The following is a 56471-nucleotide window of genomic DNA, read 5'->3' as shown; positions in this document are numbered from 1 at the left end:
TGTTCGCCGTGTAGGTCAGGTGCAGGGCCGGGCGGAAGCCGGCGGTCGCCGAGTTGTCGGAGTGGAACTTCTTCCAGTGGAGCGCGTCGTTGGTCGGCGCGGTCATCGCGAGACCGTAGTTGGCGGCTCCGCCGGCGACTTGGTTGAACCAGGTGGTCGACAGGGAGACCGGCATCTTCACACCGACGCTGGCCGAGTTGCCCGTGTTGGAGCAGGACGCTCCCGGTGCCGGCGTGGCGGAGCCCATGGCCGCGCCGAAGCTCGGCCCGGGGTAGCTGGTGACACCCGACGGGGTCCAGGACTGGGTGATCGGGTGGACCGAGAACGACTGGTTGCTGCAGGTCGAGGACCAGATCGCGTACACGTTCAAGGTGGCGGCGGTGACCCGCTGCCCCGCGAGCGTGGTGCCCAGCGAGGAGAACTGCAGGAACGAGTTCGTCTTGTTCGTTCCCGAGTCGTACGAACCGACCTTGATCTGCGTCTCGGTGGAGTGGTCACCACCGATGGTGTTCTGCGCGTACGTGGAGTTCGACGCGGTCACCGTCGGGTCGACGGTCACCGGGAAGACCCGGGCGGGGTCCTCCAGCCAGCCGCGGTCCGCGGTCGTCCGCAGCGCGGGCTTGCCGTCCACCGACGTCAGCTCATAGGTGACGGCCCGCGACTGGGCGGCGTCGCCCGAACGCGGGTCGATCCTGGAGTCCTCCATGTACGCGTGCGGGATGGTCGCGGTGACCTTGCCCGTCGCGTCGGTGAACTCCACGTCGCCGTCGGCGGCTATGCGGGGGGTGAGCCCCTTCACCGCGAGCGGGAACACCCAGGAGTTCCCCGCCCGCGCCGAGCGCAGGACGATGTTCTCCTTGAAGCCCTCCGCCAGCGGCACGAGCTCCACATCGGTCTCCGGCAGCACGCCGGCGTAGGTCACCGTGCCGTTGGCGGCCACCGTCGGCTCACCCTTGGCCGCGCCCCGCAGCGCGTAGGCGAGCGAACGCCCCGCGCCGAAGTCGACCGAGGCGAGCTGCTGGTCGGCCGCGTCCGGCGCGAACTCGACATCCAGGGAGTTCGAGCGCTGCTGCAGCCGGCCGTCGGTGTCCTTGGTCAGCCGGGTGTCGATCGGCTTCCAGGAACCGTCGGTGCCCTTGAAGTTGGTCCGGCCGGTGAAGTGGCGGACCGTGGTGGAGCCATCGGCGTTGACGTAGAAGTCCGACGTCGCCGTCGACTTCTTCGCATCCCGCTTGCTCGTGCGGGCATCGAAGCTCTTGGCACCGCCCTTGGCCGCACCGGTCTTCGACGCGCCCGGGCGGTCAACGGGACGCTCGAACGCGTCGAGCTCCCCCTTGCCCTTGCCCGGCCTGCGCCCGGCCTCACCCTCGGAGCTCGTCGCGTCCGAGGAAGCGTAATGACTCTTGCCGCGGGCGGAACCGCCCTGCTGATCAGGGGTGTCGAGAGGGTTCTCGTTGATCCATTTCCAGAGCCCCGAAAGGGAGAGTTGAGGCATCTTCACCGGCGACAGCGTGGCACCCATGGCCATCGCGGTCTCGGTGGTGAGCATGCCGGAGAAGAAGACAAGGACGAAAAGAGCCGTAGCCCTCAGTCTGCGCCTACCGGAACGACCCGGTGGAAACAGCCGAGGGCTACGGACCCAACGAACGCGCATGGGCGAGCCTTTACTTACACGATGCCAACAAAGCCTCGTGAGCCTGCCCGATGTGGACGCATCAGTTCTACTTAAGCCCAAGCCCTTTGCGAGATCTTTGCCAGACACGATCAACCAGTTCGCGACCTGCGCGTTTTCCTGTTCTTGACGGAGCATCCGACAGCGTCCACTACCGGCGTTTTGAGGCTTTCCTCGACCTCCGCAAGCGGGACATTCTCGGCCTTATCCGAGCGTCGAGGAGGGTGAGACCAGCCCGGGATCTTCGAGCCTGCGAACCGAGGGCTTCCGGCGGGACGGGGCGATCCGACCACCCAGGTGACGGGGTGATCCGACGACCCATCAGGTCATCCGTCCCGGACTCTTGACTCCGGTTGCGGCAGTCGGGATTCTCGACACACCTTTCGCGCGGAGCATGACAACTTTGCGCGCGCCCCGCCGTCCCCCACCGAAGACGTGAGTGATGTCCATGACGCGACCCACGCACAGCAGGCGCGGGCCCCTGGCAGTGCTGTCGTTGCTCCTCGCGACGACGGCACTGCTGCTCGGCCCGGCGCCCGGCTCAGCCGCCGACTCCTCCTGGTGGAACCCCTCCGCCCGGCCCGCACCCGACTCCGCGATCAACGTCACGGGCGAGCCCTTCAAGGGCACCGACGCCCAGGGCGAGGTACGCGGTTTCGTCGACGCGCACAACCACATCATGTCCAACGAGGCCTTCGGCGGCCGGCTCATCTGCGGCAAGCCCTTCTCCGAACTCGGCGTCGCCGACGCGCTCAAGGACTGCCCCGAGCACTACCCCGACGGATCGCTCGCGGTCTTCGACTTCATCACCAAGGGCGGCGACGGCCGGCACGACCCGGACGGCTGGCCGACGTTCAAGGACTGGCCCGCGCACGACTCCCTGACCCACCAGCAGAACTACTACGCGTGGATCGAGCGGGCCTGGCGCGGCGGGCAGCGCGTGCTCGTCAACGACCTGGTCACCAACGGGGTCATCTGCTCGGTCTACTTCTTCAAAGACCGCGGCTGCGACGAGATGACGTCGATCCGCCTACAGGCCAGGAAGACGTACGAGATGCAGGAGTACGTCGACCGGATGTTCGGCGGCCCCGGCAAGGGCTGGTTCCGGATCGTCACCGACACGGCACAGGCCCGCGCCGTGATCGAGCAGGGCAAGCTGGCGGTCGTCCTCGGCGTCGAGACGTCCGAGCCCTTCGGCTGCAAGCAGATCCTGGACGTGGCGCAGTGCGACAGGGACGACATCGACCGGGGTCTGGACGAACTCCACCGGCTCGGCGTCCGCAGCATGTTCCTCTGCCACAAGTTCGACAACGCGCTGTGCGGTGTCCGGTTCGACGAGGGTGCGCTGGGCACGGCCATCAACGTCGGCCAGTTCCTGTCGACGGGCACCTTCTGGAAGACCGAGAAGTGCACCGGGCCGCAGCACGACAACCCGATCGGGCTCGCGGTGGCGCCCACGGCCGAGAAGGAGCTGCCGGCGGGCGTGACCGTCCCGACGTACGCGACGGACGCGCGGTGCAACACCCGGGGGCTGACGGAGCTCGGCGAGTACGCCGTGCGCGGCATGATGCAACGCAAGATGATGCTCGAGATCGACCACATGAGCGTCAAGGCGGCGGGCCGGGCTCTGGACATCGCGGAGTCGGCGTCGTACCCGGGTGTGCTCTCCTCGCACAGCTGGATGGACCTGGACTGGACCGAGCGGGTCTACGGGCTCGGCGGGTTCATCGCCCAGTACATGCACGGCGCCGAGGGGTTCAGCGCGGAGGCGAAGCGGACGGACGCCCTGCGCGAGAAGTACGGCGTGGGGTACGGCTACGGCACCGACATGAACGGCGTCGGCGGCTGGCCGGGGCCGCGCGGCACGGACACCCCGAACCCGGTCCGGTACCCGTTCCGCAGCACCGACGGCGGTTCGCTCATCGACCGGCAGACCACCGGGCAGCGGACCTGGGACCTCAACACCGACGGTGCCTCCCACTACGGCCTGGTCCCGGACTGGATCGAGGACATCCGGCTGGTCGGCGGGCAGGGGGTGGTGGACGACCTGTTCCGTGGCGCCGAGTCCTACCTCGACACCTGGGGTGCCTCCGAGCGGCACCGGGCGGGCGTGAATCTGGCCGCGAACGCGGCGGCGTCCGCGTCCACCTCGGAGTGGTGGAACCCGTTCGTCTCCTACGCGCCGGAGCGGGCCGTGGACGGCGACCCGGGCACCCGCTGGGCGAGCGAATGGAGCGACGGCCAGTGGCTCCGTATCGACCTGGGCGCGTCGCGGCTGGTCAAGCGGGTCACCCTCGACTGGGAACGCGCGTACGGGAAGGCGTACCGCATCGAGCTCTCCGACGACGGAACCACGTGGCGGACCGCTTGGTCCACCACGGCCGGTGACGGAGGCCTGGACACGGTCCTGTTCCCGGGGGCGACGGCCCGGCATGTGCGGATCCAGGGCGTGGAGCGCGGCAGCGAATGGGGCTACTCGCTCCGCGAGGTCGGCGTCCACAGCAGCTGACGGCGCCGTCCGACAGAGCGAAGGGAACCACCGTATGACCCGCATGCCGCTCGCCGACCGGCGCCGGCAGCTGACCGAGGCGGCCATCCGCGCGATGACCCGGGACGGCGTCCCCCGGACGACGACCCGGTCCATCGCCGCCGAGGCGGGCGTCTCCCTGAGCGTCTTCCACTACTGCTTCGACTCGAAGCAGGCGCTCCTGGAGTCGGTGATCACGGCGATCACCGACCATTACGTGGGGGTGGTGAAGGAGGCGCTGCGACCGCGCGCCACGCTCAGGGAGACCATCCGGGCCGGCTTCGGGGCGTATTGGGACCATGTGTGCGCCCACCCGGGCGAGCACATGCTCACGTACGAACTCACCCAGTACGCCCTGCGCACACCCGGGTTCGAACCGCTCGCCCGTCGCCAGCACGAGCGGTACGCCGAGATCTACCAGGAGCTGATCGAGCAACTCGGTGACACCATGGAACTCGAACTGAGAGTCCCCGTCCCGGTGCTGGCCCGCTACCTGGCCTCCGTGACCGACGGCCTGACCCTGAACTTCCTCGTACTGGGCCACGACGCGGCCGTCTCGGCGACGATCCTGGACCTGATCAGCGACCAGGTGGCCGCACTCGCCCGTGACGGGGCGCCGCCGGGCCCCGGGGGAACCGGCGGCGCAGGCTGAGGAACGCCCGCGCCGGGACGGCGCTGGTGCGGGCCTTCACGAGCGCCCCCGGGTGCGGGCCGCCGTTCAGCCTCGTCCGCTCCCCGTGGCGGGCTGCGGCGCGAGCAGCCAGTGCCCGTTGGTGCTCCAGCCGAGGAGCAGGCGTGCCCTGCCGCCGTCCGCGCCGCCATCGGGGCCGAACCGGCCGCCGTCCGCGACGAGGCGGAGACCGGCGAGCGCCGGGGCGAGCCGCGCGGCGACGTGCGCCGGGTGGCGTGCCTCCTCCTCGCCCAGGCGCCCCAGCGCCCCCGCCAGTGCCGGCGCGTCGCACAGCGACAGGTGGAAGAGCATCTGCCGCCAGGCATAGGCCGCGTCCTTCACGGTGGCCAGGGGGCGCGGATGTCCCTCCAGGCGGGCGGTCAGCCGGCAGACGGTCCTGAAGCAGCGCAGGGCGAGTTCGTCCCAGCCGGGACCGGGGGCGATGTGGACCCGGTGGACGAGGGTGGCGAGGTTGTGCGTGGTGAGGATCTGCGCCTGCTCGATCACCTTGCCGTTGCCGGCGACCGACCAGGTGCCCGGGTCTCCGGCGCGCCGGGCGCAGAGTGTGGCGAATCCGGGTGAGGTTCGGGCGTCGTGCGAGCGGAGCACGTTCCGGCTGGTCTCCACGACCGCCAGGTCGCGGACGGCCGGGTAGTCGATGCCGTAGTACCTCTCGTACAGCGTGCCGCTCAGGAGCTCGGCCGCGACGCGCGCCGCCGTGAGGAACTTGGGGCTGAACGTGCCCATGAAGATGTCCGCGGCCAGCTCCTCCACCAGGGGTGCGCCGAGGTCGGCCTGGCGGGCGAGGACGGCGAGTTCGCGCACGAGGGGGTTGGGCAGGATCGTCCCGGGAAAGCTTCGTACCGCGATCTCGCCCAGCTCCCGCAGAGCGTCGAGCGCCGCCTGCCCGCCGTCCCGGTCGGCGCGGAAGGCCGTCACGGCCCGCACCCAGGGCAGTTCCTCGACGCGGACCTGCCGCTCCAGGTTGAGCAGGAGCAGCGAACGGCGGTTGCGGCACGCCCGGTAGTCGGCGGCCATCAGAGTGCGCAGCGGCTCGTCGGCGTAGGACCGGGCCGTCGTCGCGGCGACCAGCTGGGGCACCAGCTGGGCCAGCACCTCGGCGGACGGCACCACTCCGCGCTCCACCAGGGTGGCGAGCGGCGCGCTGAGGGTGCCGTCGACGACGCGGCGGATCGACGGGGGCAGGACCGCCCCGACGGGCAGCGAGGTCTCCCGGCTCTCCCGCACGCTCACCTCGGCGGTCAGCGGCCCTATGTCCTCGGCGCCGGAGTCCTGCGGGAGTTCGGCGAGCCGCCGGCTCGCGAGCCCGGCGAGTGCGTGGTGGGAGGGCAGCGCGGCCTGCGCGGCCTGCTGCCGGCGCAGGTCGGCGTGTGGCGCGGATCCGGGCAGCCCTCGGCGTCGCACCATGGCCTCGACGGCGGTGCGCAGCAGTCCGAGACGGCGTGGATCCAGCGGGCGGCGGGCGACGCTCTCCTGGAGGGCGCCGATGAGGATGCCGAGGTTCTCCTTAGGGTCACGGTGCCTGCGGCAGCGGGTGTGCTCGGCCGCGAGGGCACGGTAGCGCTCCAGCAGGGCGGCCCCTCGTGCGTACCAGCCGTCATCGGGCGTCCGCTCGAGTACACGTCCGGTGTCGGCCGTCTCCAGCCAGTGGCCGAGGATGTCGTCCGCGTACGGGTTCCAGACGGCGAGCGCCTCGCGCTGGGTCTCCACGGCCTCGTTCGGGCGCCTGCGCTCCAGGGTCCGGCGGGCTTCGGCGACCGTGCGCCGGTGGACGTGGCCGGGGGCGCCGGCCCGTGTCCGTGAGGGGCGGGGCAGGAACCGCACCGTGTCGGCGTGGGGTTCGAGCGCCTCGACCAGCTCGACCGCCCCGGCCACCTCCCCGCTCCGCACCAGCCATGCCACGGTCAGCAGCGCGGCCTCCTCGGGCAGCGTCACCTCGTAGTGGCCGCTGTCGAGGAGGTCCGAGAGCCAGGCGAGTCCGGGTTCGGTCAGGCAGTGTGCGAACAGCGCTCCTCGCGCGGCGGGCACACCGAACCGGCGCGCCGCCTCTGTCTCGTACGGCTGGAGGGGACCGGCGGCGCTCGCGGCGCCGGTGGCGAAGCCGCCCCGTACGACCTCGGGGGTCACCCAGGCGGGCAGCCCTTTCACGGGCGTGCGCGAGCCGATCTTCAGCCGGCCCTCGGCCATCCCCGTCAGCACGGCTCGCCAGCGTCGCCCTCGCTCGGCGGCGCGGTCACGCGTCGCGGCGTCGTCGTGCGTGAGCGCGGTCGTGAAGGCCTTCGCCCACTGGTCGCGCGCGTAGGAAGGTGCCGCGGTCACCACGGGGGCCGGGGACGGGGTGCTCGGATGCTGCTGCTCAGCGTCGTCGTCCATAGCCGACGTGGCGGGTTCCGCCCCCGCGCCCTCCGGGTCCCGAGCCCGGTGCTCTGCTGCTGAGCTACACGTCGATGATCGGTGACCCTACGGTCCGCGTCGCCGGCCGCTCAACCCGTTTTGCTCGCGCACCGGGTGGGGACCGGGCGGGGAAGGGGTGGGAACCGGTTGGGGCGCTCGCTCTGACGGCCCGGTCAGGGGCTTCGGGCTCAGATCCGGGGGGCCACGGGCCTGAAGGTGACCGCCGCGGCGGGGGTCACGGTCTCGGCTTCCCCGCTGAGGGCCCATGCGGCGACGCGCGAGACCGTGTCGGCGGGGACCCGCTCGCCGATGCCGGGGGCTGCGGGGATGTCCTGCGTCGCGTGGGCGTCGTGCGGCAGCACGACCCGGTAGCCGAGCGCCAGCGCCGTACGGGCCGTCGCCTGGACGCACATCTCGGACATCACGCCGCAGACGGCGAGCGACTTCACCCCCGCTTCGGTCAGCAGGCTCCCCAGCGAGGTGCCGGCGAAGCCGTCGTCCCTGGTCTTGCGGATGACGGCCTCCGTGGGGCCGCTCTGCACGCCGTGGTGGAGCTCCCAGCCGGGCGTGTGCGGCTCGTCGTCGGATCCGGGCGGCCCGTCGTTCTGGAGATGGACGACGATCGCGCCGCTGCGTCGCGCCCGTGCGATCAGGTCGGTCGTCCGGTCCAGGAGCCGGGCCGCCGCGGGGACCGCCGTGTCACCGGTGACGAAGGCCGACTGCACGTCCACAACGAGGAGTGCCTCTACGGAAGATATGTGATCGCTCATGCCGCCATCATGTCCCGTGTCGGCGCACGGTCGACACACGGTCGACGCCTGGCCGCCGCATACCCGGCGGCGGACCTCTTGGAGAGGCGTGAGGCTCGGCCCGGTTCCGGGTGATCCCCCGCACACACCGCCCGGTACGTGCACTGCCGCGTGCTAGCGTCCGCCACCGTGACTTCCGCCCTCAGCAGGCCCGACTCCCTCACGGACACGGCCGGACTCTGTCCGTACGGTGAGGCGACCGGTGCGACCGGTGCGACCGGTCCCGGGACGCCCGGTTCCTACGATCCGTTCGGGCTGCTCGACCTCTTCGGCGAGGGTTTCGTCCGCGAGCCGTACCTCTGGCTCGACCGTCTGCGGGCCGAGGATCCGGTCCATCGCGACCCCGCCACCGGGCTGTGGCTGATCAGCCGTTACGAGGACATCCGCCGGGTGCTGCTCGACCCGACGGTCTTCCGGCCGGACAACGCCCAGCACGCGATCACCCCGCTGGGCATTCCGGCCCTGAGGGTCCTCGCCCGGGCCGGTTTCAGGGTGCGTCCCGCGCTGGCGAACAACGTGAGTGCGAGCCACGCCGGCCTGCGCCGGGTCGTCACGCGGTTCTTCAACGCCGAGCGGGTCGCGGCCGCCGTACCGGTGATCGAGCGCGTCGCCGACGAGCTGCTCGACTCCGTCCGTACGGAGATCGACACGACCGCCGGCAGCGACCTCTTCGGCGCGTTCGCGCACACCCTGCCCTGCCGCGTGATGATGGAGCTGCTGGGCATCCACGGTCTCGACACCACGACCCTGGTCCGCTGGAGCGACGCGTCGCTGGAGCTCTTCTGGGGACGCCCTTCAGCCGAGCGGCAGCTCGAACTGGCGGTCCTGGTGGGCGAGTTCCACCAGTGGCTCACCTCGCTCGTGAGCGACCGGACGGCCCCGGCGGACAGCTTCGTGGGAGCTCTGGTCCGCCATCGCCTGCCCGACGGGGAGTTGCTGGACCTGGAGACCGCCGTCGGCGCGTGCTTCTTCGTCTTCATCGCCGGGCAGTCCACGACCGGGCAGCTGATCGCCACGGTGCTGCGCAGCGCGCTCGCCGAACCCGGGCTGTGGCCGCGCCCGGGACACGAGGAGGGCCTGGCCAAGGCGTGGGTCGAGGAGGTGCTGAGACGCGAGCCGCCGGTGACCACGTGGCGTCGGGTCACCGCACGCCCGGTGGAGGTGAGCGGCACCCCGCTGCCGGCCGGCGCCGAGCTGCTGCTGATGCTCATGGGCAGCGGTTCCGACCCCGAGGTCTTCGAGAGCCCCGAGGAGATGCGGCCCTACCGCGCGAACTCCCGCCACCACCTCGCCTTCGGTGTGGGCCGCCACCGCTGCCCGGGCGCCTCTCTCGCCCGTACGGAAGCGGCGGTGGCGCTCCGTGCGGTGGCCCGGCGGCTGCCCGCCGTCCGGCTCTCGGCCGAGGCGGCACACGCGCCCGTCCTCGACCTGTTGTCCTTCCGGGCGCCCCTTCACGTCCCGGTCGCCTCGCCGCCGACCCTCTGACGAATCTCCGACATCGCGGGCGGGCGGAACAGCCCCTCGCGCGGTTCACGTATCTGAACACCTTTCACGGGCATGGGCGTCACTCCTTTTGTTAGGAGCGTTGACTAAAGGGTCCACCTGCTTCTACGTTCAGCGAGCTGAATTTCGTATCTCATACATGAGAGGTGCGCCATGCCGCTCGTACGTCATGTCCTGCATGTCGCCGTGGCCGCCGGCCTGTTGGCGACCCTGAGCGTGCCCGCCACCGCCGACGGCCGGGAGGCCGGCCGGGGCATCGAACGGGACACCCTGCCCGCCGGAGACGGCTGGGCCGCCGCGGACGGCGGGACCACGGGTGGGGCCGGCGCCGACGAGGCCCATGTCTTCACCGTGCACGACCGCGCCGGACTCGTCCGGGCCCTCGACGGCGGCAGCGACACCCCGAAGATCATCCGCATCGCCGGGACGATCGACGCCAACACCGACGACCGCGGCCGGCACCTCGACTGCGCCGCCTACGCCACCGACGGCTACGACCTGCGGAAGTATCTGGCCGCCTACGACCCCCGGACCTGGGGAGCCGCCAAGCCGTCGGGCCCTCAGGAGGAGGCGCGACAGGCGTCCGCGAGGCGCCAGGCGGAGCGCGTCGAGCTGACCGTCGGGTCCCGCACGACCCTCGTCGGCGTCGGCTCCGGCGCCGTCCTGAAGGGCGCGAGCCTGAAGGTGGAGAACGCGGACAACGTCATCATCCGCAACCTGGAGTTCCGCGACGCGTACGACTGCTTCCCCGTCTGGCAGCCGAACAACGGTGGACTCGGCGACTGGAAGAGCGCCTACGACAACCTGTGGCTGCGCGGCGCGACCCATGTGTGGATCGATCACATCACCGCCTCCGACGCCGGGCACCCGGACGCGCAGGAGCCGACGTACTTCGGCCGGAACTACCTGCGCCATGACGGCCTGCTCGACATCACCAACGGGTCGGACCTGATCACCGTGGAGTGGAGCCGGTTCGCCGACCACGACAAGGCCATGCTCATCGGCAACAGCGACACGGCGACCGGCGACCGCGGAAAGCTGCGTGTCACCCTCCACCACAACGAGTTCACCTCGGTCGTGCAGCGTGCCCCGCGGGTCCGTTTCGGCCAGGTGCACGTCTACAACAACCGCTACGTCGTTCCGGCCGACGCCCACGACCACCGCTACTTCCTGGGCATCTCGACCGAGTCCCGTGTGCGGGCCGAGAACAACGCGTTCACCACTCCGGGGCACATCGAGGCAGCCGACCTGGTCAAGAGCTGGAACGGCAGCGCCCTGCACGCCACCGGGACCCTCTTCAACGGATTCCCGGTCGACCTGGTCGCCCTCAACAACAGCTACAACTCCGGCAGCGAGCGCGACCTCACGCCGGACGTCGGCTGGACTCCGACCCTGCACGGCCCGATCGACACCGCCGAGCAGGCCGACCGCGACGTGGCCCGCGGCGCGGGCGCCGGAAGGCCGCCGGTCCACCAGGATCGCCCCACCACCGTCCCCGCCAACTGACCGAACCAGCCAGCCCGTTGGGAGCCGCAATGCGATACGTCCCCTCCGTAGCCCGGCGCAGAGGTGGAGCAAGGGCCGCGGTGGCAGCCGCCACCGCCCTGCTCGCCGCCCTGGCCACGTCCGTCACCGCCCAGGAAGCCCGGGCGTACACCCCGCCCGGGACTCACTCCGATGCGGGGACCTCCGGTGCGGCCTCGGGTGCCGCCGCCCCCGGTCCCACCGCGAGCGGCCGGTGGGCCGACGTCGCTCACGGGTTCGCCTCGCTCGCCGGCGGCACCACCGGCGGCGCCGGCGGGAAGGTCGTCACCGTCACCGAACAGGCGGCGTTGAAGGCGTACGCCGGTGCACCCGAGCCGTACATCATCCGGGTCGAGGGCGTCATCGAGGTCGATCCGTTCGGCTCGGACATCGACGTGACGTCGAACAAGACGATCGTCGGTGTCGGTGTCACCGGCGAGATCGTCCACGGAGAGCTGCATCTCGCGCCCGGGACCAGCAATGTGATCATCCGTAACCTCACCATCCGCGACTCGTACGTCGAGGGCGACTGGGACGGCAAGACGAGCGACTTCGACGCGATCCAGATGGACACCGTCGACCACGTGTGGATCGACCACAACCGCCTCACGCACATGGGCGACGGCCTGATCGACCTGCGCAAGGACAGCGAGTACATCACCGTCTCCTACAACCGGTTCGACCACCACAACAAGGCGTTCGGCATCGGCTGGACGAGCAACGTGAAGACACAGGTCACCATCGACCACAACTGGTTCAGCGGCACCAAGCAGCGCAACCCCTCCGCCGACAACTGCGCCTACGCACACCTCTACAACAACTACCTGTCGGCGCAGGTCGACGACGGTGATCCGGTCTGGACGTACGGGAACTACGCGCGCGGCCGGACCAGGATGGTCATCGAGAACAGCTACTACGACGGGATCCAGCACCCCTACCAGGCGGATGCCGGCGCCGAGCTGGTGCAGCGCGGTTCGATCCTGAAGGACACCACCGGGCGCCACGACGTGTGGGGTGCGGCCTTCGAGCCGCGGGACTTCTACCCGTACCGTCTCGACCCGGCCTCCGCCGTACCGGCGCTGGTGACGCGGTTCTCCGGGCCGCAGCGGACGATCGGCACGAACACCACGCTGAACGTGCCGGCCGACTACCCGACCGTGCAGGCGGCTGTCGGCGCCGTGCCCGCGGGGAACGACGGAGAGATCACGATCCGGCTCGCACCGGGGTCGTACCGGGAGAAGGTCCGCATCGGCCGCGACCGCCACCACGTGACGCTGGTCGGCACCGGCCGGAGCCGTTCCGACACGCTCGTCGTCTTCGACACCCCGGCCGGCGAGGCCAAGCCGGGCGGCGGCACGCAGGGCTCGTGGGGCAGCGCCACCGTCGTGATCGAGGGGAACGACTTCACCGCCCGCCACCTCACCTTCGCCAACGACTTCGACGAGGCGGCCGTCGAGCTCGCCGGGGAGCAAGCTCTCGCCGTGAAGACCACCGGTGACCGGCTGGTCTTCGACGACGCCGCCTTTCTCGGCAACCAGGACACGCTCATGGTCGACACCCCGCAGCTGACGACGCGCAGCCGCGTCTACCTCCACGACTCCTATGTCGAGGGGGACGTCGACTTCATCTACGGCCGGGCCACGGCCGTCATCGAGAACTCCGTCATCAAGGCCCTCAGCCGGGGGTCGGACAGCAACAACGGCTACATCACCGCCGCCTCGACCTGGGCGGGCAACCCGTACGGAATCCTCATCACCCGCTCGAAGATCGTCAGCGACGCGCCGGCCGGGTCTTTCCACCTCGGCCGGCCCTGGCACCCGGGAGGCGAGCCGCAGGCCGTCGGCCAGGTCCTCCTCCGCGACACCGAACTCCCCGACGCCGTCAAGGCCTCACCGTGGACGGACATGAGCGGCTTCTCCTGGCGGGACGCCCGCTTCGCCGAGTACCGCAACACCGGCCCGGGTGCGCTGCTCACCCCCGATCGCCCGCAGATGTCCGCCGGCGAGGCCGCCGCCCACACCACGGCCGACTACCTCGCGGGCGCGGACGGCTGGGCCCCGCACCGCTCCCGGTGACCCCGGGCCCCGTGCCGCTCCGGTAACCTCGGCCGCCGTCGAGCGCGGCCAGTGCCAGGCCGCGCTCGCGGTCGTACCGCTTCACGCGAGTCGAACGGCGGCCGGCGCGCCGTGGGCAGTCGGCGGGCCGGACCGCCCATGGCGGCCGGCATCCCCGCTGCTGGTCAAGCCCCGACCGGTTGGGCGCCGCGGCGCCCACGGCGGCGCGTCGCCATGGGCCGGCTTCCCGGCCGTGGGACGATCCATCGGGATTCCGATACCTCTCATGGGGATCCTCATTGGAAACCTGTGGGCGCGGGTCCTACCTTCGAAGACAGCGCCGCCTCGCCGATCCATCGTCCGGACGTCGGTGTTCACCGAACACCGTCCACCGGCCGTCCGCCGAAGCAACGCGGCGCGCGCGCCACGAAGACCGTCCGACGGCCCTGCCGCCCCCATCCCCGGAGTGATTCCCCATGTCGAAGATCCTTTTCGTGATGACCGGCGCCGACCACTGGACGCTGGCCGACGGCACCAAGCACCCGACCGGCTTCTGGGCCGAGGAGGCCGTCGCCCCGTACGAGGCGTTCAAGGAAGCGGGTCACGAGATCGTCGTGGCCACCCCTGGCGGCGTCGTCCCGACCGTGGACCGGGGCAGCCTCGCCCCCGAGTTCAACGGTGGCCAGGAAGGCGCCGACCGGGTCGCCGCCGCGCTGGACTCGATCACCGAGCTCCAGCACCCGATCACGCTGGAGGACGTGGATCTCGACGAGTACGCGGCGGTCTTCTACCCGGGCGGCCACGGCCCGATGGAGGACCTCGCCGTGGACGCCACCTCCGGCCGGCTCCTGATGGACGCGCTGGAATCGGGCAAGCCGCTCGCCGTGGTCTGCCACGGGCCCTCGGCGATGCTGGCGGCCACGAAGGAGGACGGCGGCAACGCCTTCGCCGGTTACCGGGTGGCGGCCTTCACCAACGCCGAGGAGACCCAGGCCGGTCTCGCCGACAAGGCCAAGTGGCTGCTCGAGACTCGCCTGACCGAGGTCGGCGTCGACGTCCGGGTGGGCGAGCCGTGGGCGCCGCACGTGGTCGTCGACCGCAACCTCGTCACCGGCCAGAACCCGGCGTCCTCCGCCCCGCTCGCGGCCGAGGTGCTCAAGAAGCTGGCCTGAGCGAGGTCCGGCGCACCGCCACCACCTTGCTAGTAATCGAGTTGAATAACCTCCATGTTGAGTAGGATCGGGCATGCAGCGCCCGGCACCAGGCCTCACGGAGGAGCAAGACCATGCACAACGCCCCGTACAGGCGTTACGTCGCTCTGGGTGACAGCCAGACGGAAGGCCTCGGCGACGGTGACGACAGCACGGGGCTGCGCGGGTTCGCCGACCGCCTCGCCGAGGGGATCGCGGAGACGAACCCCGGTCTGGCCTACGCCAACCTGGGTGTGCGCGGCCGTCTCGCCGGGCAGGTCCGGGCGGAACAGCTCGCGCCCGCCCTCGCGCTCCGCCCGGACGTGGCCACCGTCGTCGCCGGAATGAACGACCTTCTGCGGCCGCGTTTCGACGCCGACGAGGTGGCCGGCCACCTGGAGGCGATGTTCGCCGCACTCACGGCGGAGGGCGTGACGGTGGCGACCCTCACCTTCCCGGACGTCGCGCGGATCGTTCCGCTCGCCCGGCCGGTCGGCTCCCGCGTCACCGCGCTCAACGCGCGCATCCGGGAGGCCGCCGACCGGTACGGCGTCCTCGTGGCCGACACCTTCCCGCACCCCGCCGTCACCGACGCCCGTCTGTGGAGCCCGGACCGCCTGCACGCGAGCCCGCTCGGTCACCAGCGCATCGCCGCCGCGCTCGCCCACGCCCTCGCCCTGCCCGGCAGCAGCGCGGCCTGGACCCGCCCGCTCCCGCAGCCGCCGGGCACGCCCCCGACCGCTCTGCGGACGGCCCTCGCCGAGCTGCGCTGGACCGCCGGCTTCCTCGGCCCCTGGATCGGCCGACGCCTGCGCGGCCGCTCCTCGGGCGACGGCCGCACCGCCAAGCGCCCCGCACTACTCCCGGTTCACTCCACCGACGGCGAGTCTGCTGGACCATCAGCCAGGGTCGAAACCAAGCGGCCCTTGTAGGGACCTACGAAGATCTGGCGTCGGTCTGCGGCTGATTTCAGGCCTTCCATCCCTTAGTCGACCTCACCCATTGCCTGTGTACTCCTCGCACGACCCGCGATCAGCTGGAAACCGCATCGGAGATCGACTTTCCGGCGAGTCGCGCGACGTCGGCAATTGCTTGCCGAGCGGGCCGCATTCGACCCGCCGAGACCACGGGCATGACGAAGTCCAGGGGAGGACAGCACGTGAGCGTGCAGCAGTACGACGAGATCGGCGAGGCGTTCGAGGGGTTCAAGTCCCTGCCGCTGGTGCGTTACGGGGAGGTGCCGAGCTTCCTGGGCATGGTCGGGGACGTGAGCGGCAAGCTGGTTCTCGACCTGGCGTGCGGCACCGGTTTCTACAGCAGGGAGTTCAAGCGGCGCGGCGCCGCGGATGTCCTCGGTGTCGACATCTCCGTGGAGATGATCGCCGCCGCGCGGGAGATCGAGCGGCGGGAGCCGCTGGGTGTGCACTACGAGGTCGGTGATGTGGCCGAGCTGCGGCCTCTCGACCGGCGCTTCGACGTCGCGCTGGCAGTGCAGTGCCTCAACTACGCCGAGGACCTCGCGGCGATGGAGCGGATGTGCCGCAACATCCACCGGAGCCTGGTCCCGGGTGGAAAGTTCTTCGTGTTCGCCCAGAAACCCGACTACCGGTTCGACTGTGCGTCCCTGGACCAGTACGGGTTCCGCTGCGAGCCGACGGGCGAGGAGATCGAGACGGGTCCGCGGGTGCGGGTCACAGCGCTCCTCGACCCGCAGCCGATCAGCATCGTCGGCGCGGCCCCGCGCCGCGAGGTCTACGAGGAGTGTCTGCGGTCGGCCGGGTTCACCGAGCTGACCTGGGTCCCGCTGAAGGTGTCCGACGCCGGCATCCGTGAGTTCGGTGCGGACTTCTGGGCGGACCTCCTCGACCACCCCCCGCTGGAGATGCTGCGCTGCCGCGCCTGACGTCCGACCGAACAGCCCGGTGGTCCGACCTCTGGATTCGTCCACGGAGGCCGGGCCGCCGGGCCGCGGCGGCGGACGCCCCACCGTCGCCACGCCCTCCCCGCACCGGTGGCGGCCGCCCGCGGAGCCGGCCGTGCACGCCCCCACCGACCGCGACTCCTGCGCCTTCTGTGCCTTCTGCGCCTCAGCCGGCGACCGGCAGGTCCCAGGACCGAGGTCGGGTGAGCGCCTCCCACTCGTCCCGGAGCAGGGCCAGCACCGCGACGTCGTACCGGCGGCCCCGGTGCAGGCAGGCGGAGCGGCGGACGCCCTCCCGGACGAAGCCGGCGCGGGCCAGGACGCCGAGGGCCGCCGTGTTGGTGGTGTGGGTGACGGCCTGGACGCGCTGCATGGGCAGCTCGCCGAAGGCGAGGTCGACCAGCGCGTCCACGGCGTCCGCGCCGTATCCCTGGCCCCGGTGGTCGGGGTCCAGCACCAGCATGATCTCTGCCGTCCCGTCGACCAGGTCCTGGTCGGTCAGGGCGGTGAGGCCGATCGGTGTGCCGTCGGGGAGCAGGACGAGGAAGTCGTCGCGGTCGCAGTCGTCGCGGTCGCGCTCGATGCGCTCGCGCACGGCGGAGAGGGTACGCGGCCACATGCCGACTTCGTGGGCGGCCACCGGGTCGGCGCGCCACCCGTGGATCAGCTCCGCGTCGTCGACGTCCAGCGGCGCGAGGGCGACACCCCTCCCCCGCCAGCACACCGTACGGTGCGCCCCCGCGTCCTCCGGTTCCTGCCCCGCGATGCGCCGCGCCACAGCCTCTGTCCCGTCCTCGATCATGGGCGGATGGTAGGCGCCGACGGGACCGGCGGGCCAGTGGATTCCGTCGCCCCTCCCCCGTACACGGCCTAAGGCTGTCCGGCCACCTCCTCGGCGATCCGGTCGAACTGCGCGCCCATCGCCTCGGCCAGCGCCTGGGCGGCGGAGAGGGGTCGCACCATGACGGTGAAGTCGTCGATCTTGCCGTCCTCGTCGAAATGGAGGAAGTCGCATCCCTGGATCCGCTTGCCGTTCACCGTGGCCGTGAAGACGAACGCGTGGTCGCGGCCGTCCGCGTCGGCGATCTCCCGCGTGTAGGAGAAGTCCTCGAAGACCCTCAGGACCCCGCGGAGGATGGCAGCGGTGAAGGCCTTGCCGCGGTAGGGCTTGAAGGCGACCGGGCTGGTGAACAGCACGTCGTCGGCGAGCAGGGAGACCAGGGCGGCCTCGTCACGGTCTTCGACGGCCTTGCGGAACGGGTGCATGAGACGGACTCTCCATAGTCACCAAAGTTAATAGGTGCCTAAGAGACTAGGGGGTCGTCTGTGCCACCGTCCACCCCTACCGACGGCCCAGGGGACCTTGCCGGCCGTGGGCACGACGAAGGGGCGGTCCGTCCGGCCGACCCTCAGGAGGGTGGACCGTCCTGCGTCAGGAGCGCCGGCTCTCGGGCTCCTCGGCGCGCTGCGCGTTCTTCTCCTTGATCCGCGCGGCCTCCTTGCGCACCTCCGCCTGGGTGGCACGCTCCTTCTGGAGCCACTCGGGCTCCTCCTTCTTCAGCGCCTCGATCTGCTCCGTCGTGAGGGCGTCCGTGATGCCGCCCCGCGCGAGGCCGGAGATGGAGATGCCCAGCTTCGCCGCGATCACCGGACGGGGGTGCGGGCCGTTGCGCCGCAGCTCGCGGAGCCACTCGGGCGGATCGGTCTGCAGGGTGTTCAGCTCGGTGCGCGAGACGACACCCTCCTGGAACTCGGCGGGGGTGGCCTCGAGGTACACACCCAGCTTCTTCGCCGCGGTCGCGGGCTTCATCGTCTGGGTGCTCTGGTGGGACGTCATGGTGTCAAGGGTATCGAGCGTGTGCACGACCTGTGACCACGGCGGGTAACCTGGCGGAGTGACAGGCTCGGATGCACCCCCTTCGTCCCCCTCGTTCCGGCTCGCGTACGTCCCGGGCGTGACGCCCACGAAGTGGGTGCGGATCTGGAACGAGCGGCTGCCCGACGTCCCGCTGACCCTTGTCCAGGTGACCGCCGCCGAGGCGTTCGGCCTGCTGCGTGAGGGCGGCGCCGACGCGGGCTTCGTCCGTCTCCCTGTCGACCGTACGGATCTCAGCGCGATCCCCCTCTATACCGAGACGACGGTGGTCGTGGTCCCGAAGGACCATGTCGTGGCGGCGGTCGACGAGGTCGCGCCGGAGGATCTGGCCGAGGAGATCGTGCTGCATCCCCTCGACGACACGCTCGACTGGGAGCGGCCTCCGGGGCTGCCGGCGCTGGAACGTCCGGCCACCACCGCCGACGCCGTCGAGCTGGTCGCGGCAGGCGTGGGCCTTCTCGTCGTCCCTCAGTCCCTGGCCCGGCTGCACCACCGCAAGGACCTCACCTACCGGCCGATCACGGGCACGCCCGAGTCGCGGATCGCTCTGTCCTGGCCGCAGGAGGAGACCACGGATCTGGTGGAGCAGTTCATCGGGATCGTGCGCGGCCGGACCGTGAACAGCACGCGGGGGCGCCCCGCGACACCGGCCCAGCCGAAGGGCGGGCGTGCGGACGCGGGCGGCACGTCGCGCAAGGGCGCGGCCGGGAAGTCGGGCGGGAAGCCGTCCGCGAAGTCGGGTGGCAGGGCGACGGGCAAGAGTCCCCGCAGCGGATCCGGCGGAGCAGGCGCTTCCAAGGGCGCCAAGCGAGCCAAGCCCGGCAAGCCGCGCCGCCGGTCGTAACCCCGAGGGCGAGCGCCGGCCGACGGACACCGGCGCCACCACCCGAGGCGACCGTGTCAGGGCCGGCGGGCCAGGACGTAGGCTCGGCGGGTTTCGGCCTCGTGGGTGTACGGGGTGCGTTCCAGGCGCATCTCCACGGTGAAGCCGGCGGCCTCCAGGAGCCCGGCGATGTGGGAGGGATCGTGGAAGTGGAAGTCCACGTCCACCTCGTGCCCCCACCACTCGTCCAGGTGCCGTACTTCCTCGCCCGCGTGGAACGACACGAGCAGCTGACCGGAGGGGCGCAGCACGCGCCGTATCTCCTGGAAGGCCGCGCCGAGTTCGGCCGGGTCGAGGTGGATGATCGAGTAGAGGGCGACGACCGCACCGAATTCGCCGTTCTGGGCGGGGAGTTCGAGCAGGTCGCCCTCCCTGAAGTCGACCTGCGGATACCGGCGGCGGCCGGCCTCGATCATCCCGGTGGAGAGGTCGATGCCCACCGTCTGGGCTCCGTGTGCGACGAGCCAGGCCGCCACGTGTCCGGGTCCGCAGCCCAGATCGGCCACCCTCGCGTCCGGTCCCGCCTCTTCCAGCAGGCTCGCCAGCAGCGCCCGGTCGAGCGGCTTGCCCGTCAGCTCCTCGTGCAGGCGGTGCGCGTACTCCTCCGCCACGGTGTCGTAACTGCGCCGGACGGACGTGAGGTTCACGGTCGCCCCCATGGGAGCAGTGTCCCATCGCGGGCCCCGGCCGTGCGGCCGGGGCCGGCGGGAGACAGGTGTTACCAGGCGACCGGGAGGCGCTCGGGCAGGCGCTTCATGAAGCGGGTGCGCCAGACGAGTTGGTCGACGGGGACCGCGAGGTGCAGACCGGGCATCCTGTCGAGGAGCACTTCCAGGGCGATCTCGGTGTGCCTCTTCCCGAGGGCCGTGGCCGGGCAGTAGTGCCCGCCGCCGCCGAACGACAGATGGGCGGCGGCGTTGGGCCGCGCGATGTCGACCGTGTGCGGGTCGGCGAAGACGTCCGGGTCGGTGTTGGCGGCCTCGACCAGGACGAGGACGAGCTCTCCCTTCTTCACCTCGACGTCTCCGAGCTTGACGTCCTCGAGGGCGAGGCGCGGCAGTCCGTCGGCGATGGAGAGGTTGACGCGCAGGAGTTCGTCCACGGCCGCGGGGATCCGGCCGGGCTCCTCGCGGAGCTGTGCCCAGACCTCGGGGTGCTGGAGGAGGGAGAAGATCGCCATGGTCAGGAAGCCCATGGTGGAGATCGTTCCGGCGCCGAAGAACGTGACGCCGACCGTGGCGAGCATCTCGTCGGTCAGGTGGGCGTAGTCGGGATTGCCTCGCAGGGCGGCGAGTTCCGCCATGAGACCCGTGGTCGCCGGGTCGTCGAGGCGCTCGACCATGTAGGCGATGTCCCGGTCCCAGTTGAGCCGCGCGCCCGTCACGGGGCAGGCGGAGTTCATGAACGCGATGTCGAGGCTGGCGGCGAGGCGCGGCGCGTCCTCCTGGGGTGTGCCGAGGATCCGGCAGTGGAGGTGCTCCGCGTAGGGCGCGGCGAAACCGCCGCGCAGATCGGCGGGCGCACCGTACGCGAGGAGGTCGTCGGCCAGGGTGGAGGCGTGCCGGCGCATCCAGTCGGTGAGGCCGTCGGACTTGGGGTTGATGGCCTTGAGGACGGCCTTGCGGAGCCCCGCCCCGGTGATGTTGCCCATGTTGTTGACCACCTCGGGCGGGATGGTCAGGGCGTACTGCCGCGGGACGCCGGGCGCCGAGGTGTCCTTGAGCGAGAACCGGGGGTCTTCGAGGACCTGCTTGCACAGGTGGTAGGAGGAGACGAGCCAGGCCGGGTCGCCGGCGATGGTGCGGACCCGCTTGACCGGTTCGGCGCGCAGGGCCTCGATCTCGGGCGGCAGGCGGTCGCCGCGGGCGGAGAACGGGAAGTCGATCAGCGTGTCGGTGAGCGGCGTGTCAGTGGTCATGGTGGTCTCCGAGGCTCGGGGTGACGATGGCGTGGCCCTGGTTGCGGGAGGCGCGCAGTCCGGAGCCCCGGGAGTAGAGGAGTTCGGCCATCGGCAGGAGCTGGTGGTAGCAGTTGAGAGAGGAGGGGACACCGAGGATGGCAGGGGTGTCCAGGAAGAGCGGCGCCTCGGCGCAGATGTACTGGAGGCAGACCTCGCGCTGGCGGGCGGTGGGTGTCTGCCCGGCGAGGACCTTGGTGGAGAGGAACGCCGCGACGAGCCGGTCGCAGGTGGCGAGGAACTCCGCGTCGGTGGCGAGCAGGTCATCCAGGTGCTTGCGCAGATGCCGGTACTCGGGGATGTCGAGGAGCGCGGACATGGGGCGCCCTCGGAGCCGTTCGCCGCCGGGGTCGGTGGCGGCGACGGCGTTGTGGACCTTGGCACGTACGCCGCGGAGGTTCTTGACCGCTTTGCGGCGGGCTTCGTCGGCGGGGTAGCCGAGCGCCTCGTACATGTCCGCGACATGGAGGTCGGTGTAGACGAGATCGACCTGGTCGAAGGTGCGCAGTCCCCAGGCGGCGAGATCGCTCACGCGCTGGGCGGAGAAGTATCCGTTGCCCGGGGAGATGCCGATGACGGCGTGGGCGCCTTCGGTGTGGATCACTTGGCAGTGTTGCGTGTACGGCTGGACCTTGAAGCTGTCGGTCGCTGTCGTCAAGTGAAAAAATGTCCTTCGGGCCGCTAGTCCCGTTGGGGCCTTGTGCCCCTGGTGTGGCGGCGACGCCATGAAGTTACCGGCGATCTTCATAGCGTGACGATCTCGACGACGAGGTGGCTGAAAAAAGCTGAAACGCGACTGAAATTGATGTGGTGTCGGCTAAACAGCGGCGCCGCCCCCGTTTGGGGGCGGCGCGTTCCGGCCATTCTCGGGTGCGGTGCCTGCTCAGGTGGACGCGCGGCGCACCAGCTCCGTGGGGAGGATCACCGCGACCGGGTCCTCCCCCGCTATGCGGGCGAGGAGCGTTCTGACCATTTCGGTGCTGATGCGGTCCCACGGCTGCCGGATGGTGGTGAGCGGCGGCCGCGAGGAGAGCGCGGCGGGCGAGTCGTCGAAGCCACCGACGGCGACGTCCTCCGGCACCCGGCGTCCGGCGCGGTCGAGTGCGTCCAGCACGCCCTGGGCCATCAGGTCCGAGGCCACGAACACGGCGTCCAGGTCCGGGGCCCGGTCGAGGAGCCAGGCGGCGGCCGCCTCGCCGCCGGCCCGGCTGTAGTCGCCGGTGGCGATGAGCGCGTCCTCGGCCGGAAGACCGTACTCGGCCAGCGTCTCGCGGTACCCCGCGAGGCGTTCGACACCGCCGGGCGTGTCGAGCGGGCCGGTGACGGTGGCGATCCGGCGGCGGCCGGTCTCGTACAGGTGGCGCACCATGTCCCGCGCGCCGTCCCGGTCGTCCGCCGCCACGTAACCGATCCTGGCCGTCTGGCCGAGCGGCTTCCCGCAGGCCACGACCGGGACCCCCGCCTCGTGCAGCTGCGTCACCACGGGGTCGCCGGAGTGGCTGGAGACCAGGAGCACGCCGTCGACGTGCCCCGCCTCGATGTAGCGCAGGTTGCGCCGCCGCTCGTCCTGCGTACCCGCGATCATCAGCAGCAGCGGGATGTCCTGTGCGGCGAGCGCCTGGGTGCAGGCGCGCAGGAGGACGTTGAAGTTGGGGTCCTCGAAGAACCGCTCCTGGGGCTCCGTCAGCAGGAAGGCCACCGAGTCGGACTTGCCGGTGATCAGCGAGCGGGCGTGGCGGTTGACGACGTAACCCGTTCTGCGGATCGCCGCGTCGACGGCCGCCTTCGACGTCGGGCTGACGTAGTGGCCGCCGTTGAGGACCCTGGAGACCGTTCCGCGCGAGACGCCCGCCTCGCGGGCCACGTCGTGGATCGTCGCCGGACGGCGCCTGTTCGCTGGTGTGCTCATTGCTCTGTTCCCCTGTTCCCCTGTGTTCAGGACTTTACGGCGCCGGACAGCAGGTCGAGGCTCCAGAACCGCTGGATCACGAGGAAGAGGGCGATGAGCGGAAGGATCGCGAGAAGCGCGCCGATGATCACCAGCGTGTAGAGCGAGGCCTGGCTGGCCCCCTGCTTCAGCAGCGTGAACAGGCCCACCGTCATGGGGAACTTCTCGTCGTCGCCGAGCATGATGTACGGCAGCAGGAAGTTGTTCCAGATCGCCACGAACTGGAAGAGGAAGATCGTCACGAGGCCGGGCGACATCATCGGGGCGGCGATCCGCAGGAAGATCCGCCACTCCCCCGCGCCGTCCATCCGGCCCGCCTCGACCAGCTCCATCGGGATGGCGGCCTCGGCATAGATCCGGCCGAGGTAGACCCCGTACGGGGAGAGGACCAGCGGCAGCAGGACGGAGAGGTACGTGTCCGTCATGTCGGCCTGCGCCATCAGCAGGTACTGCGGGATGGCCAGGACGACCGGGGGCATGAGCACTCCGGTGAGGATCACGTTGAAGAAGGTCTCGCGGCCCGGGAAGCGGTAGATCGCGAGGGCGTATCCGGCGAGGGCCGACACCGCCGTCGACAGGACGGCGCCCAGGCCCGCGTAGAGCAGTGAATTGCCCATCCAGCGCCAGTAGATGCCGTCGCGGTACGCGTTCAGGTCGGCGAGGTTGTCGCCGAAGCCGTCGCCGGGCAGGAAGGAGAAGGTGGAGAAGAGATCCGCACCGGACTTGGTGGAGGCGACCAGGACCCAGGCGACGGGCAGCAGGCAGTAGAGCGCGCCCAGGACGAGGGCGGCGGTCGGCAGCAGGGCGACACGACGCGGGCTTGGGGTCCCTCCGCCGGAGGCAGGGGGAGGGCCCTGGGAGGTGCCGGGGGTGGTGCCTGCGGTCGGGGCGGCCTTGCGCACCGGCGGCGGGGAGGCGAGCCCGCTCATCGGGTTGCTCCTTGCTTCGTACGGCGGTTGGAGGCCCTGAGGAGGCCGAAGGACAGCAGGAAGGTCGCCAGGGCGAGGACGACGGCGGTGGCCGAGGCGGCGTGGATGTTTCCGCCGACGAAGGCGTCGTTGTAGACCTTCATCAGCGGGCTCCAGGTGGTGCTGATGCCGTTGGTGAGGGGCTTGAGCGTGGTGGGCTCGTTGAAGACCTGGAGGGTGGCGATGATCGAGAAGAAGAAGGTCAGCACCAGGGACGGCGCGACCATCGGGATCTTGATGCGCAGGGCGATCTGGAGCTGCGAGCAGCCGTCCAGCCTGGCCGCCTCGTAGACCTCGGCCGGGATGGACCGCAGCGAGGTGTAGATCACGATCATGTTGAAGCCGGTGCCGCCCCAGACGGCGATGTTCGCCATGGCCGCGTAGAGGAGTCCGCCGTCCATCAGGTCCGGCTGCGGCATCCCGAAGGCGTCGAGCAGGTAGTGGAAGGGGCTCACGTCCGGCAGGTACAGGAAGCCCCACAGGAGGGCGGCGATCACGCCCGGGATGGCGTACGGCAGGAAGATCGCGAGCCGGGAGAAGGAGCGCGCCCGGACCCGGTCGGTGTCGAGCAGCAGGGCGAACAGCAGAGCCAGGCCCAGCATCACGGGCACGACGAGGGCGCCGTAGCCGAGGATGCGCAGGGCGCTGGCGCCGAGCTCGGAGTCGGTGAGGGCGGCGGCGTAGTTCTCCAGGCCGGCCCAGACCTCGCTCCTGGCTCCCTTGCCCAGACCGAGCCCCTTGACCTCGATCTTGTGGAAGCTGAGCCAGATCGCGTAGCCGATGGGCAGGGCGAAGAAGAGGAGGAAGAGGACGGTGGCGGGGAGGAGGAAGAGGTACGGGGCGCTGCGCGCTCGCTTGAGGGTGGTGCGGGGCGACGGGTTGCCGTCGTACGGGGCCGCCTCGGCCCCGTACGACGGGCGCACGCCCGTGGCGGGCTGCGTCACTGGGCGACCTCGAAGCCCTGCTTCTTCAGGTCCGCGACGGTGGCGGCCTGCATGGCGGTCAGGGCGTCGGTGAAGGCGGTCTTGGACTTCGACTTGGCGGCCTTGCCGAACTCGTCCTTGAAGAAGGTGTACGCGACGTTCACGTTCGGGCCCCAGGCGGCGGCCGCGGTGGTCTTCGCGATCGCCGCGGCCTGCGTGTAGAAGTCGGGCTGGTTGGCGAAGAACTCCGGCGCCTCGGCCAGCGCGCCGCCGGTCTGGGCGGCGGTGGCCGCCGGGTAGATGCCGGCCTCCTTCACCAGCGCGGCGAGCGCTTCGGGGTCGGTGTTGAGCCAGGTCGCGAACTTGGCGGCGGCGGCCTTGTGCCGGGAGTCGGTGGTGACGGCGGTGGTGGAGCCGCCCCAGCTTCCGGTGGCGGGCTGGGCCGCGTCCCACTGGGGCAGCGGGGCGACGGCCCACTTGCCCTTGGTGTCGGGGGCGGCGGTGGTCAGGGTGCCGGGCGCCCACACGGCACTGACCCAGCCGATCTGCTGACCGGTGTTGAGGGCCTTGTTCCAGGCCGGGGTGTACATCGGCTGGTTGTCGATGGCGCCCTCCTCGACGAGACCGCCCCAGAAGTCGGCGACCTTCTTGGTGGCGGCGTCGTCGATGCCGACCTTCCACTTCTGGCCCTCGGTGGTCCACCACTGGGCGCCGGCCTGCTGGGCGAGGCCGGCGAAGAGCCCGGAGTCGTTGGAGGAGAAGGTCGTCAGCGCCTTGTCGGGAGCCTTCGCCTTGAGCGCCTTCGCCGTGGCGGCGAACTCGTCCCAGGTGGTGGGCACCTTGAGCCCGTACTGCCGGAAGAGGTCGGTGCGGTAGTAGAACATCATCGGCCCGGAGTCCTGCGGCACGGCGTAGACGGCGTCACTGCCGAGCGTCGTCTGCTGCCAGAGGCCCGGGGCGAACTTGTCCTTGGCGCCGCCGACCTCCTTGGAGATGTCCGCGAGTGCGTCGTTGCTGACCAGCGTCGGCAGGGCCTGGAACTCCGCCTGCACGAGGTCCGGAGCCTGGTGGGCCTTGGACGCCGTGATGATCTTCGTCACGAGGTCGTCGCCGGAGGCCTGCTTCTGGACCGTGACCTTGATGTCCGGGTTCTTCTGGTTCCAGAGCGCCGCCACCTTGTCCATGTTGGGCGCCCAGGCCCAGTAGGTGAGCGAGACGGGGCCGGATTCGGCCTGATCGCCGCCGTCGGACGAGCCGCAGGCGGTGAGCGTGGCCGCGCCGAGGGCGACGACGGTGGCGACGGAGACAGCGAGACGGTGACGCGAAACGATGGGCATGGAGCCTCTCCCCTGACGAGCGGCCTTCCTCGGTGGAAGACCGGCCATGCATCTGTGAGCGTTCACAGTAGAGAAACGTTCCGGACACTTGTCAATGGTGGATCGTGTGCGGTTATGTTGCGTTGCCACATCGAGATCTGATGTGTGTACGTTCCCAGATGTTCGAAGTTCTGACTTTCAGGAGACACCCATGCGGGAGACCACTCCCAAGGGCCTGCACCGGCTCGCGTTCGGAGGGGACTACAACCCCGAGCAGTGGCCGGAAAGCGTCTGGCAGGAGGATGTCCGGCTGATGCGCGAGGCCGGCGTCAGCATGGTGAGTGTCGGGATCTTCTCCTGGGCCCTGCTCGAACCGGAGCCGGGCATGTACGACTTCGGCCGGCTCGACCGGATCCTCGACCTGCTGCGCGAGAACGGCGTCCGCGTCGACCTGGGCACGCCCACCGTGGCGCCGCCCGCCTGGTTCTACCGGGCGCATCCCGAGGCGCTGCCGGTCAGCCGCGAGGGCGTGCGGTACTCCTACGGTTCCCGGGGCGCGATCTGCCACAGCTCACCGGCCTACCGCGAGGCCGCCGCGCGGATCACCACCCAGCTCGCACAGCGGTACGCCGCCCACCCCGCGCTCGCCCTCTGGCACGTGCACAACGAGTACGGCGTGCCCGTAAGCGCCTGCTACTGCGACACCTGCGCGGACGGCTTCCGCCGCTGGCTCGCCGCCCACCACGGCTCCATCGAGGCGGTCAACGAGGCCTGGGGCACCGCCTTCTGGGGCCAGCACTACACCTCGTACGAGCAGATCGACCCGCCCCGCCTGACCCCGACCGTCGGCAACCCGGCCCAGCAGCTCGACTACCGCCGCTTCGCCGACGCCACGATGCGGGAGAACTTCGTCCGGGAACGGGACATCCTGCACCGGCTGTCCCCCGGCGTCCCGGTCACCACCAACTTCATGACCGCGCTCAGCCAGTGCGACTCCGTCGACTACTGGGCCTGGGGCCGCGAGGTGGACCTGGTCACCAACGACCACTATCTGATCACCGACGGCCGCCGCACCCACGTCAACCTCGCAATGGCCGCCGACCTGACCCGCTCCGTCGCCGGCGGCTCCCCCTGGCTGCTCTTGGAGCACTCCACGAGCGGCGTCAACTGGCAGCCGCGCAACCCAGCCAAGCGTCCCGGCGAGATGGCCCGCAACTCCCTCGCCCACGTCGCGCGCGGCTCCGAGGGCGCCATGTTCTTCCAGTGGCGCCAGTCCCGGCGCGGCGCCGAGAAGTTCCACTCCGCGATGGTGCCGCACGCCGGGACCGACTCGCGGGTCTGGCGCGAGGTGGTCCGGCTCGGCGCCGACCTCGGCTCGCTGTCCGCGCTGCGCGGTACCCGCACCGTCCCGGACGTCGCCATGGTGTGGGACTGGCACTCCTGGTGGGCCCAGAGCCTGGAGTGGCGGCCCACCGAGGACCACGAGGCGCGGGAGCGCGCCGACTCCTTCTACGAGGCTCTCTACGACCGGCACCTGACCGTCGACTTCGCCCACCCCGAGGCCGATCTGTCGGCCTACCCCCTGGTCGTCGTACCCGCCCTCTACCTCACCACCGAGGCGGCGGGACTCAATCTGCGGGAGTACGTGGAGAACGGCGGCACGCTCGTCGTCTCGTACTTCTCCGGAATCGTCGACGAGCACGACGCCGTCCACCCGGGCGCGTACCCAGGCGCCCTGCGCGACGTGCTGGGGCTGACCGTGGAGGAGTGGTCCCCGCTCGGCGAGGGCGAGTCGGTACGGATCACCGGGCCGGGCGGCACGTCGCTGACGACCGACGTCTGGACCGAGTTCGTCGTGGAGCGAGGCGCCCGGCCCGTGTGGACGTACGCCGACGGCCCGGCCGCCGGGCGTCCCGCCGTCACCCGCCACCGCCTGGGCAAGGGCACCGCCTGGTACGTCTCCACCCGGCTGGACGCGGCCTCGCTGGACGTGATCCTGAGCGCCGCCTGCGAGGACGCCGGCATCGAGCCGGGCGCGGAACTGCCCCGCGACGTCGAGGTCGTCCGCCGCTCCGGTGACGGCGGCGACTACCTCTTCGCGCTCAACCACACCGCGCACGACGTGAAGGTGCCGCTGGAGGTCCCCGGCACCGAACTCCTCGGCGGCGAGCGCGCGTCCGGGCACCTGCCCGTCCCCGCCGGCGAGGTCCGCGTCGTACGACTCGACGCCTGACCTCCCCACCACTCCCCGGGCGCGGGCGTCCCACGGCGGCCGCCCCCGGGTGAACGGCACCACCCGGGGCAGCACATCGCACTCCTCACCACCCCGGTCAAATGCACCACCTGGCACGACCGAGCACCACACTCCCCCTCCCTCCACCGTCGAAGGGACATCGACCGTGCACGCCGTTCCACGCACTCTGCGCTCCCTGCGCTCCCTGCGCTTCCCCGGCAACCCGGGCTCTCCGGGCTCTCCGGGCTCTCCGGGCTCTCCGGGCTCTCCGGGCTCTCCGGGCTCTCCGCCGAAGCGTCCGCGCGCCGGAAGCCGGCTCCTGCGATCCGCTGCCGCCGCCGCGATCGCGGCCCTGTTCCTGACCGCACTGCCCTCGCCGCCCGCGGAAGCGGCGGCCACCCTCACCAACACCGGCTTCGAGTCGGGCGGCACCGGTACCGCGACGCCGGCCGGCTGGTCCACGTACTCGGCGGGCGGGCAGAACGCCGCCTCCTTCACCGAGTCCGGCGGACACAGCGGCGGTTACCGGCTGTCCCACTGGTCCTCCGCCGCCTACAAGGTGGAGACGTACCAGCATCTGACCGGGCTGGCCGACGGCACGTACACGCTCGGCGCCTGGGTGCGTTCGAGCGGCGGCCAGAACTCCGCCTATCTGGCGCTGCGCAACTGCGGCTCCGCGGAACAGCGCACCGATCTGCCGCCCACCCCCAACGGCGCCTGGATACGCCTCGTCACCTCGATCAAGGTGACCGGCGGCCAGTGCACGGTGAGCCTCAACTCCGACGCCGGGGCCGGCCAGTGGATCAACGTCGACGACGTGACGTTCGGCTCCGGTACGACCGGGCTCACGGTCCGGGGTGTCGACGTCTCCTCGCTGAAGAAGAGCCAGGACCTCGGCGGGACGTACCGCACCGCCGCGGGGGTCACGGGTGACCCGCTGGCCATCCTGAAGTCCGCGGGCGCCAACTACGGCCGCCTCAAGGTGTGGGTGAACCCGGCCGACGGCTACAACGACAAGGCCCGGGTGCTGGCTTCCGCGCAGCGGATCAAGGCCCAGGGCATGAAGCTCCTCGTCGACTTCCACTACTCCGACATCTGGGCCGACCCGGGGGCGCAGACCAAGCCGGCCGCGTGGGCCGGGCACTCGTACAGTCAGCTCAGGACGGACGTGTACCAGCACACGTACGACGTACTGAACGCCCTCAAGGCGCAGGGCACCACCGCCGACATGGTGCAGATCGGCAACGAGATCAACACCGGCATGCTCTGGCCCGAGGGCTCCACGAACAACTGGTCCCAGCTCGCGGGCCTGTTGAAGTCCGGCGCGTCGGCCGCCAAAGCCGTCTCCTCGTCCACCCAGGTCGCCCTGCACCTCGCCCACGGCGGCGACAACAGCCTGTACCGATGGTGGTTCGACAACGCCACCGCCCAGGGGGTGAGCTTCGACGTCATCGCCCTGTCGTTCTACGGCTACTGGCACGGTCCGTTGTCCGACCTGCAGGCCAATCTCGACGACATCTCCGCCCGGTACGGGAAGAAGGTGCTGGTCGTCGAGACCGCGTACGCCTTCCGGCTGGACAGCGAGGACGGCCACGAGAACATCATCGACACCCAGGCCGAGCTGATCTCCGGCTACCCGGCGAGTCCGGCCGGCCAGGCGGCGTGGCTGCGCGATGTGATGAACGTCGTCGAGGCCGTGCCGAACGGCCGCGGCCTGGGCGTCGTCTACTGGGAGCCCACCTGGACCGCCGTCACCGGCAACGGCTGGGACCCGGCGGATCCGTCGTCGGGCAACGCCTGGGAGAACCAGGCCCTGTTCGACTACGACAGCAAGCTGCTGCCGGCGGCGGGGTGGCTCGGCCACCGCTGATCGGCACGCGTGCGCAGGTGGGGGCCGGCTCGCACGAGCCGGCCCCCACCCGTGCCGGGGGTGTCTCTCGGCGGGGAACTCCTGCTGCCGGCAGGGACGGTCGTCGGCGAGCGCGCTCTCGCGCTCTGCCGCCGTCGCGGCGCCGGTCACCCCCGCCCGAGGCCCTTCGTCGATCGCTTCCCTGCGGCGTCACCGCGCGATGTCGGCGGCGGGGCCCATGACCACGACGGGCTCGCGGACCGGATCGAGGGCGAGCAGCAGCTCCCGCATGTCGTCACGGGGAAGGGAGACGCAGGCCTGCGTGGGTCCGCCGTGGTCGACGTGGAGCCACACGCCTCCGCCCTTGCCCGGGCCGAGGGGCCGCTCCTTGTCGAGGGGGGTCCTTCCCGGGACGCGGTTGTAGTCGATGGCGACCACGTAGTCGAAGGAGCCCTCCAGGGACTCACCGAAGAAGCCGGTGCCCGACGTGGCGAACTCCTTGTCCTGGTCATAGGGCAGCCGCGCGCCGGGGTCGGGAAGTCGTCCGCCCGCGTCCCCCAGCCTGAAGACGCCGGTCGGGGTCCGCAGGTCACCGGCCGTGTGATCGGCCGTCCAGCCGCGGAGCGCGTTGTGCGCGGCCCAGGGACCGGCGGCGCGCCGCCAGCGGCCCCCCGCGTCCCGTTCGTAGAGGATCGCCGTGGCCGTATGGGTGTCCCGGGTTTCGCCCGTCACCACCAGGGCCTGGCCCGTGCCGTCAGGGATTTTCGTACGGGTGAGCGGACCGACACCGGGCAGGGCGCCGAGGTCGACCGACGGGGGCCGGCCCGCCACGCCGGCGTTCTTGGCCGCGGGGCGTGGGCTCGGGGGCGGTTCGGGCTCCTCGGACGAGGCCTGAATGTAGCCGACGAGAGCGAGGGTCACGCACAGGGCGGCGGTCAGCACACGCGGGCCGGGGCGGCCCTTCCTGTCAGGCATGGGACGGCATCCTCCGACGCTGGGGAAGGCAACGCGGCGATACGTACCCGATCCGCGTCCCACCCTGTCGGAGGATCCTCGCACTCACCCGACCGGGGCAGAGCGGCGCGCCGGAACCGCGCCGCTCCCGGCCACTCCTGAGCACCCGTCAGGAGAGCTCGTCACCAGGCTGTTTCCGCCATCGCGGGGCCCGGTCGTCGCGCGTGTCGGGGCTGGGGAGGTGGAAGCGCGAGATCCGCCGGACGCGGCGGCTCGGTGGGGCGGCGGTCGAAGGACAGGCCGAGCTCCCGGTGGCGGTGACGGGCGGTCAGCTCCCGGTCTGGACGGTGGGCGTGGCGGCGGGGGCCTCGTCGAGTTCCCAGGCGTGGCGCTTGAACTCCCGGACGAAGTCGGGGTGGTCCTCCCAGTTGCGGGCGACACCGCGCAGGACGTCCCAGTTGTGCTCCAGCGCCTGGTCGATGACGGGGCGCATCGCGGGGTCGGCGGTCGCCCGCTGATCGGCGAGTCCCTTGACCGCCGCGGCGGCCTTCACCGTGCCGAGGAGGGCCCGCAGGGCGCGGGAGGTGTCGTCCATCCCGAATCCGTGGTCGCTGCCCGTCTCGGGGTCGAAGAGCGGGCGCAGACGGGCCTCGATGAACGCGGTGATGCGCTCGAAGTGCTGGACGTCCATCGGGGTCTCCATCTCTGCCGCGCCGCCACCGGGCCGCGCAATGTCGGGTGCTTCGTCGTTCCTGGGCGGCGCGACCCGAGGTCGGCGCGGCCCCCTCGATTATCCCGTGGCCGGTCGGGACGCCTCGTCCGGGTGGGGGCGCGTCGCGTCCGTGGAGGGCGGGGACGGCGGAAGCGGGGACGGCGGAGGCGGGCACGGCGGGAGCGGGACGGCTCGGAGGTCGCGCCACAGGGCGTGCGCCAGGCTCGCGCCCTCCTCACGGTCGACGGGGACGTCCCAGACGTGGACCAAGGGGTCGGCCGGGTCCGTGAGCGGGGCCCAGCCCGGTTCGCCGCGGGTCGCGAACTCGGCCCACGCGCGGACCATCCGTCGTGACAGGGCCCGGTCGTCCTCGTCGGCCGGACCGCCGGTGAGGAAGTCGACGCCCTCGGCGTCGAGGGTGCCCAGGGCGAAGGGCACGTCGGCCGCGTGCCAGGCCCGCACCGGGCTGCCGTCGGGGCGCGTGCGGCGGCGGTCGAAGCGGGAGAGGAAGGCGCGGCCGCCCGCGCGGGCGTGGGCTTCGGCGAGGCGGACGGTGTGGGTGGTGAAGACGGCGTCGCCGGCCACCGCGAGGTAGACGTCGAGCACCGGCGCCCCCGGCATGAGGGCCTGGTACCGGGCGAGGATCGCCGGGGGCAGCCCGTACGCCGCGGCGAACCGGTGGAGGCCCTCCGGCGTCGTCGCGGGCGGCATGCTGCCGACCTCGTGCATCAGCCAGTACTCCTCGGTGGCGTGGCACACCAGGAGGTCGACCTCCCCGCCGCTGCCCGCCGCCAGGGCGTCGAGCGGGTCCTTCGTCAGCAGGGCGCCGTCGAGGACCGGGCCGTAGATGACCGTGTCGTAGTGCAGCGGGCCCGAGGAGGGGTCGGCCGCGTACCGGGCCACCACGCGGTCGGAGGCCTCGACGAGCGCTTGGGGCGTGGCCGACAGCAGCCCTTCGGCGGTGGGGGCGACGCCGGCCTCGGCGGCCACCTCATGGGCGAGGCTCGCGGCGAGGCCGGGCGGGAAGGTGGCGTCGGGCACGCTGTGCGCGATGGCGCGGTGGAAGAGCCCCTCGGCCCGTGCGGTGCTCATCAGGCAGGCGATCGACCCGCCGCCCGCGGACTGACCCGCCACGGTGACGTCGTCCGGGTCGCCCCCGAAGGCGGAGATGTTGTCGCGCACCCACTCCAGCGCGGCGATCTGGTCGAGCAGACCGCGGTTGTCGGGGTGCGCGGGAACATGGCCGAACCCTTCGAAACCGAGGCGGTAGTTGCAGCTCACCACCGTGAGTCCGGCGCGGGCCAGGGCCGCCCCGTCGTAGTCCGGCTGAGCGGAGGATCCGAAGGTGTAGGCGCCGCCGTGGATCCAGAAGAGCACGGGCAGCGGTCCCGGAGCGTCGGTCGGAGACCATATGTTGAGGCTGAGCACATCCTCCTGGCCCGGGCGCCAGGCCGGGGCGCCGGGCAGCTCGGCGGACTGCGGAGCGACCGGTCCGAAGCGGGTGCAGTCTCGTACCCCGTCCCAGGCCTCGGCGGGCAGCGGCGCCTGGAAGCGTCCGGCGCCGAACGGCGGGGCGGCATAGGGGATGCCCAGGGTGATCCGGAGCCCGTCGACGATCCTGCCCCGTACCGTCCCCTGCTTCGTCGTGACGGTCGTCGTGACGGTCGGCGTGACGGTCGGCGTGACGGTCTCGTCGGCGGTTGCCGTACCCACAGGCGGAACTCCCTCTTCTCGCCGTCGGCGTGTCCGGACGGCAGCGGCACAGGCTCGCACGGCGCCGGGGACGCGGCAATCGAATTAGGGCGCTCGAACGAGGGCGACCGGATGAGGGCGATTGGACGAGGGCGATTGGACGAGGAAAGGAAGACGGCTCAGGCGCCGCTGTTGCGGGCGGGCATGTCTGCGGGGTCCAGTGGCTGCTCCGCCCAGATCACCTTGCCCTCGGCCGTGTAACGCGTGCCCCAGCGGCGGGTGAACTGGGAGATCAGGAAGAGGCCGCGGCCCCCCTCGTCGTTCGTGCGGGCGTGCCGTAGATGGGGCGAGGTGCTGCTGGCGTCGAAGACCTCGCAGATCAGCGTGCGTTCGAGGATGAGGCGCAGCCGGATCGGCCCCGTGGCGTGCCGGATGGCGTTGGTGACCAGCTCGCTGACGACGAGTTCGGTGGTGAACGCCAGCTCGTCCAAGCCCCAGGTGCCCAGTTGGCGTGCGGCCATCAGCCGGGCGCGGGCAACGACGGCCGGATCGGCGGGCAGGTCCCACGCGGCGACATGATTCGACGCGAGTCTGCGGGTCCTGACCAGGAGCAGCGCCGCGTCGTCGGTGTAGGGCCTGCTGGGCGCCAGTTCGTCGACGACGCTCCGGCAGAGCAGGTCGAGCGGCAGGTCGCGCGAGGCGAGGACGCGCCGCAGCCCTTCCTTTCCCGCCCCGGGTGCGGCGATCAGTCCGTCGGTGTAGAAGGCCAGCACACTGCCCTCCGCCAGCGGCAGTTCCAGGGATTCGAACGGCAGGCCGCCGATGCCGAGTGCCGGACCCGGTGGCAGGTCGGGGAAGTCGACCGTGCCGTCGGGCGCGACGACGGCCGGTGCGAGGTGGCCCGCGCTGGCGATCTCGCAGCGCAGGCCGACGGGGTCGTAGACCGCGTAGAGGCAGCTGGCTCCGACGGCGCCGGGGCCGGTCACGCCGCCCGGGTCGGCCTCCTCCCCTTCCCTCGTCACCTGGATGACGAGGTCGTCGAGGTGGGCCAGGAGTTCCTCGGGCGAGAGGTCGAGGTCGGCGAGGGTCCGTACCGCCGTACGCAGCTGCCCCATGGTGGCGGCGGCCTCGATGCCGTGCCCGAGGACCTCGCCGACGACCAGGGCGACCCTGGCTCCGGAGAGCGGGACGACGTCGAACCAGTCGCCGCCGAGCCCGGAGAGTTCGTCGGCCGGGCGGTAGAAGGAGGTCGCGTCGACCGCCTCCTGCGGTGGTACGCCGTGGGGCAGGAGGCTGCGTTGCAGCACCAGCGCGGCGGCACGTTCGCGGGTGTAGCGGCGGGCGTTGTCCAGGCAGACGGCGGCGCGCGCGACGAGTTCCTCGGCGAGCCTCAGGTCGTCCTCGTCGAAGGCCTCGTCCCTTCGCGAGCGGAGGAAGGTGGCCACACCGAGGGTGACGCCACGAGCGAGGATCGGCACGACCATCGCCGTGTGCGGTACGGGCTCCGCCGTGTGCGCCCGCGAGCGACCGGACGCGCGGGAATCCCGCCCCGGGGGCGCGGGTGGGCTCAGGTCTCCCGTCGCGTCGGGCCACGGATCCCCGGCCGCGTCGGGGCCCGGACCCCCGCCCGCATCGGCCGGTCCGCGCTGTTCGGCCGCGTCCCCGGGTCCCCGTGCCACGTCGGACCCCGGATCCCTGCCTGCGTCACCGAACCCGGCTCCTTCAGCCCCGCCGCTGGGTCCCCGTGCCGCGTCGGACCCCGGATCCCTGCCTGCGTCACCGAACCCGGCTCCTTCGGCCCCGTCGCCGGGTCCCCATGCCGCGTCGGACCCCGGATCCCTGCCTGCGTCACCGAACCCGACTTCTTCAGCCCCGTCGCCGGGTCCCCATGCCGCGTCGGACCCCGGCTCTCCGGCCCCGTCCCCCGGCCCGGGCCGTTCCGCCGCATCGCCGGGTCCGGGTTCTTCGGCGTGGCCCGGTGCGGGAGGGGATTTCGGCGCGCGGACGGGGGTGGCCGCCTCCCGGGTGGCGGCGTCCAGTTGGGCGGCACGCCATGACGTGCCGTGGGCCAGGCAGTCGATCTGCGGTGACCGGGGCCGGTAGACGGCGGTCTCGCCGGGCTCCAGCGCCGTCTCGGGCAGGTCGCCGCCGACGGCCAGTCCGCCCGCGCGCACCAGGCGTACGGCCGTGGCGCCCGCGGTCGGCCCCGGGGCCGGCTCCGCGCCTCGGATCACGGCGTCCAGCAGGTCGACGGAGACGAAGTCCGCCAGACCGGGTACCGCCACGGCGGCCAGGTCCTGGGCCGTCCCCATGACGTCCAGGCTGCGCCCGATGCGCTCACTGGCCCGGGCCATCAGGTCCAGCCGCAGCCGCGCCCGGTAGCGCTCGGTGATGTCGACGACGGAGTAGCAGACGCCGAGGGCGCGGCCGTCGTCGTCGTCGAGCCGAATGAAGGACATGGCGTGGGCGTGGTCCCGATAGGGGTCCGCCCGGGTGCGGCCCACGTGTTCGTAGCCCATGATCGGGGCTCCGGTCTCCAGCACCTGGCGCATCTTCGATTCGAGCAGCTCGGCGTCGAGGCCCGGCTGGATCTCCGCCAGGCGCCGGCCGCGGCGCTGCTCGATCGGCCCTCCGCCGAAGTGTTCGAGTGCGATGTTCGACCATACGCAGCGCAGCTCGGTGTCCACGAACGCGAGCCCCACGGGCAACTGGGTCATCATCTGCGCCAGCAGGGCGGGCCCCATCGTCCACTGGCGGGACGGCGAGGCGCCCACGGCCAGGGCCATCCAGCGCGGCCCGCCCGCCTCCATCGGCAGGGGAAGGACGGTGACGTCCACGGCCACGCCACGGCCGTCCCGGTGACGCACGTGCAGCACGCCCGACCAGCCGCCCCGCGCCGCGCAGCCCTCCGCGATGGCCGGGACGCGGGCGGCGTCGTCCGGTGTCAGCAGGGACGTGGCGTGCCGGCCGCGCAGTTCGGACGAGGGGTGGCCGAGCAGGCGCTCGGCGGCGTAGGGGCGGCCGACGACGACACCGTCCTCGTCGAACAGCAGAACGGCGGAGTCGGGCGCGCCGAAAGCCGCCCCTCGCCCGGTGCTGTCTGTGCCTTCAGGTCTCCCCACGGCCGTCGGCTCCGTTCCTCGCACCCCCGCCCTTTTCGTCCTCTCAGCACACTGTGCCAGCAATGCTGTCGAGGTGCTCGCGGTCGCGACGGCCGGAGCCTGGACCGGCGTGCGGCGGCGTCACTCCTTCGGCGGGCGCGCCGGGTTTCCGATCGTATCGAGGGGTTAGTCAGCACTCCAGGAGTAAGTGAGCTGTTCTGGAGAAGACGACACCCGAGGACCGACGAACCGGAAAGGCGGGCACCGTGACGCGACCGAGGATTCTCGTGGTGGGCGCAGGCTTCGCCGGAGTGGCCTGCGTTCGGCGACTCGAGCGGCGGCTGACCGGCCGGGAGGCGCAGATCTCGCTGCTCTCGCCGTTCTCCTACCAGCTCTATCTGCCGCTGCTGCCGCAGGTGGCGGCCGGGGTGCTGACACCCCAGTCGGTCGCGCTGTCGCTGCGGCGCAGCGAGCGGCACCGCACCCGTATCATCCCGGGCGGCGCCGTCGGCGTGGACACCAAGGCGAAGGTCTGCGTCGTCCGGACGATCACCGGGGACCTCGTCCCCGAGCCGTACGACCATCTCGTGCTGGCGCCGGGCAGCGTGACGCGTACCTTCGACATCCCCGGTCTGGGGGAACACGCGCGGGGCATGAAGACGCTCGCCGAGGCGGTCTACATCCGCGACCACGTGATCGCCCAGCTCGATCTCGCCGACGCGAGCCAGGACGAGGCCGAGCGGGCGGCGCGGCTGCAGTTCGTGGTCGTGGGAGGCGGATACGCGGGGACGGAGACGGCAGCGTGTCTGCAGCGGCTCACCCACAACGCGATCAAGCGCTATCCGCGCCTCGACCCGAAGCTGATCAAGTGGCATCTGGTGGACATCGCCCCCGCCCTGATGCCCGAACTGGGCGAGAAGCTGGGCCGCGCCGCGCTCGACATCCTCCGCCGTCGCGGGATCGAGGTCTCGCTGGGCGTGTCGGTGGCCTCCGTGGACGCCGACACCGTGACGCTCACCGACGGACGGGTGCTGCCCAGCCGCACCCTGATCTGGACGGCCGGCGTGGCCGCCAGTCCGCTCATCGGCACGCTCGGCGCGGAGACGCACCGGGGCCGCCTGGTGGTCGGAGCGGACATGGTCGTCCCCGGTATGGACGGCGTGCACGCGCTCGGCGACGCGGCGGCGGTCCCCGATCTGGCCAAGAAGGAGAAGGACGCGATCTGCCCGCCGACCGCTCAGCACGCCCTGCGCCAGGGGCGGCAGGTCGCCGACAACCTGGTGGCGACCCTGCGCGGCGAACAGACGTATCCCTACGTCCACAAGGATCTCGGCCTGGTGGTGGACCTGGGCGGCAAGGACGGCGTCTCGAAGCCGCTCGGTGTCGAACTGCACGGCCTGCCCGCCCAGGCCGTGGCGCGCGCGTACCACTGGTCGGCGCTGCGCACGAACGTCGCCAAGGCTCGCGTGATGACGAACTGGCTGCTCAACGCCGTGGCCGGCGACGACTTCGTCCGTACGGGATTCCTGGCGTCCAAGTCCGGAACGCTGGCCGACTTCGAGTACACCGACGCCTACCTCACCCCCGAGCAGGTGCGGGAGCACTCCGCCTCTTTGCGCGCCACCCACGGCTGATGGTGGCGGTGGCCACCGCGAGGGCCGCCAGGGACGCGCTGAGCCACAGCGGGGCCCGAGGGCCGAGCCCGGCGCCGAGCGTGATGCCACCGAGCCAAGGGCCCGCAGCCGCACCGACGTTGAACGCCATGACGGCGAAGGCCCCGGCCAGGGTGGGGGCCTCGTCCGCCGCACCGCGGAGGACCTGGGCGACCAGGGTGGATCCGACGCCGAACGACAGCGCTCCCATGAGCAGGACGAGGGCGACCGTCGCCGCGACGCTGCCCGCTGCGAGGGCGAACAGCCCCCAGCCAACGACCGATGCGAGCGCCCCGCCCACCACGAGGGGGCGCGGGTGGTCGTCGGCCGCCCGGCCGGCGAGCGCGACCCCGACGAACGAGCCCACGCCGAAAAGGGCCAGAAGTGCGGGGATCCACGCGGCGGCGAGCCCGGTGACATCGGTGATCACCGGGGCGAGGTAGGTGAATCCGCAGAAGGTGGCGGCGTTCACCAGGGCACACACCAGGAGCGTCATCCGCAGTCGGGGCCGGAGCAACACCCGCAGTTCCGCTCGCACTCCGCCCGTGGAGGCGGCGGTGCCGGTGGAACCGGCCGGCACTCGTGTCGGCATCGGCACCGGCACCGGCACCGGCACCGGCACCGGCACCGACCGTAGGATCGCGACGAGTGCCGGTACGGAGAGCAGGGCAACGGCCCAGAACGCCGAGCGCCAGCCGAGAAGTTGACCGAGGAGCGCGCCGCCGGGAACACCCGTGACGCAGGCGAGCGTGGTGCCGCCGAGCAGGACGGAGGTCGCTCGCCCCCGGGCGTGCGGCGGGGCCACGTCCGCCGCCGTCACCAGCGCCACGGCGAGGAATCCGGCGTTGGCGAGAGCCGCGACCACCCGGGTCGCGAGCAGGACTCCGAGGTGCGGGGTGACCGCGCCGAGCACGTGGACGAGCAGAAAGGTGCCGAGCAGGGCGAGCAGCGCGGTCCGCCGGGACCACGGTCGGCCCAGGAGCGCCATCAGCGGCGCGCCCACGATCATTCCCAGCGCGAACGCCGAGGTCAGTGCGGACGCGGTGGGGAGGGACACCCCGAGGTCGGTGGCGATGTCCGGCAGCAGGCCGGCGAGCATGAACTCGGACGTTCCCTGGGCGAAGACCGCCAGTCCGAGCAGGTACAGGGCGAAAGGCATCGAAGGACTCCACAGCCGGGCAGCAGCGTCGATCGCACCCGCGTCGGTCGACGCCGGTGCGAGGGGCATGCGCGAACACCGCGCGAGGAGGGGAAGCGTCGGAGGGGTCGCTCCGCGAAGGGTCCGCTTCCCCGGGCGAGGGGCGAGCGGCGACGTCCGACGGCTACGGCCCTGTCCTGCCGACGGGCAGCACGGCGAACGGCCTCAGAGGCCGCGGTGCTTCAGTGGGACAGAACGGGGAGCCACCGGGCGGCCGGTGGCACGCGTCTGTCCGACTCGGGGCTGGACATGACACCACCGTAGCCAGGACGACCTCGCCGGTCCAGCTCATTTCCGGCACGCCCGGCGGCTCGGCGTCGGAGCCGGCCGCCGCGTCAGAGCCGGCCGCCGCGTCAGAGCCAGCCGTTGCGTCAGAGCCAGCCGTTGCGGCGGAAGCTACGGTGGAGCAGGAAGCATGCCGCGGCCATCGCGCCGAGCACGAACGGGTAGCCGTAGGTCCAGCGCAGTTCCGGCATGTGCTCGAAGTTCATGCCGTACACCCCGCACACCATGGTGGGCACGGCGATGATCGCCGCCCAGGCGGTGATCTTGCGCATGTCCTCGTTCTGCGCGACGGTCACCTGGGCGAGATGGGCCTGCAGGATGGAGTCGAGCAGGGCGTCGAACGACGTGATCTGTTCGGTGATCCGGGACAGATGGTCGGCGACGTCACGGAAGTACGGCTGGATGTCGGGGCCGATCAGCGGCAGCGGCTGGGAGGCCAGGGCCTGCAAGGGGCGATGGAGCGGGGTCACCGCCCGCTTCAGTTCGAGGAGTTCCCGCTTCAGCTGGTAGACCCGGCCCGCGTCGTTGCGGGAGGAGTGCTCGCTGAAGACCGCGGTCTCGACGGCGTCGATGTCGTTCTGCACGGCGTCCGCGACGGCCAGGTAGTCGTCGACCACATGGTCCGCGATGGCGTGGAGCACGGCCGCGGGCCCCTTGGCCAGCTGCTCGGGCTCCGCCTCCAGGGCCTCCCTCAGCGGGCCGAGGGAACCGTGCCTGCCGTGCCGGACCGTGATGACGAAGTCGGAACCCGTGAACACCATCAGCTCGCCGGTGTCCACGACCTCGCTGGTGGCGGTGAGCTCCTCGTGCTCGACGTAGCGGACCGTCTTGAAGACGGCGAAGAGCGTGTCGTCGTACCGCTCCAGTTTGGGCCGCTGATGGGCGTGGACGGCGTCCTCGACGGCCAGCGGATGCAGCCCGAACAGCTCGGCGAGCCCCGCGAACTCCTCCACGGACGGCTCGTGCAGACCGATCCAGACGAATCCGTCGCCGGACTTGCGGACCCGCCGCACCGCCTCGTGCGCGGGGCACGCCCCCTGCTGCCGCGCCCCGTCCTCGTACAGCACGCAGTTGACGACGGCGGTTCCCAGCGGCGAGCGCGCCGGGTGACTCAGGTCGACGGTCCGGCGATAGGCGCGGCGGACACTGCGCCGGAGGTTGCGGATTATCGGCACGTGGGCTCCTCAGGACGATCAGCGGCCAGTGTGCCATCGCGCGCCCGCCCCACGGGAGCCGGACCGGGGGCCCCGAGGGCCGCCACTCCTGACAAATGTCACCTCTTCCTGTGCGCAGGATCCTCCTGGAGGCGGAGGGCGGGCCGGGACGGCGCCGCAAGGATGTGATCACCACCGGTCGTCCATGACGCAAGCACCGTCGACGAAAGCAGGCCTTCGAATGTCTTCGCCCCGCCCGACGCCCTCCGCCGCGCTCCGCGGAGTCCGCCTCTCCGCGGTCGCCGCGGCGACCGTACTCGCCCTCTCCGCCGCCGCGTTACCCGCACAGGCCGCCTCCCCCGGCACCGCCTCCCCCGCCGCCCCGACCGCTTCCGTCCTCACGGGCCGCCCCCTCGACCGCGCGGCGTTGCGCGCCTCCCTGGACGCCTTCCACGAGGCCGGCATGTACGGCGCCTGGTCGGCGGTCCGCGACGGCTCCGCGCAGTGGCGCGGAGCGACCGGCGTCGCTGACGTGGACACCGGACGGCCGGCGCGGACCGACTTCGAGCACCGGATCGGCAGCATCACCAAGACCTTCACCGCCGTCGGCGTCCTCCAGCAGGTCGGCGCGGGCCGCATCGACCTGGACGCCCCGATCGGCCGCTATCTGCCCGACCTCGTTCCCGGCGAGCGCGGACGGCAGATCACCGTACGCATGCTGCTCAACCACACCAGTGGCATCGCGGATTACGTCCTGCCCGCCTTCCCCGGCGTCCTGGAGAACCCCGGCAAGGTCCTCGACGAGCACCGCTCGCGCCATATCGCCCCTGAGGAGCTGGTCCGCCTGGGTCTCGCGGCCCCGCCCGTCGCGGAGCGCGGGAAGCACTCCTACTCCAACACCAACTACATCCTCGCCGGGCTGCTCCTGAAGCGCGTCACGGGCCAGGAGCCCGAGGCGTACCTCACCCGGAACGTCATCCACAAGGCCGGCCTGCGCCACACCTACTTCCCCCGCTCGCCGTACATCCGGGGGCCGCACGCCGGAATGTACGAATCGATGTTCGGTCTGATCGACCCGCCGCGCGACTACAGCGTGTACGACATGTCCTGGGCCGGCACGGCCGGCGCCCTGGTCTCGACGACGCGCGATCTCAACGACTTCTACCGCACGCTGCTCAGTGGCCGCCTGCTGGGCCCGGCGGAGCTGCGGGCGATGAAGACCACCGTCCCCGCCTACGAGACACCGCCGGGCGAGGAGCCCCTGATGCGGTACGGCCTGGGCATCTACACCCTGCGGATGCCCAGCGGTGGTTGGTACTGGGGACACGACGGCGCGGTCTTCGGCGCCGGTACCTGGGCCCTCTCCACCGAGGACGGCAGCCGACAGGTCGCCGTCGGCTACAACCTGATGAAGTACCAGCGCTTCGACGACCAGGGCAATCCGCTGCCGGATCCCATCACCGACGCGCTGTACGCACACGTCGACGGCGCACTCGCCGGGCCTGCCGCGTCGGCTCGCCGTGCGGGCCCGCAGAGTCCGCAGAGTATGCGGAGTACGCGGACGGTGCCCGACCGGCTGCTCGGTCCGGAGGCGCTGTTCCACGACAGGTCTGCGCGGTAGGGCTCGAAGGCCAGGTGGCGCTCTCGTACCCCCCTTCGTTCACCTGCGACGGGGGCGTACGCCATCATCACCGGTCATGAGAGCACTTGTCGGCATGGAACTGCCGGGATTCCGGAACGTCGAACCCGATGTCTGGGTCAATGACGCGGGCGACGTGGTGTCGCTGCACTTCTTCGGGCTGCCTCCCGACCTGCCCGCCGCGCTGGACGACGGCCCCTCGCTGCGTGCCGCGCTGACGCGGATGACCGCCCAGGCCGGAGGCGGGCTGATCGAGGCGTCGGTGAAGCCGCTGGGCGGACTGCCCGCGCTGCGACAGATACTGAAGCTGCCGATGCCCGGTCAGGCCCACGGCCAGGTCTTCATCGGCAGTTTCACCGTCCCCCGCGCCCGGTGCAGCACCGTCGTGAAGGTCCAGGCGCCCGAGCGCGGGACGACCGGCATGCGGGAGGCGATGGTGATGGCCGAGGTCGGTCCCGACGCCTTCTTCCGGCCCCACCCCTACGCACCGGAGGTCCAGGGCGGCCTGCCCTTCCACGCCGCTGACCACGCCCGGTTCGACGACCGGTTCCCCGATCACCCGCTGACCCGGGTCAGGGCGGTGCTCGGGGCGCTCGCCGAGGGCGTCGAGGTGGTTCCGGAGTTCGCCGCCCTGCCACCGTTCACGGGCTGACTCCGCCCCCGCGTCCGGCCGCCCCGCCCGCACCCGGCGGGCCGGGCCGGGCGCGCGGGGGGAGACTGGGAGGAGAAGCCGTACACCGGGACAGCTCAGCTCCGGCGAGCACCGGAGCGGATCAGCCGTGGAGGCGCCATGACGGCAACGACGCGGAACGACACACCCGTGGCCATCGAGGGCAACGGCGTGGAACTGCGGACGCGGGACATCGGCGGCGACACCAGCGTGTCCTTCGTCCACCTGCCCGCCGGCACGGACATGGGGCCCGCCCTCAAGGGCATGACGGACGACCTGTGCCAGTGCCCGCACTGGGGGTATCTCTTCTCCGGCCGCCTGAAGATGCGTACCAAGGACGGGGACCATGTCTACGAGGCCGGTGAGGCCTTCTACTGGCCTCCGGGTCACGCTCCCGAGGCGCTCGAGGACTGCGACTACGTGGACTTCTCGCCGACGAAGGAGTACACCGAGGTGATCGAGCACGTGAAGGCCGCCTCACGGGGCTGATCCCTCCTCTCCCCCGCCGCGCACCGGCGCCCGGCGTGGGCGCCGGTGGACGGGTGAGCGCCGGTGGACGGGTGAGCGCCGGTGGACGGGTGAACGCCGGTGGACGGTGGGGTGTCCCGTCCACCGGGGGTGGTGCGTCGGCGTCACTCTCCGAAGGCCGCCGACAGGGCCTCGGGGCCGATGAGAGCGGTGGAGCCCGGTGCCGTACAGGCGTGGGCTCCCGCCACGGTGCCCAGGCGGGCGCAGTCGAGGACGTCACGGCCGCCGAGCCTGCCGTACAGGAAGCCGGAGACGTAGGCGTCGCCGGCGCCGTTGGTGTCGACGACCGGCGACGGGGGCACGACTGCCGGTACGTGGTGCGGCGTCGGGCCGCCGTCCCTGGTGAGGACGTAGGAACCGTTCGCTCCCGCCGTGGCGACCACGGTCCGGGCGCGGCCCTCGCGGAGGATCTCGCGCATCAGGGCGGGGGTTCCCTCGCCGGCTCCCTCCGCACTGAGGAAGACGAGATCGGAGCGGAGAGCGAACTCCCGGTGGTGCTCCGCCAGTCCGTCCCAGTCGTGCAGATCGGTGGAGACGGGGATCCCGAGGTCCTCGATGTCGTCGTACAGGAAGCGCGTGAAGTTCGTGATGGAGAGGTGGACGTGGCGCGCGCGGCGCAGCCGGGGCAGGTACACCTCCCGCGGCATGCGCAGATCGGCGGGGTCGCGCCCGTCGTAGAACGACATCCGGCGCCCGGTCGCGTCCACAAGGTTCACCGCCCGGCGCGTGCCCGCCGCCGAGATCACGGCGTCGAACTCCACATCGCCCTTGGCGAGGCGCTCGCGCACCAGCGCACCGGTCCAGTCGTCGCCGATGCAGTCCAGGAACGCCACGCGCAGGCCGAGCGCCCGCGCCCCGAGAGCGACGTTCGCCCCGGTGTGGCCGGGCCACTCCTCGATCGGACCGACATGGACGGAGTCGGCGAGCGGGACGGGCAGGGAGTCGACCCGGATGACGATGTCCACGCCGCTGCCGCCGATCACCAAGACGTCGTATTCCGCGTGCTGTTGACTCACAGTTTCCACCTCTCCTGTCCCGCTGGGCCCCACCCTATGGCTTGACCGGCCGGGCGCCGTTTCGGGCCGGCCGGGCGCCGTGCCGGGCGTCGTTCCGTGCGCAGTGCGGGCGTCGTGCCGGGCGGGCCGGCCCGCGGCCTGAAATGATCTGGTTATGAGCGAAAAGTCGGTTGTCGTGGGTGTGGATGGTTCGGAGCACAGCCACAGGGCGTTGGAGTGGGCGCTGAGCGCCGCCCGCGGGCTCGGCGCTCCCCTCGTCGTGGCCCATGTACGCCCGGAGGAGCTCCAGCTCGGGGCCGCCCGCATCGCCTCGCTGGGCGAGGCGCCCACGATCCCCGACACGGTCGTCGACGGCGTCCGTGCGTGGATCGAAGGCCGGGCCCAAGAGGTGCCCGTACGGTACGCGTCGCTCGACGGCTCGGTGACCGACGCCCTGCTCGGGGCGGCCGGCGCCGCTCGGCTGCTGGCCGTCGGGTCCCGTGGGCGGGGCGGCTTCGCGAGCCTGCTGCTCGGCTCCACCAGCCGGGCTCTGGCCTCGGCGGCGCCCTGTCCGGTCGTCGTCGTTCCGCACGAGGCGCGCACCGCGTCCCTGGAGAGCGACGCGGCGGCGGGCCGGGTCCTGGTCGGGCTCCATGTCGAGGAGACCTCGGACGAGGTCCTGGACTTCGCCTTCGAGGCCGCCCAGCGGCGGGAGGTGGGCCTCGAAGCGGTGACCGCCTACCGGCTTCCGCCGTCGCCGGTCATGCTGGTCGGCCCGCCGGCTCCCGCCCTGCAGGTACCGCCGCCCCTGCCCGTGGACGACGTTCCGGACCTGGTCCGCGAGACGGCACGGCAGCAGGAGGAGCGGCTGCGTCCGTTCACCGCGCGGTATCCGGACGTCGAGGTCACGCCCACGGTCGTTCCGGCGGACGCGGCGGGGCGGCTCGTCGAGGGTTCCCGCGTCGCCGGTCTCGTGGTGGTGGGCCGCCATCACCGGCATCGGGTCGAGTCGCTCCTCATGGGCTCGGTCGCCCACGCCGTCCTGCATCACGCGCACTGCCCGGTCGCGGTCGTCCCGCCAGCGACCGGTTGACCCGACGCACAGAGGGATCGAAGCGCTTCGACGTGATCAGCCCGACACCTGGACACCTCCGTCTCCCCGAGATACGGTCTCCCTGTTCAGAGCCGGATGAACCGCATGACGCCGCATCGAAGCGCTTCACACACCCGGGAGTGTGGATGGTCACCCTTGCCGAGGTAGCCCGGCACGCCGGAGTGTCGGCCAGCACGGTCAGCTACGTCCTCAGCGGCAAGCGCTCCATCTCCGCCGTCACCCGACAGCGGGTCCGCGACAGCATCGAGCACCTCGGTTACCACCCCCACGCCGGAGCCAGGGCCCTCGCCAGCAGCCGGTCCCGCATCATCGCCCTGACGGTGCCGCTGCGCACCGACATGTACGTGCCCGTGATGATGGAGATCGCCATCGCCATCGCCACCACGGCCCGCGTCCACGGCTACGACGTCCTCCTCCTCACCGGCGAGGAGGGCCCCGCCGCGGTGCAGCGCGTCACCGGCAGCGGACTCGCCGAGGCGATGATCCTGATGGACATCCAACTCGACGACGAGCGGCTGCCGTTGCTCCGAGCGGGCGGCCAGCCCGCGGTCCTCGTCGGACTGCCGGCCGACCCCTCGGGACTCACCTGCGTCGACCTCGACTTCACGGCGACCGGCGCCCTGTGCGCCGATCATCTGGCGGACCTCGGACACCGGGACCTCGCCGTCATCGGCGAGGCGCCCGGCGTCTACGAACGGCACACCGGCTTCGCCGAACGGACCCTCGCCGGGCTGCGCGACCGCGCCGCGCGGCGGGGCCTCAGCGTGCTGCACCGGCCGTGCGAGGGCGGCTACGGCCCCCTCGCCGGGACGCTCGGCAGGATCTTCGACGAACGGCCGGGCACCACCGGGTTCGTCGTACAGAACGAGGCAGCGGTGGAGCCGCTGCTCGCCCTGCTGCGCCAGGACGGGCGCGCCGTACCGGAGGACGTCTCCGTGGTCGCCGTATGTCCCGAACAGGTCGCCGCCCAGGCCTCCGTCCGGCTCACCTCCGTCGCGGTCCCCGCGCAGGAGCTCGGGCGGCGGGCGGTGGAGCTTCTGATGGCCAAGCTGCAGGACCGCCCGGGCGAGGAGGTCGTCCTCCTGCCGCCCGAGCTGACCGTGCGGGACAGCTCGGGACCGGCCCCTGAGGTCAGCTCGCGTTGATCGTCAGACTGTTGGCGCGGAAGTCCTTGCCGCCGGACGACGAGGTGATCTCGAAGCCGAACTGGACGTCGCCGATGGTCTCGTCGCCCATCCACCCCTTCGTGTCCTTGATCCACTTGAGGATCGGCAGGATGTTCACGGTCCCGGACGTCGAGTCCGAGGTCCGCAGGAACGAGAAGACGTCGTGGTGGCTGCCGTCGGCGTGGGGGACCTTCCCCTTGTACACCCGCCAGGTGTGGCCGCCGAGGCCGGCCGTGCCCTGGTAGTCGCCCAGCGCGCCGACGGCGCCGGTGTCGTTGACCCAGAGCATGATCTCGTAGTCGTAGTCGGTGTCCCAGATGTCGTAGGAGCTGTTGAACGCGCCGGAGGACGGGACCGTGACGTTGTAGCTGCTGGTCAGGGTGGTGAAGGCGCTGATCCTCTTGTTCACGGTCTTCTTGGCGTTGGGGTAGGACTTGATGCCGCCGGTGTCGGGGTGGTTCGCCCAGACGCCCCAGTTCGTACCGGAGTTGGCCCAGACGCACTGGCTGCCGGCGCCGGCTCCCCAGATGTTGTTGTAGAGCGTGTATCCGCCGAGGTCGCTGTTCCCCCACTGGTCGCAGGTGTTCCAGACGGCGGCCTCGGCCGGGGCGGCGGCGAGGCCGAGTGTGGCGCCGAGGGCCAGGGCGGGTGCGAGCAGCGCGGTGCGCAGCCGGGCGAGCGGAGTCGTGCGTCGTGGCATGGTGGGTGCCTTTCCCTGTGGGGGGTCTACCGCGGCTCGGGGGTGAGCACGCGGTCCTCACCGGCGCGCAGGTCGAGCGGGCGCGATCCGGCGGGTGTTCTGAGGTCGACACGGTGGTCGCGGGTGGGACGGACGACGGCGGTGTACGTTCCCGGCGCCCACGTGAGGTCGATCCGGGCGCCGAACCGGGTGCGGACGCCGGTGAGCCGGCCGCGCGGATGGGCGGTGGGGGGAGCGGGGAGCAGGACGAGGCGCTCGGGCGTGGACTGCACCAGCATCTCGATGAGCAGGGCGGGCAGGGCGTGGGCGGCGTCGGCGTTGTACACGTCGCGGTCCGGGTAGTGGGAGCTCATCAGCGAGTCGTGGAAGTAGTCGCCCGCGAGAACCCTGCGCAGGGCCGCCTCGGCGCGGGGCGCGTCGCGCAGCCGGGCCGCGATCAGGGCGTGGTGGATGTGCCCGTGCGCGGAGTCGTTCTCGGCGCCCCGCAGTTCGAGAGCGCGGTGGGCGGCTTCGGCCAGGTCGGGGGTGTCGTACGGATTGATCTCGGTGTGCGGCCACACGGCGTAGAGGTGGCTGAGGTGGCGGTGGTCGTAGGTGTCGTCCAGCCCGGGCCAGGCCCATTCGGCGAGCGCGCCGTCGTCGTTGATCCGGTACGGCGGGAGGCGGCGGGCGAGCGCGCGCCGGCGGTCGGCGGCCGGGCCGGGGTCGTAGGCGGCTGCCGTCTCCAGGGCGTGACGGGCGGCGGTGAGGTCCATGGTGGCGTTGACCGTGCCCCAGCCGGCGTTGGCGGGGCGGTTCTCCGGCGAGTAGGAGGGGACGACGGCGAGAGTGCCGTCGGGCCCGGTCCGGGTCAGGAAGTCCTCGTAGAAGTCGGCGAGTTCGCCGAGAGCGACGGCGAGGAGGGGATCGCGGGCCCCCCGGGTCTCGTCGTGCTCCACGAGCGGTGCGAGGAGCCAGTCGGCGCCTGCGGTCCAGAGGTGGAGGGGGTAGGGGCGGCTGAAGTGGTACGTGTGTCCCGTGACGCCGTCCGTGTGGGCGGGGGCCACGATGCCGCGGGCGCCGAAGATGTCCCGGGCGTTGTCCCGCCAGTCCGGCAGCTGGCCTTGGACGAACCGTGCGTGAGCCTCCGTCACCTCGGGGAGGTCGGCGGCCACGGCCGAGGCGGTCTGGAGGCTGAGGTTGGCGTCGGTGGTGAAGGCGCCGGACCAGGCGGTGTTCCAGTCGCCGGTCCACAGGCCGGTGAGGCGGGGCGGGAGCAGCCCGGAGGCGGAGAGGAGGTGATAGCGCCCGGCGGCGAAGAGCCGCTCCAGGAGGGCGGGGCTGTGCGGGAGGCGAAGCAGCGCGGTGCCGGGGAGCGCGCGTTCGGCCGGATCGGCGCCGAGGTCGAGGGTGACGCGCTGGTAGGCCGGGCGGTGCAGGGCGACATGGCGGGCGAGCAGCCGGGCGTGACAGGCGGCGAGGTCCCGGCCGGCAGGGGCGCTCCCGTCGGCTGGGGCATCGCGGCCGGCGGACGGGTCCTGGTCCGCAGGGGCGGTGGCCTGGTCGGCGGGATCCCGCTCCGGGAGGTCCTGGTCGGCGGAGCCCTGCTTCGGGAGGCCCTGATCCAAGGGGTCCTGGTCGGCGGTGTCCTGGTCCGGGAGGCCCTGGCCGGCGGGGGCAGGCTCACGGTCGGCGGCCGTGCGGGCCGCGTCGCCGGGGGCGTCCGGGCGGGCCAGGAGGGCGCGCAGTGCACCGGTCTCGGCCGCGATGTCCGCCTCGCCCTCATGGCGGCGTACGCGGGTCAGGACGAGCAGCGCCCGCGCCCCCTCGAACCGTACGCCCGCCGGGGTGATCTCCGTACGGCCCCCGTCCGCGACGGCCAGCGACACCCCCGTGAAGCCGAGACGGCTGCCGGGGTAGCCCGCGCGGAGGGTGAGGAGGGCGCCGTCCGGGGTGAGCGCCATGCCGCGACCGACGGCCATACCCTCCGGCGCACCCGGCAGCCGGTGGTCGAGGCGCAGTTCCGCCTCGGATCCCGGGGCGGTCACGTACTGGACGACGACGTCGTCCGCACGGGAGACGAAGACCTCGCTGTGCCGCCTGCCGCGCACGGCGCTCACCACTCCCGTGGTGTAGTCGACGCTCCGTCGAAAATGGGACGCCGCCCCACCGGCACCGCAGCGCAGCCGGGTCTGGAAGCCGGGGTGGAAGGGACGGACCCAGCGCACCGGACGTCCGTCGGTGAAGCGCTCGGCGGCGGTGACGTCGCCGGCCAGGAGGCGGTCCTGGAGGCCGGCGAGCCGATCGGCGAGGCGTGGGGGCCGGGTGTCCTCCTCGGCGTTGTTCGGCCGTACGAGCGTGTGGTGGGTGATGATCACACGGTCGTCGTCCGGGTCGCCGAAGACCATGGCCCCGTGCCGGCCGTTGCCGCTGAGGAGACAGTCCTCCCAGCGGCGCGCGGGCGAGGCCTCCCACGTACCGTGGACCGCTCCGGACTCCCCCGCCGCCGCCCCCGTCACGACGGCTCCCCCAGCACCGCCACGCCGTACCGGCCCAGCCGCAGCGAGCCTTCGACGACTACACCGGTGAGCAGGTCGCGGTGGCGGCCCGGGATCCGTACGGTCGCTTCCTCGCGCTGGTGGTTGAGCAGGAAGAGCAGCTCGCCGCGGCGTACGGCCTCGACGCCGTCGGGGAGGCCGTCGAGGACCGGCCGCACCCCCGCCTCATGGGCGATGCGGGTGAGGAGGGTGCGCAGCGCGGTCGGTTCGGGCAGTGTGGAGACGTACCAGGCGCGGCCGTTGCGCAGGACGGCCGGCAGCCCGTCGAGCTCGCCGCCCTTGTAGGAGGCGACCGTCTCGGCTCCGGGTGCGGGGGTCAGCTCCTCGGACCAGTGCGTGCCGTGGAAGTCGCCGCAGTCGGCCCGTTCGTCGGCGTCCAGGGGCCACCACTCGTGGAGGGTGGCGATGCCGAGGAGTTCGCGCAGGCGCGGGTCGATCCCGCCGGGGCGGACGCGGTCGTCCTCGTCGGCCACTCCGGTGAGGAAGCCGCAGACCAGGGTGCCGCCGGCGCGGACGTAGCCGAGCAGGTTCTCGATCGCCGTGTCGTCGAGGAGGTAGAGGTGCGGGACGACGACGAGCCGGTAGGCGGAGAGATCGTGCGCGGGGTGCGCGAAGTCGGTGGTGGTGTGTGCCTCCCACAGGGCGCGGTGCCAGGCACGGACGATCTCGGTGTAGTCGACGAGAGCGGAGAGCCGCCCGTCCTGTTCGCCGGCCCACCAGGAGTTCCAGTCGTGCAGGACGGCCACGTCGGCGGTCACCCGGCGGCCCGCCACCTCCGCACCGAGCAGGCTGAGTTCGTGGCCGATCTCCTTGACCTCGCGGAAGACCCGGCCCTGTTGCCCGGCGTGGCCGACCATCCCGGAGTGGAACTTCTCCGCCCCCTGGCGGGACTGGCGCCACTGGAAGTAGCACAGGCCGTCGGCGCCGTGGGCGACGGACTGGAGCGACCAGAGGCGGTTGAGCCCGTACGGCTTGGGGTGGTTGACGCCCCGCCAGTTGACGGGTCCGGCCGCCTGCTCCATGACCATCCACGGGCCGCCGCCCGCCTGGGAGCGGGTCATGTCGCCGATCATGGCGTTGTACTGGCCGCCGTGCGGGTCCTTCGGGTCCGGGTAGATGTCGACGGAGACGAGGTCCTCCTCCGGGGCCCACGCCCAGGCGTCCTGGCCGGTCCAGAACGGCATGAAGTTGGTGGTGACCGGGATGTGCGGGGTGTGGCGGCGGACGATGTCGCGCTCGGCGCGGTAGCACTCCAGGAGCATGTCGGAGGTGTAGCGCTTGAAGTCGAGCACGTGGGTGGGGTTCTTCATGTAGTGCGCGTGCCGGGGCGGGAGGATCTCGTCCCAGGAGGCGTAGCCCTGGCTCCAGAAGGCGGCGCCCCAGGCGGTGTTGAGGGCGTCGAGGGTGGCGTACCTCCGCTGGAGCCAGGTGCGGAAGGTGCGTGCCGCCTCGTCCCCCCAGTCGTAGGTGCAGTACTCGTTGTTGATGTGCCACATGGTCAGGGCGGGGTGGCTCCCGTAGCGGGCGGCGAGGTCCTCGGTGAGGGCGGCGGCGTAGCGCCGGTAGACGGGGCTGGAGTGGGAGAAGTGCTGGCGTGAGCCCCACCACTCGGTCAGGCCGTTCGCGTCGCGCGGCAGGGTCTCGGGGTGGAGGCGTCCCATCCAGGGCGGGGGCGACGAGGTGGGGGTGGCGAGCACGACGCCGATGCCGTTCTCGTGCATGAGGTCCATGAGCCGGTCGAGCCAGCCGAACTCCCTGGCACCGGGGCGGGGTTCGATCCTCGCCCAGGAGAAGACGCCGAGGGTGACCGAGTTGACGCCGGCCTCCTTCATGAGGCGGACGTCCTCGGGCCAGGTCTCCTCCGGCCACTGCTCGGGGTTGTAGTCGCCTCCGAAGAGGATGCGGGGCGGCCGGCCGCCGTCGGGGCGGGTCACGTCGTCGAGGCTCGGCATCAGGCGATGTCTCCGTACTGGATGCCCCGGCCGTTGGTGCCGAGGTAGACGCGGCCGTACACGCGCGGGTCGCCGGTGATCACTTCGCCGGTCCATCCCCACTGGTGGGCGTCGTCGTTGATACGGGTCCAGCTCGCGCCCTCGTCGTCGGAGCGGTGGACGCCGACGACGTCGGCCGTGGCCCCGGTCTGGTAGACCGCCGAGTAGCCGCCCTCCTCGGCGGGCTTGCCGAAGCCGAGGGCGTACGAGGCCCAGCAGCTGGTCACCTTGGTGAAGGTGCGGCCGGCGTCGGTGGAACGGTAGAGGCCGTTCCACTTGGCGGAGAGCCACAGGTCGCCGCGGCGTCCCGGTGCGGCGGCGATGCGGAACTGGCTGTCGCCCGCGGGGAGGCCGGTGGCACCGACGGTGAACGAGGCGCCACTGTCAGTGCTCACGTATACGTTTCCTGTGTCGGTGTCGTACGCGTAGAAGAGCGTCGGGTCGGCCGGGTCGGCGACCGGCGTGGCGCCCTTCGGGAAGGAGGAGATCTCGGTCCAGGTCGCGCCGTTGTCGGTGGAGCGGTGCGTGGCGTGTCTGGTGCCGTCCCAGTGCACGAAGGACCAGAGCATGGCCGTGGCGTCGGCGCCGAGGGCGATCGGTCCCGGTGCGTCCTTGGCGATGGGGGGCTGGGCGGAGAAGGGCGCCCAGGTCCGGCCCCCGTCGGTGGAGTACGCACCGTTGCCGTGGTCGCCCCAGCCGGTGCGGACGACATGGCGGGGCCGCAGCGCGGCCTGCGCGAGCCCGGTCGCCGACCCGAACACGGGACGCGTTGCCATGCCGCGGGAGGGGGACGCCGTGAGGCTGTCGTGGTACATGACGCCGATGTCGCCGAGCCCGCTGATCAGATGTGCCGTCCCGACCGGCGGCGAGATCAGCTGGCGCACGGCGGACTCCTCCAGGCCGCGCACGCGCGGGGCCCAGTGCACGAGGTCGCGGGTCGCGTAGAGGGTCGCGCCGGTGCCGTAGAGCAGATGTCTCGCGTCGAAGGGATCGAGGGCGAGCGCCTGGATCCACCAGCCGAACTTGGGGTGCTCGTCGCCCCACTTCAGGAAGGGAGTCTCCGATACGTCGAAGACAGCGGTGTTCTTGAGTGACGTCCAGGTCGCGCCGCCGTCGGTGGAGCGGAAGAGCGTGTCGACGTCGGCCCAGCGGTTGTTGGTGGAGACCACGACGGTGCCGGGGCGGCGGGCGTCGACGGCGACGCCGCCGTAGCCGAAGGTGTCGGCGGAGCCGTCGGCCGTCGTCCCGCCGGGGCGGACGGGGGTGACCTCCGTCCAGCGGCCCGTGACGGTGTGCAGCTTGTGGACCGATCCGGTGGACTGGCCGTTGGGTCCGGGTGCGTCGGCGTAGGTGACGTACAGCTCGTGGGCGCAGGCGTCGTAGGCGGCCCTGACCGGGACCTTGGCGGTGGGGCCGGTGGGGTGGCCGGGGACTGCTTCCCAGCCGGTGGCGGTCGAGCGCAGGAGGGTGGGGCCGTCGTCGCCCCAGCCGGCGTAGACGGTGCGGCCGGCGGCGGTGAGGAAGGTGACGCCCTGGCCGTTGGGGGTGGGCCGGGCGGGGAAGCCGGTCGCGGGTGCCCAGGTGGCGCCCCGGTCGGTGGACCTCAGCAGGCCGTCGTGGCGGGTGCCGAGCCAGAGCGTGTCGCTGTCGCGGGGGTCGACGAGGAGGCGTTCGCCCGTGCCGCGGCCGTCCTCGTTGGCACCGAGCTTGACGGTGAGGTCGGTGCGGGACCAGGTCGCGCCGCGGTCCTCGGAGCGCAGGACGGCGCCGTTGCCGGCCCATGGCTGGCTGTAGGTGCCGAGGGCCAGGTAGAGGCGGTCGGGGTGGGACCGGTCGACGGCGAGGGCCTCGACGCCGAGGAGGTTCCAGTCGTCCCAGCCGAGGTGGTCGGTGAGCGGGGTCCAGCGGGCGGAGGCGTTGTCCCAGCGGTAGGCGCCGCCGATGTCGGTGCGGGCGTAGGCGAGGCCGCGGACGGCGGGGTGGAAGAGGACGCCGGTGATGAAGCCGGTGCCGCCGATGACCGCGGTGCGCCAGCGGTACGGCGCGCTCGCCGCGTCGGCCGGGGCTGCCGGGGTCGCGGCCCGCGCCGTGCCCGGGCGTAGGGGAAGGGCGGTGGCGGCGGCCGCGGCGGCGGCTCCGGCGAGAACGGCGCGCCGGGAAGGAACGCCCATCGGCCTGGGCAGGGGCAGGGGCATGACGGACCTCACGCTCGACGGGGAAAGGTGGGGGATGCCGCGCGGGCCTGGGGCTCAGCCCTTGACGGCGCCGGTCAGCATGCCCTTCTTGAAGTGCTTCTGGACGAAGGGGGAGAAGACCGCGACGGGCAGCAGAGCCAGCACCATCACGGCCATCTGGACGGCGACCCCGGAGAGCGGGCCGGCCTTGACGGCCTGGCCGAGCCCCACCGGGATCTCCTGCTTCTGCACGAGCTGGATGAGGACGTTCTGCAGCGGCATCATCTTCTGGTCGCTGAGGTAGATCGAGGCGTTGAACCAGGCGCTCCAGTACCCCACCGCGTAGAAGAGGGTGATGACGGCGATCACCGCACGGGACAGCGGCATCACGATCTGCCAGAGAATGCGCAGGTCGCCGGCGCCGTCGATGCGGGCGCTGTCGATGAGTTCGGGCGAGACGCCCATGAAGAACCCGCGCAGCACCAGGATGTTGAAGACGCTCACGGCGCTCGGCAGGATCAGCGCGAGATAGGTGTCGGTGAGACCGAGCGTCTGCACGAGCAGATAGGTGGGGATCAGCCCGGCGCCGAAGAACATGGTGGCCATCAGCGTCAGCAGGATGGCGCGGTGGCCGAGGGAACCCGGCCGGGACAGACCGTAGGCGCAGAGGACCGAGACGGTCATCGAGAAGAGGGTGCCGGCCACCGTCACACCGACGCTGACGAGTGCGGCGCGGGTGACCTGGCCGCCGCTGAGCAGCTCCTGGTAGGCGATGAAGGTGATGTCCTTCGGGACGACGACCAGTCCGCCGGCCTCCGTGATGGTCCGCTTGGAGGAGAGGCTGGTGACGACCACGATCCAGAGCGGGAAGAGCACGGCGAGGCAGGCCAGGGCCAGGACGGCGCCTTTGGCGGTGAGGCCGGTACGGGTGGGCGGTTCCTCCCAGACGGGGCGGGCGGGGGCGGCCCATCGCCCGCCTGGGCCGGCCTGCGTCCGGCCCGGTCCTGTCGTCGTCACGGTCATTTCCGGTACACCCCCTGCTCGCCCATGAGATGGGCCGCCTTGTTCGCCGAGAGCACGAGCACGAGGCCGACGACTCCCTTGATCAGTCCGGCGGCCGCCGCGTAGCTGAAGTCCTGGCTGCGCAGACCCGTCCACCAGACGAAGGTGTCGAGGACCTCCGCGGCGCCGGGGCCGACCGCGTCGCGCTGCAGCAGCAGCTGCTCGAAGCCGACGGTGAGCGCGTCACCGACCCGCAGGACGAGGAGGAGCGCGATGATCGGCCGCAACGCGGGCAGCGTGACGTGCCACATCCGGCGCCATCGGTTCGCGCCGTCCATCGCCGCGGCCTCGTACAGGTCCTGGTTGACGGCGGCGAGCGCGGCGAGGAAGACGATGACGCCCCACCCCGCGTCCTTCCAGATGCCCTCGACCGTGACCAGGTACTTGAAGATCTCCGGGTCGGTCATGAGGTCGAAGCCCTCGCGGCCATGTTCCCGCAGGGTCTGCGCGATGATGCCGGCGCCGCCGAGGATCTGCTGGAAGACGGTGACGACCAGGACCCAGGAGAAGAAGTGCGGCAGGTAGAGCACCGCCTGGACGATCGCCCGCACCCTGGGCCGCAGCACGCTGTTGATGAGCAGCGCGAGGGCGATCGGCACCGGGAAGAAGAGGACGAGCTGGAGGAGGAACAGGACGAAGGTGTTCTCCACCGCGTGCCAGAACGAGGGGTCGGAGAAGACCCGCTCGAACTGGGCGAGGCCGACCCAGGGGCTCTCCAGCATGGCGGTGACGCCGTTGGTGGAGACGTAGGGGTCGTAGTCCTGGAAGGCGATCACATTGCCGAGGATCGGTATGTAGTTGAAGACCAGGACCAGCAGGAGCGCGGGCAGCGTCATGAGGAGCAGGGTCCGGTCCCGCTTCAGCCGGCGGCCGAGCGGGACCTTCGCCGAGGCGCGGGGCGGCCGGGGC

The 56471-nt window shown here is 71.7% G+C and carries 43 protein-coding genes and 1 tRNA gene; 17 read left to right on the top strand and 27 right to left on the bottom strand.

Annotation, left to right across the window (positions count from 1 at the left end):
• Positions 1-1549: DNRLRE domain-containing protein (locus J7E93_RS20695; protein WP_251066835.1), on the bottom strand; the 1549-nt coding region annotated here is incomplete at its 3' end.
• Between the two features lie 571 nt (positions 1550-2120).
• On the opposite strand from J7E93_RS20695, the gene J7E93_RS20690 reads away from it, so the two are divergent.
• Positions 2121-4181, top strand: a complete 2061-nt coding sequence (locus J7E93_RS20690) for a discoidin domain-containing protein (RefSeq protein WP_215071401.1) — start codon at positions 2121-2123, stop codon at positions 4179-4181.
• A 34-nt stretch (positions 4182-4215) separates the two neighbouring features.
• Entirely contained in the window at positions 4216-4851 is a 636-nt protein-coding gene (locus tag J7E93_RS20685; RefSeq protein WP_215071400.1) for a TetR/AcrR family transcriptional regulator, read from the top strand.
• A 66-nt stretch (positions 4852-4917) separates the two neighbouring features.
• On the opposite strand, the gene J7E93_RS20680 is transcribed toward J7E93_RS20685, so the two are convergent.
• The 3 genes from J7E93_RS20680 to J7E93_RS20670 all read right to left on the bottom strand — a co-directional run bounded on the left by J7E93_RS20680 (position 4918) and on the right by J7E93_RS20670 (position 8054).
• A complete protein-coding gene (locus J7E93_RS20680; protein WP_215071399.1) occupies positions 4918-7263 on the bottom strand; it encodes a hypothetical protein in 2346 nt (781 codons plus the stop codon).
• 2 nt (positions 7264-7265) lie between these two features.
• Positions 7266-7337: transfer RNA gene (locus J7E93_RS20675), tRNA-Pro, on the bottom strand.
• A 135-nt stretch (positions 7338-7472) separates the two neighbouring features.
• Positions 7473-8054 (bottom strand): cysteine hydrolase family protein, encoded by a 582-nt coding sequence (locus tag J7E93_RS20670; protein ID WP_215071398.1) that lies wholly within the window; start codon positions 8052-8054, stop codon positions 7473-7475.
• A 168-nt stretch (positions 8055-8222) separates the two neighbouring features.
• Here J7E93_RS20670 and J7E93_RS20665 point away from each other — a divergent pair, with 168 nt between their 5' ends.
• From J7E93_RS20665 to J7E93_RS20640, 6 genes are all read left to right on the top strand, one after another.
• Entirely contained in the window at positions 8223-9578 is a 1356-nt protein-coding gene (locus tag J7E93_RS20665) for a cytochrome P450 (RefSeq protein ID WP_215071397.1), read from the top strand.
• A 171-nt stretch (positions 9579-9749) separates the two neighbouring features.
• The gene (locus tag J7E93_RS20660) at positions 9750-11102 is read left to right on the top strand and encodes a polysaccharide lyase family 1 protein (RefSeq protein ID WP_215071396.1); all 1353 of its coding nucleotides are present in this window, start codon (positions 9750-9752) and stop codon (positions 11100-11102) included.
• 29 nt (positions 11103-11131) lie between these two features.
• A complete protein-coding gene (locus J7E93_RS20655) occupies positions 11132-13195 on the top strand; it encodes a pectinesterase family protein (RefSeq protein ID WP_215071395.1) in 2064 nt (687 codons plus the stop codon).
• Between the two features lie 455 nt (positions 13196-13650).
• Positions 13651-14346, top strand: a complete 696-nt coding sequence (locus J7E93_RS20650) for a type 1 glutamine amidotransferase domain-containing protein (protein WP_215071394.1) — start codon at positions 13651-13653, stop codon at positions 14344-14346.
• 113 nt (positions 14347-14459) lie between these two features.
• Entirely contained in the window at positions 14460-15296 is an 837-nt protein-coding gene (locus tag J7E93_RS20645; RefSeq protein WP_215071393.1) for an SGNH/GDSL hydrolase family protein, read from the top strand.
• A gap of 227 nt (positions 15297-15523) precedes the next feature.
• The gene (locus J7E93_RS20640; protein WP_215071392.1) at positions 15524-16267 is read left to right on the top strand and encodes a class I SAM-dependent methyltransferase; all 744 of its coding nucleotides are present in this window, start codon (positions 15524-15526) and stop codon (positions 16265-16267) included.
• Between the two features lie 184 nt (positions 16268-16451).
• Here the strand turns inward: J7E93_RS20640 and J7E93_RS20635 are convergent, their stop codons facing one another.
• The 3 genes from J7E93_RS20635 to J7E93_RS20625 form a co-directional block, all read right to left on the bottom strand.
• On the bottom strand, positions 16452-17087 hold the full coding sequence (locus J7E93_RS20635) for a GNAT family N-acetyltransferase (RefSeq protein WP_215071391.1): 636 nt from the start codon (positions 17085-17087) through the stop codon (positions 16452-16454).
• Positions 17088-17155: 68 nt separating this feature from the next.
• A complete protein-coding gene (locus J7E93_RS20630; protein WP_215071390.1) occupies positions 17156-17551 on the bottom strand; it encodes a nuclear transport factor 2 family protein in 396 nt (131 codons plus the stop codon).
• Positions 17552-17717: 166 nt separating this feature from the next.
• Positions 17718-18122 carry a DUF5997 family protein gene (locus tag J7E93_RS20625; RefSeq protein WP_215071389.1) on the bottom strand — a complete coding sequence of 135 codons (405 nt, stop codon included), beginning with the start codon at positions 18120-18122 and terminating at the stop codon, positions 17718-17720.
• A gap of 58 nt (positions 18123-18180) precedes the next feature.
• Between J7E93_RS20625 and J7E93_RS20620 the strand changes: the two genes are divergently transcribed.
• A complete protein-coding gene (locus J7E93_RS20620) occupies positions 18181-19005 on the top strand; it encodes a LysR substrate-binding domain-containing protein (protein WP_215071388.1) in 825 nt (274 codons plus the stop codon).
• A gap of 56 nt (positions 19006-19061) precedes the next feature.
• On the opposite strand, the gene J7E93_RS20615 is transcribed toward J7E93_RS20620, so the two are convergent.
• The 7 genes from J7E93_RS20615 to J7E93_RS20585 all read right to left on the bottom strand — a co-directional run bounded on the left by J7E93_RS20615 (position 19062) and on the right by J7E93_RS20585 (position 26177).
• Positions 19062-19703, bottom strand: coding sequence for a class I SAM-dependent methyltransferase (locus tag J7E93_RS20615; protein ID WP_215071387.1), 642 nt, complete (start codon positions 19701-19703; stop codon positions 19062-19064).
• Between the two features lie 59 nt (positions 19704-19762).
• Complete coding sequence (locus tag J7E93_RS20610; RefSeq protein ID WP_215071386.1) at positions 19763-20962, bottom strand: cytochrome P450; 1200 nt, start codon at positions 20960-20962, stop codon at positions 19763-19765.
• Positions 20952-21659, bottom strand: a complete 708-nt coding sequence (locus J7E93_RS20605; RefSeq protein ID WP_251066833.1) for a tRNA-dependent cyclodipeptide synthase — start codon at positions 21657-21659, stop codon at positions 20952-20954. Before J7E93_RS20605 ends, J7E93_RS20610 begins: the two co-directional genes overlap by 11 nt.
• Positions 21660-21884: 225 nt before the next feature.
• On the bottom strand, positions 21885-22910 hold the full coding sequence (locus J7E93_RS20600; RefSeq protein ID WP_215071385.1) for a LacI family DNA-binding transcriptional regulator: 1026 nt from the start codon (positions 22908-22910) through the stop codon (positions 21885-21887).
• A 26-nt stretch (positions 22911-22936) separates the two neighbouring features.
• A complete protein-coding gene (locus tag J7E93_RS20595) occupies positions 22937-23878 on the bottom strand; it encodes a carbohydrate ABC transporter permease (protein WP_215071384.1) in 942 nt (313 codons plus the stop codon).
• Positions 23875-24861, bottom strand: a complete 987-nt coding sequence (locus J7E93_RS20590) for a carbohydrate ABC transporter permease (RefSeq protein WP_215071383.1) — start codon at positions 24859-24861, stop codon at positions 23875-23877. The genes J7E93_RS20595 and J7E93_RS20590 overlap by 4 nt, the downstream gene beginning before the upstream one ends.
• Positions 24858-26177 carry an ABC transporter substrate-binding protein gene (locus J7E93_RS20585; protein ID WP_215071382.1) on the bottom strand — a complete coding sequence of 440 codons (1320 nt, stop codon included), beginning with the start codon at positions 26175-26177 and terminating at the stop codon, positions 24858-24860. The genes J7E93_RS20590 and J7E93_RS20585 overlap by 4 nt, the downstream gene beginning before the upstream one ends.
• Positions 26178-26367: 190 nt before the next feature.
• On the opposite strand from J7E93_RS20585, the gene J7E93_RS20580 reads away from it, so the two are divergent.
• On the top strand, positions 26368-28389 hold the full coding sequence (locus J7E93_RS20580; protein ID WP_215071381.1) for a beta-galactosidase: 2022 nt from the start codon (positions 26368-26370) through the stop codon (positions 28387-28389).
• 319 nt (positions 28390-28708) lie between these two features.
• A complete protein-coding gene (locus J7E93_RS20575) occupies positions 28709-30259 on the top strand; it encodes an arabinogalactan endo-1,4-beta-galactosidase (protein WP_215071405.1) in 1551 nt (516 codons plus the stop codon).
• Between the two features lie 189 nt (positions 30260-30448).
• On the opposite strand, the gene J7E93_RS20570 is transcribed toward J7E93_RS20575, so the two are convergent.
• The 4 genes from J7E93_RS20570 to J7E93_RS20555 all read right to left on the bottom strand — a co-directional run bounded on the left by J7E93_RS20570 (position 30449) and on the right by J7E93_RS20555 (position 36718).
• Complete coding sequence (locus J7E93_RS20570) at positions 30449-31213, bottom strand: L,D-transpeptidase family protein (protein ID WP_251066832.1); 765 nt, start codon at positions 31211-31213, stop codon at positions 30449-30451.
• A 307-nt stretch (positions 31214-31520) separates the two neighbouring features.
• Positions 31521-31883, bottom strand: a complete 363-nt coding sequence (locus tag J7E93_RS20565; protein WP_251066831.1) for a hypothetical protein — start codon at positions 31881-31883, stop codon at positions 31521-31523.
• Between the two features lie 99 nt (positions 31884-31982).
• Positions 31983-33521, bottom strand: a complete 1539-nt coding sequence (locus J7E93_RS20560) for a carboxylesterase/lipase family protein (protein WP_374105410.1) — start codon at positions 33519-33521, stop codon at positions 31983-31985.
• Between the two features lie 254 nt (positions 33522-33775).
• Complete coding sequence (locus J7E93_RS20555) at positions 33776-36718, bottom strand: SpoIIE family protein phosphatase (RefSeq protein WP_215071378.1); 2943 nt, start codon at positions 36716-36718, stop codon at positions 33776-33778.
• A 245-nt stretch (positions 36719-36963) separates the two neighbouring features.
• On the opposite strand from J7E93_RS20555, the gene J7E93_RS20550 reads away from it, so the two are divergent.
• Positions 36964-38331, top strand: coding sequence for an NAD(P)/FAD-dependent oxidoreductase (locus J7E93_RS20550; RefSeq protein WP_215071377.1), 1368 nt, complete (start codon positions 36964-36966; stop codon positions 38329-38331).
• Here the strand turns inward: J7E93_RS20550 and J7E93_RS20545 are convergent.
• Together J7E93_RS20545 and corA are read right to left on the bottom strand one after the other, a co-directional pair.
• Positions 38276-39508 carry a Cmx/CmrA family chloramphenicol efflux MFS transporter gene (locus tag J7E93_RS20545; RefSeq protein ID WP_215071376.1) on the bottom strand — a complete coding sequence of 411 codons (1233 nt, stop codon included), beginning with the start codon at positions 39506-39508 and terminating at the stop codon, positions 38276-38278. The two genes, J7E93_RS20550 and J7E93_RS20545, sit on opposite strands and share 56 nt — an antisense overlap.
• A 410-nt stretch (positions 39509-39918) precedes the next feature.
• Positions 39919-41001 carry a magnesium/cobalt transporter CorA gene (gene corA / locus J7E93_RS20540; RefSeq protein ID WP_374105409.1) on the bottom strand — a complete coding sequence of 361 codons (1083 nt, stop codon included), beginning with the start codon at positions 40999-41001 and terminating at the stop codon, positions 39919-39921.
• Positions 41002-41227: 226 nt separating this feature from the next.
• Between corA and J7E93_RS20535 the strand changes: the two genes are divergently transcribed.
• The 3 genes from J7E93_RS20535 to J7E93_RS20525 all read left to right on the top strand — a co-directional run bounded on the left by J7E93_RS20535 (position 41228) and on the right by J7E93_RS20525 (position 43784).
• The gene (locus J7E93_RS20535) at positions 41228-42607 is read left to right on the top strand and encodes a serine hydrolase (RefSeq protein WP_215071374.1); all 1380 of its coding nucleotides are present in this window, start codon (positions 41228-41230) and stop codon (positions 42605-42607) included.
• 76 nt (positions 42608-42683) lie between these two features.
• Complete coding sequence (locus J7E93_RS20530; RefSeq protein WP_215071373.1) at positions 42684-43277, top strand: hypothetical protein; 594 nt, start codon at positions 42684-42686, stop codon at positions 43275-43277.
• Between the two features lie 138 nt (positions 43278-43415).
• Entirely contained in the window at positions 43416-43784 is a 369-nt protein-coding gene (locus J7E93_RS20525; protein WP_215071372.1) for a hypothetical protein, read from the top strand.
• A 143-nt stretch (positions 43785-43927) separates the two neighbouring features.
• Here J7E93_RS20525 and J7E93_RS20520 read toward each other — a convergent pair whose 3' ends face one another.
• Positions 43928-44839: a carbohydrate kinase family protein gene (locus J7E93_RS20520; RefSeq protein WP_308368730.1), complete on the bottom strand. Its 912-nt coding sequence runs from the start codon at positions 44837-44839 to the stop codon at positions 43928-43930.
• A 154-nt stretch (positions 44840-44993) separates the two neighbouring features.
• Between J7E93_RS20520 and J7E93_RS20515 the strand changes: the two genes are divergently transcribed.
• A complete protein-coding gene (locus tag J7E93_RS20515) occupies positions 44994-45911 on the top strand; it encodes a universal stress protein (protein WP_215071371.1) in 918 nt (305 codons plus the stop codon).
• 146 nt (positions 45912-46057) lie between these two features.
• Complete coding sequence (locus J7E93_RS20510) at positions 46058-47077, top strand: LacI family DNA-binding transcriptional regulator (protein WP_215071370.1); 1020 nt, start codon at positions 46058-46060, stop codon at positions 47075-47077.
• Here J7E93_RS20510 and J7E93_RS20505 read toward each other — a convergent pair.
• From J7E93_RS20505 to J7E93_RS20475, 6 genes are all read right to left on the bottom strand, one after another.
• Entirely contained in the window at positions 47064-47798 is a 735-nt protein-coding gene (locus J7E93_RS20505; RefSeq protein ID WP_215071369.1) for a hypothetical protein, read from the bottom strand. The genes J7E93_RS20510 and J7E93_RS20505 overlap by 14 nt on opposite strands.
• Positions 47799-47824: 26 nt before the next feature.
• Positions 47825-50296: a glycoside hydrolase N-terminal domain-containing protein gene (locus tag J7E93_RS37220; protein WP_308368729.1), complete on the bottom strand. Its 2472-nt coding sequence runs from the start codon at positions 50294-50296 to the stop codon at positions 47825-47827.
• A complete protein-coding gene (locus J7E93_RS20490) occupies positions 50293-52287 on the bottom strand; it encodes a beta-galactosidase (protein WP_215071368.1) in 1995 nt (664 codons plus the stop codon). The genes J7E93_RS37220 and J7E93_RS20490 overlap by 4 nt, the downstream gene beginning before the upstream one ends.
• Positions 52287-54521: an exo-alpha-sialidase gene (locus J7E93_RS20485; protein WP_251066830.1), complete on the bottom strand. Its 2235-nt coding sequence runs from the start codon at positions 54519-54521 to the stop codon at positions 52287-52289. Before J7E93_RS20485 ends, J7E93_RS20490 begins: the two co-directional genes overlap by 1 nt.
• A gap of 54 nt (positions 54522-54575) precedes the next feature.
• Positions 54576-55523: a carbohydrate ABC transporter permease gene (locus J7E93_RS20480; RefSeq protein ID WP_215071367.1), complete on the bottom strand. Its 948-nt coding sequence runs from the start codon at positions 55521-55523 to the stop codon at positions 54576-54578.
• Positions 55520-56471, bottom strand: a 952-nt coding sequence (locus J7E93_RS20475) for a sugar ABC transporter permease (protein ID WP_215071366.1), incomplete at its 5' end; no start/stop codon positions are given. The genes J7E93_RS20480 and J7E93_RS20475, both read right to left, overlap by 4 nt.

Origin of the sequence: Streptomyces sp. ISL-36, from assembly GCF_018614205.1 — a bacterium.
Lineage (GTDB): Bacteria > Actinomycetota > Actinomycetes > Streptomycetales > Streptomycetaceae > Streptomyces.
This window is presented reverse-complemented; position numbering and strand designations above follow the sequence as displayed.

Excerpts from the sequence above, each read along its gene's own strand:
- J7E93_RS20515 (WP_215071371.1), top strand. The coding sequence starts at position 44,994 with ATGAGCGAAAAGTCGGTTGTCGTGGGTGTGGATGGTTCGGAGCACAGC.
- J7E93_RS20650 (WP_215071394.1), top strand. The coding sequence starts at position 13,651 with ATGTCGAAGATCCTTTTCGTGATGACCGGCGCCGACCACTGGACGCTG.
- J7E93_RS20655 (WP_215071395.1), top strand. The coding sequence starts at position 11,132 with ATGCGATACGTCCCCTCCGTAGCCCGGCGCAGAGGTGGAGCAAGGGCC.
- J7E93_RS20480 (WP_215071367.1), bottom strand. The coding sequence starts at position 55,523 with ATGACCGTGACGACGACAGGACCGGGCCGGACGCAGGCCGGCCCAGGC.
- J7E93_RS20630 (WP_215071390.1), bottom strand. The coding sequence starts at position 17,551 with ATGCACCCGTTCCGCAAGGCCGTCGAAGACCGTGACGAGGCCGCCCTG.
- J7E93_RS20505 (WP_215071369.1), bottom strand. The coding sequence starts at position 47,798 with ATGCCACGACGCACGACTCCGCTCGCCCGGCTGCGCACCGCGCTGCTC.
- J7E93_RS20570 (WP_251066832.1), bottom strand. The coding sequence starts at position 31,213 with ATGCCTGACAGGAAGGGCCGCCCCGGCCCGCGTGTGCTGACCGCCGCC.
- J7E93_RS20530 (WP_215071373.1), top strand. The coding sequence starts at position 42,684 with ATGAGAGCACTTGTCGGCATGGAACTGCCGGGATTCCGGAACGTCGAA.
- J7E93_RS20600 (WP_215071385.1), bottom strand. The coding sequence starts at position 22,910 with ATGAGCACACCAGCGAACAGGCGCCGTCCGGCGACGATCCACGACGTG.
- J7E93_RS20545 (WP_215071376.1), bottom strand. The coding sequence starts at position 39,508 with ATGCCTTTCGCCCTGTACCTGCTCGGACTGGCGGTCTTCGCCCAGGGA.
- J7E93_RS20595 (WP_215071384.1), bottom strand. The coding sequence starts at position 23,878 with ATGAGCGGGCTCGCCTCCCCGCCGCCGGTGCGCAAGGCCGCCCCGACC.
- J7E93_RS20660 (WP_215071396.1), top strand. The coding sequence starts at position 9,750 with ATGCCGCTCGTACGTCATGTCCTGCATGTCGCCGTGGCCGCCGGCCTG.
- J7E93_RS20680 (WP_215071399.1), bottom strand. The coding sequence starts at position 7,263 with ATGGACGACGACGCTGAGCAGCAGCATCCGAGCACCCCGTCCCCGGCC.
- J7E93_RS20510 (WP_215071370.1), top strand. The coding sequence starts at position 46,058 with ATGGTCACCCTTGCCGAGGTAGCCCGGCACGCCGGAGTGTCGGCCAGC.
- J7E93_RS20615 (WP_215071387.1), bottom strand. The coding sequence starts at position 19,703 with ATGGGGGCGACCGTGAACCTCACGTCCGTCCGGCGCAGTTACGACACC.
- J7E93_RS20535 (WP_215071374.1), top strand. The coding sequence starts at position 41,228 with ATGTCTTCGCCCCGCCCGACGCCCTCCGCCGCGCTCCGCGGAGTCCGC.
- J7E93_RS20670 (WP_215071398.1), bottom strand. The coding sequence starts at position 8,054 with ATGAGCGATCACATATCTTCCGTAGAGGCACTCCTCGTTGTGGACGTG.
- J7E93_RS20490 (WP_215071368.1), bottom strand. The coding sequence starts at position 52,287 with ATGCCGAGCCTCGACGACGTGACCCGCCCCGACGGCGGCCGGCCGCCC.
- J7E93_RS20625 (WP_215071389.1), bottom strand. The coding sequence starts at position 18,122 with ATGACGTCCCACCAGAGCACCCAGACGATGAAGCCCGCGACCGCGGCG.
- J7E93_RS20485 (WP_251066830.1), bottom strand. The coding sequence starts at position 54,521 with ATGCCCCTGCCCCTGCCCAGGCCGATGGGCGTTCCTTCCCGGCGCGCC.
- J7E93_RS20565 (WP_251066831.1), bottom strand. The coding sequence starts at position 31,883 with ATGGACGTCCAGCACTTCGAGCGCATCACCGCGTTCATCGAGGCCCGT.
- J7E93_RS20690 (WP_215071401.1), top strand. The coding sequence starts at position 2,121 with ATGACGCGACCCACGCACAGCAGGCGCGGGCCCCTGGCAGTGCTGTCG.
- J7E93_RS20610 (WP_215071386.1), bottom strand. The coding sequence starts at position 20,962 with ATGACCACTGACACGCCGCTCACCGACACGCTGATCGACTTCCCGTTC.
- J7E93_RS20580 (WP_215071381.1), top strand. The coding sequence starts at position 26,368 with ATGCGGGAGACCACTCCCAAGGGCCTGCACCGGCTCGCGTTCGGAGGG.
- J7E93_RS20635 (WP_215071391.1), bottom strand. The coding sequence starts at position 17,087 with ATGATCGAGGACGGGACAGAGGCTGTGGCGCGGCGCATCGCGGGGCAG.
- J7E93_RS20525 (WP_215071372.1), top strand. The coding sequence starts at position 43,416 with ATGACGGCAACGACGCGGAACGACACACCCGTGGCCATCGAGGGCAAC.
- J7E93_RS20585 (WP_215071382.1), bottom strand. The coding sequence starts at position 26,177 with ATGCCCATCGTTTCGCGTCACCGTCTCGCTGTCTCCGTCGCCACCGTC.
- J7E93_RS20645 (WP_215071393.1), top strand. The coding sequence starts at position 14,460 with ATGCACAACGCCCCGTACAGGCGTTACGTCGCTCTGGGTGACAGCCAG.
- J7E93_RS20685 (WP_215071400.1), top strand. The coding sequence starts at position 4,216 with ATGACCCGCATGCCGCTCGCCGACCGGCGCCGGCAGCTGACCGAGGCG.